Source organism: Roseibium sp. JB4-4 (assembly GCF_055693425.1).
The window spans coordinates 5229579-5283420 of the sequence record NZ_CM146333.1; the positions used below are offsets into that span (position 1 = coordinate 5229579).

62 protein-coding genes, 1 other RNA gene and 2 pseudogenes (2 of these 65 only partly in view) are annotated in these 53842 nt (G+C 54.8%); 32 read left to right on the forward strand and 33 right to left on the reverse strand.

Annotated features, from left to right (window positions below):
• Positions 1-755, forward strand: the 3' end of a protein-coding gene (locus tag ACZ1HV_RS24520) for an AsmA family protein (RefSeq protein ID WP_472716597.1). 3022 nt of this gene lie to the left of the window's left edge; 755 of the gene's 3777 nt are visible here — the last part of the coding sequence; the start codon falls outside the window, past its left edge; its stop codon occupies positions 753-755.
• Between the two features lie 7 nt (positions 756-762).
• Here ACZ1HV_RS24520 and ACZ1HV_RS24525 read toward each other — a convergent pair whose 3' ends face one another.
• The 4 genes from ACZ1HV_RS24525 to ssrA form a co-directional block, all read right to left on the reverse strand.
• Positions 763-981: a ribbon-helix-helix domain-containing protein gene (locus tag ACZ1HV_RS24525; protein ID WP_472716598.1), complete on the reverse strand. Its 219-nt coding sequence runs from the start codon at positions 979-981 to the stop codon at positions 763-765.
• 5 nt (positions 982-986) lie between these two features.
• A complete protein-coding gene (locus ACZ1HV_RS24530; protein ID WP_298822185.1) occupies positions 987-1196 on the reverse strand; it encodes a DUF4169 family protein in 210 nt (69 codons plus the stop codon).
• 17 nt (positions 1197-1213) lie between these two features.
• The gene (locus tag ACZ1HV_RS24535) at positions 1214-1783 is read right to left on the reverse strand and encodes an SspB family protein (protein WP_298822186.1); all 570 of its coding nucleotides are present in this window, start codon (positions 1781-1783) and stop codon (positions 1214-1216) included.
• A 175-nt stretch (positions 1784-1958) separates the two neighbouring features.
• Positions 1959-2331, reverse strand: a transfer-messenger RNA (tmRNA) gene (ssrA, locus tag ACZ1HV_RS24540).
• A 147-nt stretch (positions 2332-2478) separates the two neighbouring features.
• Between ssrA and ACZ1HV_RS24545 the strand changes: the two genes are divergently transcribed.
• A complete protein-coding gene (locus ACZ1HV_RS24545) occupies positions 2479-3273 on the forward strand; it encodes a thymidylate synthase (RefSeq protein WP_472716599.1) in 795 nt (264 codons plus the stop codon).
• A 12-nt stretch (positions 3274-3285) separates the two neighbouring features.
• On the opposite strand, the gene ACZ1HV_RS24550 is transcribed toward ACZ1HV_RS24545, so the two are convergent.
• On the reverse strand, positions 3286-4671 hold the full coding sequence (locus ACZ1HV_RS24550; protein WP_472716600.1) for a multicopper oxidase family protein: 1386 nt from the start codon (positions 4669-4671) through the stop codon (positions 3286-3288).
• 171 nt (positions 4672-4842) lie between these two features.
• Here ACZ1HV_RS24550 and ACZ1HV_RS24555 point away from each other — a divergent pair, with 171 nt between their 5' ends.
• Positions 4843-5916, forward strand: coding sequence for a serine hydrolase domain-containing protein (locus ACZ1HV_RS24555; RefSeq protein ID WP_298822189.1), 1074 nt, complete (start codon positions 4843-4845; stop codon positions 5914-5916).
• 2 nt (positions 5917-5918) lie between these two features.
• Here ACZ1HV_RS24555 and ACZ1HV_RS24560 read toward each other — a convergent pair whose 3' ends face one another.
• Genes ACZ1HV_RS24560 through ACZ1HV_RS24570 form a run of 3 tightly spaced genes read right to left on the reverse strand, consistent with a single transcriptional unit; the run spans position 5919 to position 8390 of the window.
• Positions 5919-7280 carry a GH1 family beta-glucosidase gene (locus tag ACZ1HV_RS24560; RefSeq protein ID WP_472716601.1) on the reverse strand — a complete coding sequence of 454 codons (1362 nt, stop codon included), beginning with the start codon at positions 7278-7280 and terminating at the stop codon, positions 5919-5921.
• Between the two features lie 58 nt (positions 7281-7338).
• Positions 7339-8019 carry a DUF2461 domain-containing protein gene (locus ACZ1HV_RS24565; RefSeq protein WP_472716602.1) on the reverse strand — a complete coding sequence of 227 codons (681 nt, stop codon included), beginning with the start codon at positions 8017-8019 and terminating at the stop codon, positions 7339-7341.
• Entirely contained in the window at positions 8019-8390 is a 372-nt protein-coding gene (locus ACZ1HV_RS24570) for a TfoX/Sxy family protein (RefSeq protein ID WP_472716603.1), read from the reverse strand. Before ACZ1HV_RS24570 ends, ACZ1HV_RS24565 begins: the two co-directional genes overlap by 1 nt.
• Before the next feature lie 163 nt (positions 8391-8553).
• On the opposite strand from ACZ1HV_RS24570, the gene ACZ1HV_RS24575 reads away from it, so the two are divergent.
• The 6 genes from ACZ1HV_RS24575 (at position 8554) to ACZ1HV_RS24600 (ending at position 13768) form a co-directional block, all read left to right on the forward strand.
• The gene (locus ACZ1HV_RS24575; protein ID WP_472716604.1) at positions 8554-9072 is read left to right on the forward strand and encodes a dihydrofolate reductase; all 519 of its coding nucleotides are present in this window, start codon (positions 8554-8556) and stop codon (positions 9070-9072) included.
• 18 nt (positions 9073-9090) lie between these two features.
• On the forward strand, positions 9091-9555 hold the full coding sequence (locus tag ACZ1HV_RS24580; RefSeq protein ID WP_472716605.1) for a GNAT family N-acetyltransferase: 465 nt from the start codon (positions 9091-9093) through the stop codon (positions 9553-9555).
• A gap of 256 nt (positions 9556-9811) precedes the next feature.
• Positions 9812-11011 carry an FtsH protease activity modulator HflK gene (gene hflK / locus ACZ1HV_RS24585; protein WP_298963874.1) on the forward strand — a complete coding sequence of 400 codons (1200 nt, stop codon included), beginning with the start codon at positions 9812-9814 and terminating at the stop codon, positions 11009-11011.
• A gap of 2 nt (positions 11012-11013) precedes the next feature.
• Positions 11014-11949, forward strand: coding sequence for a protease modulator HflC (hflC, locus tag ACZ1HV_RS24590; protein ID WP_298822197.1), 936 nt, complete (start codon positions 11014-11016; stop codon positions 11947-11949).
• Between the two features lie 8 nt (positions 11950-11957).
• Positions 11958-12131 carry a DUF2065 domain-containing protein gene (locus tag ACZ1HV_RS24595; RefSeq protein ID WP_366142371.1) on the forward strand — a complete coding sequence of 58 codons (174 nt, stop codon included), beginning with the start codon at positions 11958-11960 and terminating at the stop codon, positions 12129-12131.
• 149 nt (positions 12132-12280) lie between these two features.
• Entirely contained in the window at positions 12281-13768 is a 1488-nt protein-coding gene (locus ACZ1HV_RS24600; RefSeq protein ID WP_298986357.1) for a Do family serine endopeptidase, read from the forward strand.
• Positions 13769-13839: 71 nt separating this feature from the next.
• Here ACZ1HV_RS24600 and serB read toward each other — a convergent pair whose 3' ends face one another.
• A complete protein-coding gene (serB, locus tag ACZ1HV_RS24605) occupies positions 13840-14730 on the reverse strand; it encodes a phosphoserine phosphatase SerB (RefSeq protein WP_298822200.1) in 891 nt (296 codons plus the stop codon).
• Between serB and miaA the strand changes: the two genes are divergently transcribed.
• From miaA to ACZ1HV_RS24620, 3 genes are all read left to right on the forward strand, one after another.
• Entirely contained in the window at positions 14729-15685 is a 957-nt protein-coding gene (miaA, locus tag ACZ1HV_RS24610) for a tRNA (adenosine(37)-N6)-dimethylallyltransferase MiaA (protein ID WP_472716606.1), read from the forward strand. The two genes, serB and miaA, sit on opposite strands and share 2 nt — an antisense overlap.
• Before the next feature lie 204 nt (positions 15686-15889).
• Complete coding sequence (locus tag ACZ1HV_RS24615; protein ID WP_298963878.1) at positions 15890-16429, forward strand: GNAT family N-acetyltransferase; 540 nt, start codon at positions 15890-15892, stop codon at positions 16427-16429.
• Between the two features lie 72 nt (positions 16430-16501).
• Positions 16502-17059 carry a GNAT family N-acetyltransferase gene (locus ACZ1HV_RS24620; RefSeq protein ID WP_472716607.1) on the forward strand — a complete coding sequence of 186 codons (558 nt, stop codon included), beginning with the start codon at positions 16502-16504 and terminating at the stop codon, positions 17057-17059.
• Here ACZ1HV_RS24620 and ACZ1HV_RS24625 read toward each other — a convergent pair.
• Positions 17052-17642, reverse strand: coding sequence for a TetR/AcrR family transcriptional regulator (locus ACZ1HV_RS24625; protein ID WP_298822204.1), 591 nt, complete (start codon positions 17640-17642; stop codon positions 17052-17054). The genes ACZ1HV_RS24620 and ACZ1HV_RS24625 overlap by 8 nt on opposite strands.
• Before the next feature lie 125 nt (positions 17643-17767).
• Here ACZ1HV_RS24625 and ACZ1HV_RS24630 point away from each other — a divergent pair, with 125 nt between their 5' ends.
• On the forward strand, positions 17768-18184 hold the full coding sequence (locus tag ACZ1HV_RS24630) for a 4-oxalocrotonate tautomerase (RefSeq protein WP_298822205.1): 417 nt from the start codon (positions 17768-17770) through the stop codon (positions 18182-18184).
• A gap of 309 nt (positions 18185-18493) precedes the next feature.
• Here the strand turns inward: ACZ1HV_RS24630 and ACZ1HV_RS24635 are convergent.
• A pseudogene (locus ACZ1HV_RS24635) lies at positions 18494-19369 on the reverse strand (methyl-accepting chemotaxis protein); the annotation flags it as partial.
• 1379 nt (positions 19370-20748) lie between these two features.
• Positions 20749-22305 carry a 2-isopropylmalate synthase gene (locus ACZ1HV_RS24640; RefSeq protein WP_298984091.1) on the reverse strand — a complete coding sequence of 519 codons (1557 nt, stop codon included), beginning with the start codon at positions 22303-22305 and terminating at the stop codon, positions 20749-20751.
• Between ACZ1HV_RS24640 and ACZ1HV_RS24645 the strand changes: the two genes are divergently transcribed.
• Positions 22304-22456 carry a hypothetical protein gene (locus tag ACZ1HV_RS24645; RefSeq protein ID WP_298822209.1) on the forward strand — a complete coding sequence of 51 codons (153 nt, stop codon included), beginning with the start codon at positions 22304-22306 and terminating at the stop codon, positions 22454-22456. The two genes, ACZ1HV_RS24640 and ACZ1HV_RS24645, sit on opposite strands and share 2 nt — an antisense overlap.
• Before the next feature lie 258 nt (positions 22457-22714).
• On the opposite strand, the gene ACZ1HV_RS24650 is transcribed toward ACZ1HV_RS24645, so the two are convergent.
• The 6 genes from ACZ1HV_RS24650 to ACZ1HV_RS24675 form a co-directional block, all read right to left on the reverse strand.
• Positions 22715-22948, reverse strand: coding sequence for a hypothetical protein (locus ACZ1HV_RS24650; protein WP_298822210.1), 234 nt, complete (start codon positions 22946-22948; stop codon positions 22715-22717).
• Positions 22932-23759, reverse strand: a complete 828-nt coding sequence (locus ACZ1HV_RS24655; RefSeq protein ID WP_472716608.1) for an RNA polymerase sigma factor — start codon at positions 23757-23759, stop codon at positions 22932-22934. The genes ACZ1HV_RS24650 and ACZ1HV_RS24655 overlap by 17 nt, the downstream gene beginning before the upstream one ends.
• The gene (locus ACZ1HV_RS24660) at positions 23752-24177 is read right to left on the reverse strand and encodes a hypothetical protein (protein ID WP_472716609.1); all 426 of its coding nucleotides are present in this window, start codon (positions 24175-24177) and stop codon (positions 23752-23754) included. Before ACZ1HV_RS24660 ends, ACZ1HV_RS24655 begins: the two co-directional genes overlap by 8 nt.
• A gap of 105 nt (positions 24178-24282) precedes the next feature.
• Entirely contained in the window at positions 24283-24993 is a 711-nt protein-coding gene (locus ACZ1HV_RS24665; protein ID WP_298959524.1) for a DUF899 domain-containing protein, read from the reverse strand.
• Between the two features lie 2 nt (positions 24994-24995).
• Entirely contained in the window at positions 24996-25508 is a 513-nt protein-coding gene (locus ACZ1HV_RS24670) for an SRPBCC family protein (protein ID WP_472716610.1), read from the reverse strand.
• A gap of 5 nt (positions 25509-25513) precedes the next feature.
• Complete coding sequence (locus ACZ1HV_RS24675; protein ID WP_472718501.1) at positions 25514-25828, reverse strand: ArsR/SmtB family transcription factor; 315 nt, start codon at positions 25826-25828, stop codon at positions 25514-25516.
• Positions 25829-25982: 154 nt separating this feature from the next.
• On the opposite strand from ACZ1HV_RS24675, the gene ACZ1HV_RS24680 reads away from it, so the two are divergent.
• Both ACZ1HV_RS24680 and ACZ1HV_RS24685 read left to right on the forward strand, forming a co-directional pair.
• Positions 25983-26633 (forward strand): glutathione S-transferase family protein, encoded by a 651-nt coding sequence (locus ACZ1HV_RS24680; RefSeq protein ID WP_472716611.1) that lies wholly within the window; start codon positions 25983-25985, stop codon positions 26631-26633.
• Positions 26634-26691: 58 nt separating this feature from the next.
• Entirely contained in the window at positions 26692-27594 is a 903-nt protein-coding gene (locus ACZ1HV_RS24685) for a DMT family transporter (protein WP_472716612.1), read from the forward strand.
• A 71-nt stretch (positions 27595-27665) separates the two neighbouring features.
• Here the strand turns inward: ACZ1HV_RS24685 and ACZ1HV_RS24690 are convergent, their stop codons facing one another.
• Positions 27666-28430 carry an SDR family NAD(P)-dependent oxidoreductase gene (locus tag ACZ1HV_RS24690; RefSeq protein WP_472716613.1) on the reverse strand — a complete coding sequence of 255 codons (765 nt, stop codon included), beginning with the start codon at positions 28428-28430 and terminating at the stop codon, positions 27666-27668.
• A gap of 171 nt (positions 28431-28601) precedes the next feature.
• Here ACZ1HV_RS24690 and ACZ1HV_RS24695 point away from each other — a divergent pair, with 171 nt between their 5' ends.
• Positions 28602-29498: an AraC family transcriptional regulator gene (locus tag ACZ1HV_RS24695; RefSeq protein WP_472716614.1), complete on the forward strand. Its 897-nt coding sequence runs from the start codon at positions 28602-28604 to the stop codon at positions 29496-29498.
• Here ACZ1HV_RS24695 and ACZ1HV_RS24700 read toward each other — a convergent pair.
• The 3 genes and pseudogenes from ACZ1HV_RS24700 to ACZ1HV_RS24710 all read right to left on the reverse strand — a co-directional run bounded on the left by ACZ1HV_RS24700 (position 29495) and on the right by ACZ1HV_RS24710 (position 32672).
• Positions 29495-30406, reverse strand: a complete 912-nt coding sequence (locus ACZ1HV_RS24700) for a PhzF family phenazine biosynthesis protein (RefSeq protein ID WP_298822222.1) — start codon at positions 30404-30406, stop codon at positions 29495-29497. The two genes, ACZ1HV_RS24695 and ACZ1HV_RS24700, sit on opposite strands and share 4 nt — an antisense overlap.
• 139 nt (positions 30407-30545) lie before the next feature.
• Positions 30546-31700 carry a GNAT family N-acetyltransferase gene (locus tag ACZ1HV_RS24705; protein WP_472716615.1) on the reverse strand — a complete coding sequence of 385 codons (1155 nt, stop codon included), beginning with the start codon at positions 31698-31700 and terminating at the stop codon, positions 30546-30548.
• 70 nt (positions 31701-31770) lie between these two features.
• Positions 31771-32672 (reverse strand): annotated as a pseudogene (locus ACZ1HV_RS24710) (pirin family protein).
• Between the two features lie 423 nt (positions 32673-33095).
• Between ACZ1HV_RS24710 and ACZ1HV_RS24715 the strand changes: the two are divergent.
• The 8 genes from ACZ1HV_RS24715 to ACZ1HV_RS24750 all read left to right on the forward strand — a co-directional run bounded on the left by ACZ1HV_RS24715 (position 33096) and on the right by ACZ1HV_RS24750 (position 38950).
• Positions 33096-33746: a pyridoxamine 5'-phosphate oxidase family protein gene (locus ACZ1HV_RS24715; RefSeq protein ID WP_472716616.1), complete on the forward strand. Its 651-nt coding sequence runs from the start codon at positions 33096-33098 to the stop codon at positions 33744-33746.
• Positions 33747-33975: 229 nt separating this feature from the next.
• Positions 33976-34911 carry an ABC transporter ATP-binding protein gene (locus tag ACZ1HV_RS24720; protein WP_472716617.1) on the forward strand — a complete coding sequence of 312 codons (936 nt, stop codon included), beginning with the start codon at positions 33976-33978 and terminating at the stop codon, positions 34909-34911.
• Entirely contained in the window at positions 34908-35399 is a 492-nt protein-coding gene (locus ACZ1HV_RS24725; RefSeq protein WP_472716618.1) for a GNAT family N-acetyltransferase, read from the forward strand. The genes ACZ1HV_RS24720 and ACZ1HV_RS24725 overlap by 4 nt, the downstream gene beginning before the upstream one ends.
• Positions 35396-36157 (forward strand): ABC transporter permease, encoded by a 762-nt coding sequence (locus tag ACZ1HV_RS24730; protein ID WP_298822228.1) that lies wholly within the window; start codon positions 35396-35398, stop codon positions 36155-36157. Before ACZ1HV_RS24725 ends, ACZ1HV_RS24730 begins: the two co-directional genes overlap by 4 nt.
• A gap of 33 nt (positions 36158-36190) precedes the next feature.
• Positions 36191-37087, forward strand: a complete 897-nt coding sequence (locus ACZ1HV_RS24735; protein ID WP_472716619.1) for a D-alanyl-D-alanine carboxypeptidase family protein — start codon at positions 36191-36193, stop codon at positions 37085-37087.
• Positions 37088-37198: 111 nt separating this feature from the next.
• Entirely contained in the window at positions 37199-37843 is a 645-nt protein-coding gene (locus tag ACZ1HV_RS24740; protein WP_472716620.1) for a class I SAM-dependent methyltransferase, read from the forward strand.
• Positions 37844-37845: 2 nt separating this feature from the next.
• The gene (locus ACZ1HV_RS24745) at positions 37846-38142 is read left to right on the forward strand and encodes a putative quinol monooxygenase (protein ID WP_472716621.1); all 297 of its coding nucleotides are present in this window, start codon (positions 37846-37848) and stop codon (positions 38140-38142) included.
• Between the two features lie 46 nt (positions 38143-38188).
• Positions 38189-38950 (forward strand): helix-turn-helix domain-containing protein, encoded by a 762-nt coding sequence (locus ACZ1HV_RS24750; RefSeq protein WP_472716622.1) that lies wholly within the window; start codon positions 38189-38191, stop codon positions 38948-38950.
• Between the two features lie 64 nt (positions 38951-39014).
• Here the strand turns inward: ACZ1HV_RS24750 and ilvC are convergent, their stop codons facing one another.
• The 3 genes from ilvC to ACZ1HV_RS24765 all read right to left on the reverse strand — a co-directional run bounded on the left by ilvC (position 39015) and on the right by ACZ1HV_RS24765 (position 41936).
• Entirely contained in the window at positions 39015-40034 is a 1020-nt protein-coding gene (gene ilvC / locus ACZ1HV_RS24755) for a ketol-acid reductoisomerase (RefSeq protein WP_152500827.1), read from the reverse strand.
• 103 nt (positions 40035-40137) lie between these two features.
• Positions 40138-40788, reverse strand: a complete 651-nt coding sequence (locus tag ACZ1HV_RS24760) for a TetR/AcrR family transcriptional regulator (RefSeq protein WP_298822234.1) — start codon at positions 40786-40788, stop codon at positions 40138-40140.
• Positions 40789-41042: 254 nt separating this feature from the next.
• Positions 41043-41936, reverse strand: coding sequence for a LysR substrate-binding domain-containing protein (locus ACZ1HV_RS24765; RefSeq protein ID WP_472716623.1), 894 nt, complete (start codon positions 41934-41936; stop codon positions 41043-41045).
• 168 nt (positions 41937-42104) lie between these two features.
• Between ACZ1HV_RS24765 and ACZ1HV_RS24770 the strand changes: the two genes are divergently transcribed.
• The 4 genes from ACZ1HV_RS24770 to ACZ1HV_RS24785 all read left to right on the forward strand — a co-directional run bounded on the left by ACZ1HV_RS24770 (position 42105) and on the right by ACZ1HV_RS24785 (position 45274).
• Positions 42105-43238 (forward strand): TauD/TfdA family dioxygenase, encoded by a 1134-nt coding sequence (locus tag ACZ1HV_RS24770; protein WP_472716624.1) that lies wholly within the window; start codon positions 42105-42107, stop codon positions 43236-43238.
• Positions 43235-44002, forward strand: a complete 768-nt coding sequence (locus ACZ1HV_RS24775) for a class II aldolase/adducin family protein (RefSeq protein WP_472716625.1) — start codon at positions 43235-43237, stop codon at positions 44000-44002. The genes ACZ1HV_RS24770 and ACZ1HV_RS24775 overlap by 4 nt, the downstream gene beginning before the upstream one ends.
• Before the next feature lie 153 nt (positions 44003-44155).
• Entirely contained in the window at positions 44156-44749 is a 594-nt protein-coding gene (locus ACZ1HV_RS24780) for a DJ-1/PfpI family protein (RefSeq protein WP_298959572.1), read from the forward strand.
• A gap of 174 nt (positions 44750-44923) precedes the next feature.
• Positions 44924-45274, forward strand: coding sequence for a ribbon-helix-helix domain-containing protein (locus ACZ1HV_RS24785; RefSeq protein ID WP_298822241.1), 351 nt, complete (start codon positions 44924-44926; stop codon positions 45272-45274).
• Positions 45275-45277: 3 nt separating this feature from the next.
• Here ACZ1HV_RS24785 and ACZ1HV_RS24790 read toward each other — a convergent pair whose 3' ends face one another.
• From ACZ1HV_RS24790 to gatC, 4 genes are all read right to left on the reverse strand, one after another.
• Positions 45278-46378 (reverse strand): NAD(P)/FAD-dependent oxidoreductase, encoded by a 1101-nt coding sequence (locus ACZ1HV_RS24790; RefSeq protein ID WP_472716626.1) that lies wholly within the window; start codon positions 46376-46378, stop codon positions 45278-45280.
• Between the two features lie 179 nt (positions 46379-46557).
• A complete protein-coding gene (gene gatA, locus ACZ1HV_RS24795) occupies positions 46558-48042 on the reverse strand; it encodes an Asp-tRNA(Asn)/Glu-tRNA(Gln) amidotransferase subunit GatA (RefSeq protein ID WP_298959579.1) in 1485 nt (494 codons plus the stop codon).
• 3 nt (positions 48043-48045) lie between these two features.
• Positions 48046-48531: a GNAT family N-acetyltransferase gene (locus ACZ1HV_RS24800; RefSeq protein WP_472716627.1), complete on the reverse strand. Its 486-nt coding sequence runs from the start codon at positions 48529-48531 to the stop codon at positions 48046-48048.
• A gap of 17 nt (positions 48532-48548) precedes the next feature.
• Positions 48549-48836 carry an Asp-tRNA(Asn)/Glu-tRNA(Gln) amidotransferase subunit GatC gene (gatC, locus tag ACZ1HV_RS24805; protein ID WP_472716628.1) on the reverse strand — a complete coding sequence of 96 codons (288 nt, stop codon included), beginning with the start codon at positions 48834-48836 and terminating at the stop codon, positions 48549-48551.
• Positions 48837-49010: 174 nt separating this feature from the next.
• Here gatC and ACZ1HV_RS24810 point away from each other — a divergent pair, with 174 nt between their 5' ends.
• The 3 genes from ACZ1HV_RS24810 to ACZ1HV_RS24820 all read left to right on the forward strand — a co-directional run bounded on the left by ACZ1HV_RS24810 (position 49011) and on the right by ACZ1HV_RS24820 (position 51211).
• Entirely contained in the window at positions 49011-49616 is a 606-nt protein-coding gene (locus tag ACZ1HV_RS24810; protein ID WP_472716629.1) for a TetR/AcrR family transcriptional regulator, read from the forward strand.
• 62 nt (positions 49617-49678) lie between these two features.
• Positions 49679-50251 (forward strand): YHS domain-containing (seleno)protein, encoded by a 573-nt coding sequence (locus ACZ1HV_RS24815; RefSeq protein ID WP_298822247.1) that lies wholly within the window; start codon positions 49679-49681, stop codon positions 50249-50251.
• A 162-nt stretch (positions 50252-50413) separates the two neighbouring features.
• Positions 50414-51211, forward strand: coding sequence for a siderophore-interacting protein (locus ACZ1HV_RS24820; RefSeq protein ID WP_298822248.1), 798 nt, complete (start codon positions 50414-50416; stop codon positions 51209-51211).
• 28 nt (positions 51212-51239) lie between these two features.
• On the opposite strand, the gene ACZ1HV_RS24825 is transcribed toward ACZ1HV_RS24820, so the two are convergent.
• From ACZ1HV_RS24825 to ACZ1HV_RS24840, 4 genes are all read right to left on the reverse strand, one after another.
• Positions 51240-51863, reverse strand: coding sequence for a LysE family translocator (locus ACZ1HV_RS24825; protein WP_472716630.1), 624 nt, complete (start codon positions 51861-51863; stop codon positions 51240-51242).
• Between the two features lie 54 nt (positions 51864-51917).
• Positions 51918-52502, reverse strand: a complete 585-nt coding sequence (locus ACZ1HV_RS24830) for an HD domain-containing protein (RefSeq protein ID WP_472716631.1) — start codon at positions 52500-52502, stop codon at positions 51918-51920.
• Entirely contained in the window at positions 52503-53252 is a 750-nt protein-coding gene (locus tag ACZ1HV_RS24835) for a pyridoxine 5'-phosphate synthase (protein ID WP_472716632.1), read from the reverse strand.
• Positions 53253-53488: 236 nt separating this feature from the next.
• Positions 53489-53842, reverse strand: partial view of a hypothetical protein gene (locus ACZ1HV_RS24840; RefSeq protein WP_472716633.1) — the 3' portion only. Its footprint extends 24 nt past the window's final position; the window shows 354 of its 378 coding nt (coding positions 25-378); its start codon lies beyond the right edge, outside the window; the stop codon is at positions 53489-53491.

A 53842-nucleotide genomic window follows, 5' to 3' on the forward strand; every position in this document is an offset into this window, starting at 1 on the left:
GCCATATGTCCGCCGGAAACCTTCCATTCGAACGCGTCGATGGCACATTGACGCTTGTCGGCGGCAGACTGAGTGCACGAAATGTAGTTGTGGATTCGCAGCGCGCAGAAATATTCGGATCTGCGGAAGTTGATCTTGGAACGAACGAACTGGACGCGGACTTTTCAGTGAAGGTCGACCCGGGTGAGAATGCAGTGACAGGAGCTGAGCCACAGGTTGGTCTGTTGTTTGAGGGAGCGCTGGATGCGCCGTCCCGGCGTGTCGATATTGCACCTTTTACCGCCTATCTGACTTTGAGAGCGTTTGAGCAGGAAGTTGAGAGGGTCGAAAAGCTCCAGGCGGAAATCATGGAGCGTGACCGGCTTGTTCGAGAGTTGAAGCAGCAAAGAGAAGCGCAAGCGAGACGCGAAAGACTGGCGGCTGAAGCGGCTGCTCTTGCAGCCGAAGAAGAAAGATTGCGCCTCGAAGGGGAACAATCCGGTGGTGCGGGTCAGGACAACTCAGCAGCTCCGCAGGAAGCTGCCCCTGTGCCCAGCAGACAAAGCAATGCAGCTCCGCCGACGGAGGCCCAAGAGCCGTTCGCCGAGCGCATCCGGGCCGTGTTGGGCTCCGATGCTTTGGCACCGTCACCGCCGGCTTCAGCGCCCGCTGCCAAGCCGACAAACACTCTGCCGCCGCTCGATCCTCCGGTTTCCATTGAGGATCTGATAACACGTGATGTCGGTGCGCCACTTGTTCTTCCCGGCGCACGCTAACGCGGTTCTAATCCGCTCCTGATCGGATCTGTTTCAGCACCCAGACCCTGACTGCTGAGGACAGTGGGTCATCGGGATCACGATTGTCGTCTATTTCAGCAATAAGTCCCGCAAGCGAACGTTTTTCGGAATGTGTCCGCTCGTCCACCACTTCCCAGAACTCGGGCTCCAGCGCCAGACTGGTGCGGTGTCCATGCAGGGTGAGGGAGCGTTTGAGCAATGCCATGCTGGTCAGACGTCAAGGTCCTCGTCAGGAGGCTTCGCACCTTCCAAACGATGGCCTTCTAACTTTGTCTCGAGATCTTCTCGGCGCTGCCGGGCAGCGTCTCGCTCTGCCTTGGATCGGCCGAACTTGCGCCGATTGTCTTCGGCTGCTTTGTCTTTGTCCTGCCGACTTTTCTGTTTGCGCGCCATACGCAGATTGATGATCTCTGCGCTCATAAGTCCGGCTCCGAAAATCAGGTCTTCTTACGGAAAGCATCCAGCGAAACGACTTCCCCACCACCATCGCCAGACGGGATGGCAACCGGTTTGTCATCGCTGACGCCGTCCTGCGTGGCAGCTTCAATCGAACTTGGATCAGGCTTTTCTTGGCTGTCTTCGTGCTCCTGTTCAACCTTGGCCAGTTCCTCGACCGCTTCCAGCAATTCTTCAGGAAGCTCTTCTGCTGTCTTACCAGGATCGAATTCAAGCGCGAATTGAACGGATGGGTCGAAAAAGCCCTTGATGGCCGAAAACGGCACCAGGAGTTTTTCTGCGACACCGCCAAAGGAGAGGCCGACTTCGAACGCATGTTCGCCAATTGCCAGATCCCAGAACTGGTGTTGAAGCACAATCGTCATTTCCTGCGGATAGCGTTCTTTGAGCCGTTGGGAAATTCGAACGCCTGGCGCGTTGGTGTCGAAGGCGATGTAAAAATGATGTTCCCCGGGCAGGCCGGTGCGTCCGACTTCAGCCAGTATCTTTTTGACAGCGCTGCGGAGCGCGTCCTGGATCAAAATGTCGTATCGCAGTAGGTCTTCAGACATCAGTTTTCGTCGAATCTCGCTGGAAATATCATCTATCAGCAGCACTTTGACGGTCCGAGATCAAAAAGAAAAGGCTCTTTTCAAAGTGAACCCAGATTAATCCGCCATTCCCGATAATGTTATAAGGCTTCGCCATCGAAGGCAGTTCAATCAATCAACAAAGTTGGAAAAATCAAGTGGAGGCTTCTGTTGCCAGGTGCCTCCGAACCCCGCCTACCGGTGCTAATCCAGCAGGGCTTTAAAGGACTACTGGAACTGCATTACGCAGCGACAGCGTTGTCCATAGCATAGTTGTCGTTTGCAACTATTAAGACAGCCCGATAACGGTGGTACAATGCCGAGCAAAAGCACAGTCTTTACGCCCTCGTCGATCCTATTTCGCCCCCGCCGAAACCCATGAGATTTCAGAGTTTTAAGCCTCATGAGCTTGGGTGGAGGCGCCGGGTACCGCCCCCGGGTCCGATAGGTTTATTGCACTGACAGTTTATTGCCGTAGCTGGCGAACCAGCACTCCTGATATAAGGGCTCCGGTCCTGAAATGAAAGGGTTTTCGCCGGTTTGAAACCGCTTTGCCGGGAAAGCTCATCCACAGATTGACCGGGAATTGGGGAAAGTCGGACCCAAGGGGTGCGATTTCCTGAGAATCTGCCAAGTTAGCGCTGACCAGCTGAATTTTGGATATCGAGGGCCGGGCTTTGCAGGAATATCACGATCTCTTGGCGAAAATCCTGGAAGAAGGTGCTGACCGTGGTGATCGAACCGGAACCGGCACGCGTTCGATTTTCGGATATCAAATGCGCTTCGATCTTTCGCGGGGCTTTCCGCTGATTACCACCAAGAAGCTGCATTTGAGATCGATTATTCACGAGCTGCTCTGGTTTCTGGCAGGCGATACAAACATACGTTATCTGAAAGAAAACGGCGTAAAGATCTGGGATGACTGGGCGGACGAAAACGGTGAGCTCGGTCCGGTTTATGGCTATCAGTGGCGTTCCTGGCCAGCCCCTGACGGACGTTCAATCGACCAGATTGCCAATCTGCTGACCATGATCCGCACCAGTCCGGAGAGCCGCCGCCTGATCGTGTCGGCCTGGAACCCGGCACTCGTCGATGAAATGGCGTTGCCACCGTGTCACTCGCTGTTTCAGTTCTATGTGGCGGATGGCAAACTGTCCTGCCAGCTCTACCAGCGTTCTGCCGATGTTTTCCTCGGCGTTCCCTTCAACATCGCATCTTATGCGTTGCTCACCATGATGGTGGCGCAGGTCACCGGACTGAAGCCGGGCGATTTCGTGCATACATTCGGTGACGCGCATCTTTACTCAAATCATTTTGATCAGGCGCGCGAGCAGTTGACGCGGTCACCGCGGGCGTTGCCGGACATGAAGATCAATCCAGACGTTACAGATCTTTTTGCATTCAAGTTCGACGATTTCGAACTTACAGGCTATGATCCGCATCCGCATATTGCGGCGCCGATCGCGGTTTAGTCCTGGGCAAGCTCAGGTCACTTCAAACCAGGTCATCATGCCAGAGGCCGCATGGCCGAGCATGTGGCAGTGGATCAGCCATTTACCCGGATTGTCGGCAACGAATGCGATCTTCACCCGTTCCTGTGGATCGCTTGTAAACGTGTCCCGCCAGTCCTGATGTTCCAGTTGTTTGCCGCTGCGCTCAAGCACCCGGAAGTGGTGCCCGTGAATATGCATGGCATGGGGAAAGCCGGTTTCATTCAAGCTGTCCAACACGACCGTCTCACCGCGTTTGGCGGTGAACATTGGCCGCTCCGGCATGCCCGCCGTGTCGTTGAGTGTCCAGAAAAGTCCTTTGGACATCATTTGCCGAAGATCGTCTTCGGAGCGCGTGCGCATCAGAGCCCGCATGCCGCCCATCGCGCCGCCTGCCATATCAAGCGGCAACTGTAGTGCGTTTTCCATATCAGGTTCAGGCAAGGCGTTCTTGGGTGGCAGTTTGAGATCTGCCGAACTTGGATTGGCGTCTTCAACGATGAAATTTGCGAAAGTGAAAGCTTGTCCCGTCATCATTTCGAATGGAATTGTGCCGCTCGCCTCAGGCTTCATGACCAGATCCATTCGCTGTGCGGGAGACAATTGCACAAGGTCGTCAATACTTCTCTGGGCATCGAATAACTGCCCATCGAGCCCAATCAATCGGGCGCCGAACCGGGCAGGGACGAGGTCCAGGATACGGGATGCGGAGCTGTTGATCAGCCTTAACCGGTGCCAATGTCCCTTCTTCAATCGGATGTCGGGAAGCGAGTTCCCGTTAACGGTCAACCAATTGCCGAGCCGCCCTGCATGAGAAAAATCGTGTCGAGCTCCAAAACTGTTGGTGTCGAGGCGGCCCTCTTCATCCAGCCGCCAGTCGCTCAGCATCATCGTGATGTCACAGTCGGGATAAAAGGCGGGAGTGTCGTCTTCGACAATAAGCGGTCCGGCAAGACCGCGCGGTACCTGGTTCCAGCTCATGTTGTGGGCGTGATACCAGTAGGTACCTGTATCCGGAACCACGAAGTCGTAGTCGAAGCTATCGCCCGGGGCGACGGCGGCTTGCGTCAAACCCGCGACGCCATCCATGGCGTTGTCGATACGGATGCCGTGCCAGTGAACCGAAGTTGGCGTATCCAATTTGTTGATGAAACGCACTTTCACACGTTCGCCGCGCTTGACCCGTATTTCGGGACCGGGAAGACGGCCGTTGTAGAGCCAAAGTTCGGAAAGTTCGCCGTCTTCGCCAAAAAGGCGCTGGCTGCCCTTTGCTGCTGTCAGCTCGAAATACTCTCCCTGCGGTGCGGCAAGCGCAAAACGTGGCAATAGTGCCGCCGTGGCTCCGGCAAGTGAGGCATTTAGGAAAGTTCTGCGATCCACTTTTCTTGTTCTCCGAATGGACTGGTTCCGCCAGCTACTTGAAACAATGGTGGCTCCAGCGAGTGGAAGGTCAAGATGAAGTTCCATGCGCTGTTGCAGGTGTCACAGAATGCTCGCTTTTCGGACCGAAACTCCTCGTTCCCAAATAGTTTTTTCCAAGGAATTTTAAAAATGGATTTTAAGAACGGTCTTTCTTTGTCGCCCCACGCGCTGATTGCAGAAGAGCGCGGCCTTGACCCGATGATCGGACGAAAACTGCAGGCCGGCGAAGAGGCAGGTTTGTTGCCATTCTTGCATTGTGTGCTTGCAGAAAGGGGCGGTCAGACAATCCTGGAAAGCTACGGCAGGGGTTTGGACGAAAACTGGGGCCGGCCTCTCGGCGAGGTCGCATTCGACGCCGGTACGCTTCACGATCTGAGATCCGTCTCGAAAAGCGTCGTCAGCCTGCTTTACGGCGTCGCCCTGGAAAGAGGGGACGTGCCGCGGTTGGATACGCCGATACTGGACTTGTTCCCAGACTATCAAGACCTTGCACAGGACCCTGAGCGAAAGCTGCGCACCATCGAACATGCTTTCACCATGACGCTTGGAATGGAGTGGGACGAAACACGTCCCTATACAGACCCGGAGAACAGCGAGATTGCTATGGAAATGGCGCCGGACCGGTTTCGTTATGTTCTCGAGCGGCCGCTCGTGGAGGAGCCGGGAAGGCACTGGGTCTATAGTGGCGGCGCAACCGCATTGATTGGTGAAATTCTGAAGCGGGGAACAGGCAAGACTTTGCCTGAATTTGCCAATGAAACTCTGTTCAGGCCACTCGGCATCAACCGGTTCGAATGGAATGCGGGCAAGGACGGCACGCATTCTCCTGCCTCCGGACTGCGGCTCACGGCGCCCGATCTCCTGAAAATCGGACGGACGGTGCTCAATAACGGTGTTTACGAGGGCCATCGTGTCATCCCGGAAGCCTGGCTGAGTGCTTCACTGCGTCCGGTCGTGGCGACGGGCGAAGGGCTGGATTATGGGTACTTCTGGTTCTGCGGGCAGGCGCCGGTCACGGCACTAGGTGGTCCGACGCCTTGGTTTGCCGGTTTCGGCAATGGCGGTCAGCGCTTGTTCCTCTGCCCGAAAGCAGACATTGCTGCGGTCGTCTTTTCAGGAAACTACAACAACTGGATGGCATGGATTCCGCCCACGCGTGTGTGGAGCGAGATCATACTCGCCAACTTCCGGAACGCTTCGTGAAATCACCGGGTGCTGACATGCTCTGATATGAGGCCGCGGTACCAAAGAGCGCTGTCCTTGAGCGTGCGGGCCTGCGTGTCATAGTCGACATGCACAATGCCGAAGCGCATCTTGTAGCCTTCTGCCCATTCGTAGTTGTCCATCAGGCTCCAGAGAAAATACCCTTTGACCGGCACACCCGCATCCCTGGCCTCGGCAACGGCGCTAAAGTGCTTTTCCAGATAATCAATCCGGCGTTGGTCTCTGACAACACCATCCACCAGTTCATCGTTGTAGCAAGCGCCGTTTTCGGTGATGAACATCGGAGGTAGGTTGTAACGTTCGTATAGGCCGGTCATCAGGTCGGACAGGCCAGTCTCGTAGATCTCCCAGCCGATGTCTGTCAGTTCCGGACCGGGCTTGGGCGGAACGACTTCAGCCTGCGGATAAAGGGCGCTGTCAGTACCATCGTTTTTGACTCGCAGCGGCGTATAGTAATTGAGGCCCCACCAATCGAGAGGCTGATTGATGGTTTTCAAATCGCCTTCTTCGATCGGCATCATCTCGCCATATGCTTCGACCACTTCAGCGGGATACGACCCTTCGAAGAGCGGCGAAAAGAAAAGACCGTTGTGGAATTCATAGGCACGTTCTGCGGCCCGTTGATCGTCTGCCGATCCGCTTGCTGCATAGACGGAATGAGCATTGATAACGATGCCCATCGGCAGGTCCGGACGAACTGACCTTGCAGCCTCCACACCAAGTCCATGCGCAAGGTTCAATGTGTGAACAGCAGCAGCAAATGCTTCCGGGCTTTTTTCACCAGGTGCGTGGATGCCGTAAAGGTGGCTCAAGTGACAGATACACCAGGGCTCGTTGATTGTTGCAAGAGCGTCCATGCGGTCGCCAAGCCGTTTGACAACGATTTCGGCATATTCGGCAAATGCTTCTGCCGTGTTGCGAGCAGTCCAGCCCCCGTAACCGGCCAGCGTCAGTGGCAGGTCCCAGTGGTAAAGCGTTGGATAAACCTTTAGTCCACGCTCAACCATCCCATCGATAAGACGATCATAAAAATCGAGACCCTTTTCATTCACCTGGCCACGTCCATCAGGCAGAATACGAGGCCAGGCGATCGAAAACCGGTAGGCGTCGACGCCCAGAGATTGGATCAGGTCGAGGTCGCTTTCCCATCGATGATAATGGTCGCAAGCCACATCCCCCGAATGCCCCTTGTAGACCCGTCCCGGCATCTTTGAAAACGCATCCCAAATGCTTGGCTTGCGCCCATCTTCATTGGCAGCTCCCTCGATCTGATAGGCGGCGGTTGCCACGCCGAACAGGAAGTCACTGGAAAAGCGCGCTGCCGAGTTTTTGGATATTGCCATCGAATTTCGTCTCTAAGGGTGGGAGTGTCGATGGTCTTAGTTTCCAAAGCGCTTTGGATCAAGTTTTTTCCTGTAGGTCAGCAAAATATTGCCAGAAGGGTAACGTAGGCTTCCATGCATTGGTGAGCGCTGTCACAGCGCTGCCGCCCTCCAAACTGCTCGTATCCGGAAGGTGTTTCCAGACCGCCAGTCCCTTGTGCCGCGCAAGGTCGGCATAGGCGCGGTCCTTTGGAAATCCGCGTGGTGGATTGGCCAGATCCGGTTCGGAGACATCGAAACCACCGGACCGCATGCGGGCGAGCAGTTCTGAAATGTTATTACCTTCACCTTTTTCCAGCAATGTCAGATAAGCGCCCAAAACGGGTTTGGAAAATGCCATGCACCCTGTGCCGAAGCGAATGGTATCCGCCTCGATCGACAGGAAAAAGCTCGGAGGCTGCGCGTCTCTTCCTTGAAAAGAAGCGCCAACCGGCCAGAAGGCCATCCGGATGTGGGTGTTGTAGGGGGTCTTGTCCTTTGAAAAGCGCAGGTCCCGGTTGATACGGAACTGCTTGGACGTCATCTCATGACCTGTCAGCGTTTGCAGCGCATTGTTCATGGCCGGGCGAAAAACATCGGCCGGCTTTTTGACATGGCGTTGATAGTCCGACTTGTTTGCGTCGAACCAATCCTTGGAATTATTGGCCCCAAGGGCCTTCAAAAACGCGAAAGTTTCCTTCTGAAATCCGGGCTCGGTCATCAATGTGTCCTCCCTGACTTGCGTTTGTTAGGTTTTGCCGCCTTCGGTGGCAAAGCACAGACATATGCGCGTGCCATCTCGATCCAGTCTCTCAAATCGCTGTCGCTATCAATGCCGTCAGGTTCGATGCGAATGAAGCCGGGCATGGGACGGCCGGCCGGCCTACAGGGCGAAGCATGAGGTCTGGCAAGTGCAATCGCTTCCTGTTCCTTGCCGACACGGGCCATCAAGCCACGTTTTGAGGCGCAGACCAGCATGTTGCCGTTGACCATGAAACAGGTGCCGCCAAACATGCGTTTTTGCTCAACGGCCTTGTCAGGAATAAAGGTGCGGATGCGCTCAAGAAGCACAGTTTCCATGAGGTCGGACATCTTTAAAAAGCTCCCTTGTGAAACATTTCCGGTCAAGAACGTTTGCCAAGAGACAGATCCGACAGTCTTTTGACACAAAGACTGTCAACTGAAGATTTTTCCCGGTGCGGCAATCCATGCTAGGACGCGGCCAACTATTTGAAAACCGGATTCGGAGTAGGTCTTGCCTGAACTCGTTCTTGTCGCAGCCGTTGCCAGAAACGGAATTATCGGTTCGGAAGGCGACATGCCCTGGAAAGTGTCGAGTGATCTGAAACGCTTCAAACAAATGACGATCGGAAAGCCTGTAATTCTCGGCCGCAAGACGTTCTTGTCTTTCGGAGGGCGGCCATTGCCCGGTCGCCCCCATGTCGTGATTTCGCGCGATCCGGACTATTCACCCTCAGGAGCCGAAGCTGCTACGTCGCTCCAGGAAGCCCTGCAGCGGGCTGAAGAGCTTGCGAGCGAACTTCAGGCTGAGGAAATCATGTGCATAGGCGGGGGGCAGATCTATGATCAGGCCATGCCCCATGCAGACAGACTTGAGATAACTGAAATCCAGTCGGATCCTGAGGGAGATACATGCTTTCCGGAAATCGACCCGTCCATCTGGGAAATGACGCACCGCGAGCCAGGACAGAAAGGCGAAAAAGACAGCGCCGATTTCGTTTATGTGACGTACCGCCGCAAAGCGGCGACCTGAAGTCACGGTGGAATTTTCATGACACTTGCTGAAAACTTCGATGCACGCTGGGTCACTTTTGACGAAATGGACAAGCGCGACGTCTATGAACTCTTACGGTTGCGCCAGAATATTTTCATTCTGGAGCAGGCGTCGTTTTATGCCGACATTGACGGCAAAGATCCCGAGTTGCTGCATTATCTGGTGAAAGACCGCGATACCGGTGCTTTGGTAGGCGCAATACGGCTTTCCTCAGACGTTGAACTTGTTGAAGCTCGGATCGGACGGGTCGTTGTTGCTTCAGAGGGCCGTGGTGCAGGCCTTGGGAGAAAGATGATGCAGGCAGGCGTCACGAAGGCCCGTGTACTGGTTCCGGCATGCAAGATCCATGTCTCTGCACAAGCGCATCTGGAAGCCTTTTACCAGTCCCTGGGATTTCAGACCGTGTCGGATGAGTATGATGAAGACGGCATTGCGCATGTCGATATGGTCCACCTTCCTTAAAGGTTTCACACAGGGCCGGTGGAACTCGCGTTGTTTGGCCTTGACAGAACCGCCGAGATACCCCACCTGCGGCGAGGGAAAGTGCGCCGACAAAATGGTTTGGTTCTGTTTACGAACTTTGGGAAATAGCGCCGGGCTTTACGTTGAAAGCCACGGGCAATCTCCCTATAACCAACGGTGAGTCAAAAGCGGCTCAGGTCCACGGGTCCTGGGCCCAAATCCGGCAGGCTGCCGGATGTCACAGAAGGAAGTTTTGATGCCTTGGAGCAATCAATCAGGTGGCGGTGGCCCCTGGAAAGGCGGCGGCAACAACGGCGGCCCTTGGGGCAGCGGTGGCGGCGGCGGCGGCGGTAACAACAATGGTCCGTGGGGCGGTGGCCCGAACCGGGGTGGAGGCGGCAATCCGCCAGACCTGGAAGAGCTTTTGAAACGCACGCAGGACCGTATGAAAACCGTACTGCCGGGTGGCGGCGGCGGAAGCCTCGGCTTTCTTGGCGTGTTGATTGTTGCAGGCATTGTTGCCATCGTCTGGCTCGCAACAGGTTTCTACGTGGTTGACGAAGGCGAGGTCGGCGTTGAGCTTGTGCTCGGTGAAGTTGCCGATCAGACGCCTCCGGGCCTGAATTACAATTGGCCTTATCCGATTGGTGAAGTTTATACACCAAAGGTTGAGCTGCAGCGTGAAACCACAGTCGGAACCGAGGAAAGCGTTACCAGTTCCGGTGTTGTGCGCGCACGCGACGTTCAGGAAGAAAGCCTGATGCTGACCGGCGACGAAAACATTGTCGACGTCGGCTTCAAAGTGCTGTGGCGTATCGAAAACACGCGTCAAGGGATCACGGACTTCCTGTTTAACGTCCAGGAACCGGCCGGAACCGTCAAGGCGGTTGCAGAGAGCGCCATGCGCGAAGTCGTCGGCGCTTCCAATATTGACTCGATCCTGACTGAAAACCGCGTATCCATTCAGAACGACGTTGCAACTTTGATGCAATCGACGCTGGACAGCTACAACGCTGGTGTCGAGATTGCAGAAGTGCAGATGCAGCGTGTGGATCCGCCTGCACAGGTTATCGAATCCTTCCGTGACGTTCAGGCGGCCCGCGCCGATCAGGAACGTATCAGTAACGAGGCCGAAGCCTATGCGAACCGGATCGTTCCGGAAGCGCGCGGTGAAGCAGCCCGCGTACTGGAAGGCGCCAACGGTTACAGGGATCAGACGATCGCAGAAGCGACCGGTCAGTCCCAGCGTTTCACCAAAATCTACGAGCAATACATTAAGGCTCCGGATGTAACACGTGAACGTCTCTATCTTGAAACCCTGGAAAAGGTCCTGGGAGCCAACAACAAGATCATCATCGATAACGAAACGTCCGGTTCCGGCGTGCTGCCGTTCCTGCCGCTCAATGACCTGAACGGCCGCGGCAATGCGCCGACCGCTCGGACAGGAGGGAACTGATCATGCGTAGTGGATTGCTCGCCCTCTTTCTGGTTGTAGTCGCCATTGGTGCCTACATGTCAGTCTTCATTGTCAATCCGACCCAGCAGGCACTGGTCCTGCAGTTCGGTAAGATTGTCGACGAACCGAGAACCGAACCGGGGTTCTATTTCAAGATCCCGTTCGTTCAGAACGTCGTTTACCTGGACAAGCGTGTGCTGAACCTCAACATGCCGCCTCTGGAGCCGATCTCCTCGGACAAGAAGCGTCTCGTTGTGGATGCCTTCGCACGCTACAAGATTTCCAATCCAGTACTGTTCTACCAGCGCGTTCAAACTGTACTGACTGCCAATCGCCGTCTTTCGACACTGCTGCAATCGTCTCTTCGGTCACAGTTGGGCCGCACAAGTTTCGTGGCTCTGGTGCGCGACGACCGTTCTGGCACAATGGAAGCCATTCGCCGTGATGTGAGCGCCAACGCCGAAGAACTCGGCATTGAAGTAATCGACGTCAAGATCCGCCGTGCCGACCTTCCTGATGCGAACTCTCAGGCGATTTATGCGCGGATGCAGACAGAACGTCAGCGGGAAGCCACCGAGCTTCGCGCGCAGGGTGAGGAAGCCGCACGGCGGATCCGCTCACGTGCGGATCGTGATGCGACGGTTCTTGTGGCTGAAGCCAACAGGGATTCTGAGATCATCCGAGGTGATGGTGATGCGGAGCGGAACAGGATCTTTGCTGAAGCGTTCGGCGCCGATCCCGAATTCTTCGCTTTCTATCGGTCCATGCAGGCTTATGAAGCCGGTCTGCGATCCGGAGACACCAGCCTGGTCTTGTCGCCGGATTCCAGTTTCTTCCGCTTCTTCAAGGATCCAACTGGCGTCAATGCACCGAAGTCGGACAATGACAACGGCGGGTCGGGCATCTCTACCGGTGCACCGTCACTCGCCGCGCAATGAATGACCTTGTGACGGCGCTAGGTTTGGTGCTGGTTCTGGAAGGTGTGCTCTATGCTCTGGTGCCCGGTGGCATGAAGAGCATCATGCGGAGTGCGCTTGAAACGTCAGACCGAACTTTGCGCACCACAGGCCTGATCGTCGCCGTGATTGGACTATTTCTTGTGTGGATCATACGCGGATAACGAAAAGTTTTCGGGCGGGAGGGGCAAAATCCTCCCGCTCGTTCTATATTCTGGTTTGGACAACAGGCCTGATTGAAACCCATCGGCTGTCAGTTTCGGCTTTTTCTGTCGGACCGCAGTCCAATCGGCTCGGATGAGGAGAAAGCCCTATGGCTCCAAATTTTGTTCGCCGTCGAATGTCCCGGATCGCCTTTGCAGCGGCGGGCATCGTTCTCGGCGGAATGATCGCGTTTCAACCCGTTCAGACCGCAAAGGCCCAAGGCCCGGTTTCCGTCGCCGACCTTGCGGAGAACCTGGCTGATGCCGTGGTGAACATTTCCACCGCGCAAACTGTGCAGGGCAGGCGCAGCGTGCCGATGCCCCAGGTGCCGGACGGGTCTCCTTTCCAGGAGTTCTTTGAGGAATTCTTCAACCGACAGAACCGGGATAATGACCAGCCGCGACGCGTTCAGTCGCTTGGGTCGGGTTTCGTGATCGATGGCGAAGAAGGCATTATCATCACGAACAATCACGTGATCGAAGGCGCTGACGAGGTTACGGCGAACTTCAACGACGGTACCAAGCTCAAGGCGGAAATTCTCGGAACGGATGAAAAGACCGATCTGGCTGTCTTGAAGGTGGTACCCGAAACGCCGTTGAAAGCCGTCAGCCTGGGTGATTCAGACGCCATACGTGTTGGCGACTGGGTGATGGCAATCGGCAACCCGTTCGGCCTTGGGGGAACGGTCACCGTCGGTATTGTGTCCGCACGGAACCGAGACATCAATTCCGGCCCTTACGACAACTTCATCCAGACGGATGCATCGATCAACCGGGGCAACTCCGGTGGTCCGTTGTTCGACATGCAGGGCAATGTTGTTGGCATCAACACAGCAATCATTTCACCGTCCGGCGGGTCGATCGGTATCGGCTTTGCCATTCCCGCAAAGACGGCCACACGCGTGATTGATCAACTCAGGGAGTTCGGTGAAACGCGGCGCGGCTGGCTGGGTGTGCGCATTCAGGAAGTCACCGACGAGATCGCTGAGAGCCTTGGTATGGACGAGGCAATGGGCGCGTTGGTAGCCGGCGTGACTGAAGATGGTCCGGCGTCAAAAGCCGAAATCGAGCCGGGTGACGTCATCATCAAATTCGACGGCAATGAAGTTGAAGCAATGCGTGAACTTCCGCGCATGGTTGCCGAGACGGCAATCGGCAAAGACGTGGAGGTTATCGTTCTTCGCAAAGGTGAAGAAGTGACCATCAGCGTCACTCTTGAGCGTCTGGAAGAAAACGACGTCACCGAAGCCAGTGCGACAACTGAAGAAGAGCCGGAAGAAAAGCCGGTCGAGAAAAGCGAAGTTCTCGGAATGACGCTCTCTGAACTCGATGATGAGCTTCGCGAGCAGTTCTCCATCGAAGCTGATGTCACTGGCGTTGTGGTAACTGAAGTCGAGGCTGGGTCTTCCGCAGAAGAAAAGCGTGTCCAGGCGGGCGACGTGATCAAGGAAGTCGCTCAGGAACCGGTGGAAACACCTGCAGATGTCGAAGCTGAGATTGAGAAGCTCAAGGAGGGCGGACGCCGGTCTGCCTTGTTGTTGCTGGCCAACCCCTCAGGCGATGTTCGCTTCGTTCCAGTGCGAATTGAGGACGAATAGTCCGAAAAGGACCGTTCAGAACAAGAAAAAGGCGCCGGTGACGGCGCCTTTTTTGATCTTAGTGGTGACCTCTAGCTCAGCACAAAGTCCTTTTCGGCGTATCCTTGAAGATAGAGAAGGGCTGTTAAGTCACCGTAGTCGATGCGGAAATCAGCGGCTGCAGCAACGGCCGGTTTGGCTCTATAAGCAACTCCTGATCCAGCGCGCTCGATCATGGCAAGATCGTTTGCTCCGTCACCAACTGCCAGCGTGTCTTCAAAGTCCAGACCGTTCTCGGCCACCAGATATTCAAGGCGCGCGCGTTTGGCGTCCCGGCCGAGGATCGGCTCACCGACCTTGCCACTCAATTTGCCGTTCTCTTCGAGCAATGTGTTGGCCTGGTTTTCGTCAAAGCCGATCATTGCGGCAATGGCTTTTGTGAAATGTGTGAAACCACCCGACACAAGCGCGCAATAGGCACCGTCCGACTTCATGGTCTGTACAACTGTCCGCCCACCGGGCATCAATTGGATGCGGTTGCTCAGAACCGTGTCGATCGCGGAGACTGGTAAACCTTCAAGAAGGCCAACCCGTTCCCGTAATGCGGGCTCAAATTCTATCTCGCCGCGCATTGCGCGCTCGGTGATTTCCGAGATCCTGCCTTTCAGGTCAAGTTCGGCCGCCAATTCATCGATGCATTCCTGCCGGATCATGGTGGAGTCCATGTCAGCGATCAGCAGTTTCTTACGGCGTTTGTCGGGGGCCTGGATAAAAACGTCAACCGGTGCACGCCCGATCACATCGCGAAGCAGCGTATCAGCGGCACTTGCATTCGGACCTTCAAAACGGATATCGGCTGCAACACCTGGATTGAGCACAGTCGCGGAACCGGTTACTCCAAGAGCAGCCTCCGCTTTGCCGATGAGATCAGCGCTCACCGCAGGAGCCGTTGGAGTAGAAACCAGGGTGGCGACAAGAGACATGGATGAAGCCTTGGAAGACAAGAGGAAGAAAACAATCGGGTGGCGCGCCATTTTGATAGCCGGACCCACGGCGAGCGGCAAGTCCGCTTTGGCCCTGGATCTTGCCAAAAGACTGGATGGAGTGATCATTAATGCCGACTCCATGCAGCTTTACGAAGACTTGCGTCTGGTTAGTGCAAGACCATCCTCGAGCGAAGAGCGTGAGGTAGAACATCGTCTTTATGGTGTCTTGCCGGCATCACAGGCCTTTTCCACCGGTGCCTGGTTGCGATTGGCAAGCGCAGAAATGGAGGCCGTTTGGTCCCAAGGACGAGTGCCGATCATGGTTGGCGGTACGGGTCTTTATTTCAAGGCTTTGACGCAGGGTCTTGCAGAGCTGCCGGAAATACCGGAGGACATTCGCGAAAGGGCTCGCGATCTGGCGGATAGAGAAGGGGTCGAAGGGCTCAGAAAAGCACTTGTCGATGCCGGGGACGTAACTGCTGCCAGTGAACTTGCCGACCCGCAACGGCTTGCGCGTGCTCTGGAAGTCATTCTTGCAACCGGGCAACCGCTCAACGTCTTGCAAAAAGCTCAGCATGCAGCTCCTTTTCTGTCTCCCGAACACTCTTTGCGCCTGGTACTGGCCCCGCCCAGAGCCTGGCTCCATGAACGTATCGCGAGGCGCGCTGAACTGATTGTCAGCGAGGAAGGCATTGCTGAAGTCAGGGCATTGCTGGACAAGGGGCTTTCGCCAAAACTGCCCGGTATGCGCGCAATTGGAATCGCCGAAATCCGGAGCTTGCTGTCGCAGGAAGTCAGTCTTGAAGAAACTATCAACAGGCTCACTGTTGCAACGCGGCAATATGCAAAACGACAGGAAACCTGGTTCCGTAATCAGATGGCCGATTGGCAAAGGATTGATCCTTCAGTTGGAATCGATTTGGAAGAGTTGCCGGGCCTCGCCGGAAATTGATCCGTCAACCTGTGGGGTGTGCGCTGCAACGCGTACTATTTCGCTAACCTGTTGGTAATGCGAATATATTTTTGCCATTATTGACATTATACTTTTGTCTGCCTTCGGGAAGGCACAATCTAAAGTTACATGGCAATACCTTGCAGACGGCATGTTGTCAGATGTTTTTCGGTCTCGGGATATCGCCATTAAAGGGAGGACACGGTGCAGACGATTTTTCTCGAATGCGGTTCAGTGCGGCTTGTTCCATTGTCTCCTGCAGATATTAATCTCGTCAAAGACCTTCATTCCGACCCTTATGGCAACCTTTGCAATGATACTTCTACAAATTGCGTCGTGGTCGATGCTGCGGAACTGGTCCGCACTGCATTGCAGAACCAGACGGATCATGGCTTTGCCAAGTGGAAGGCTGTAGCGGAGGACGGCAAGTTTATCGGTTGGGCAGGGTTTACCCCACTCGCTGAGACCTCTGAGATCAGCTTGAACTATTGCCTTTATACCGACGTGCTTGAGCAGGATGAGAACCTTGCCAAGCGCCTCTGCAAAGGCCTTTCCGACTGGTTCTTCAAAAACACCTACTTTTCACATCTTGTCGCGGTTGTTCGCACCGATAATCGTGACATGCGCGAAGCGATTCAGGATGCCGGGTTCTATCATCGCGAAAGCAAGGCGATTGACGGAATGCAGGCGGATCTGTTTCAGATGCTCAGTCCCTCCATGCAGTCATATTTGATGAGTGCCTGACGAGCCGAAGCTTCTTAAAGCCTGACTGACTTGAAGAGGACCGGGCCTTTCTTTTGATGGGAGAACGCCTCCTTGTCCGATCTGATACTGGTGACACGGCGTCTCAAGCTAACGCCGTTTCTGGAGACGGATTATGAATTGCTGAATGACCTGCACTCAGATCCTGAGGTGAACCGTTACCATTCGCCCGGCCTTGCACCGATGGCGGATGCGGAAGTTCGCCGGCGATTGAAATCCTATGTGGAAGATCATCAGCGCACAGGCATCAGCAAATGGAAGCTTGAAACGATTGATGGCGATTTTATCGGACGGGCAGGGTTCTCCTGGCCGGACAAACCGGACGGATATGAACTGGGATATAGTTTGAAACGAGCGTATTGGGGACAAGGATACGCAAGCGAAATTGCAAGGGCGCTGGTAGATTGGTTCTTCTCGCACAGAACTGAAGATCAGATGTTCGCCTATGCCGCGTCGGAGCACGAAAAATCCTTCGCCGTTATGGAAAAGGCAGGGCTTAGACCGTGGATGGATATGATCAAACATGGTGTTTCATGCCGCTTCTATCGGATCACACGTCAGGACCATGAAAATGGCCGTGGCCTGACCGAACCAACGAGCGGTTCTAATTGATTTCATGCCCGGAGGCTGCCCTAAGGGCGACCGGCAGTGTCGCCTCGGCCACTTCTTCAGCCAGGCTCTCATCAGCTATTGCACGTGATGTGGTGAGCGCGCCTATGAGGATGCTCAGGAATGCCCAGGCAGATTTTCGTCTGTCTTCAGTGTTTTCACCTGGCAATCCCCGAGCAATCAGATCTGCAATGCGATCCATCTTAAGGTCATAGAGCGCTCTGGTGTCCGCATCTGCCCGTGCGACATCGGGTGACATTGCTGTCATGGCGCAACCGCAAGCCCGATCCTGGCGATGTGCGGCACTCAGGTAGTACCGCGCAAATGCGTCTACCCAGCCATTGCCATATTGTTTTTGATAGTCTGGAATTGTCTCAATAACCTCGTCCAGCCCCGCTTCAAGTGCGATACGGAATGCATCGTTTTTGGATTTCAGATGCGCATAGAATGCTCCCGAGGTTGCTCCGGCAGCCTTCGCGATGCCGTCAACGCCGATACCGTCAAATCCTTCGTTCTTGAACATCCGACTGGAGGCTTCCAGAAGGGCCTTCCGCGTTTCCGCCTTCCGCATATTCTGTTTTGTCATCTTCGTCCGGCCTCAATTTATATAACGATCGCAATATTTTTCTTGAAGATATAACGATCGTTACATATATGGGGTTTGTCAGAAAATATAACGAACGTTATATTTAAATATGGAGACAGGTTCTAATGCCTTTGACTTTTACGTACACAGAGGGCGTCCTTGACGCCGATGCAGCTGCCGCGGCAGGCCGCAAGATTACCCAGGCATTCCTGAGATGGCATGGATTGGCCGGAAACAAGGTCATGACGCCGAATGTTACAATGCAAATTCAGACGCTTCAAAAGCGCGATGCTCTTTCAGGGGGCGAGCCCGTGTCTGCTGCCTGGCTTGAGTGCAAAACGCCGTCCTTCGCGCTAGCGGACCGGGACATCCAAGTCGGCTTCTTCAAGGAAGCGACAGACATCATTGAGGGTGCCGCAAGTGGCACACTTCCGCGGGACCGGATCTTTACGAACCTGGTTCACACGGTTGACGGTTCCTGGAACCTTGACGGCCGCGCCATGACCAACAGTGAGTTGGGGGAACGCATAGCGCAAGGCTGAGCCGACAGGAAAATGCGAACTTCAAGTGTCCGGCAAAAGAGGGGAGGCCGTTCGAAAGAGTATTGGGGCTAAACGAAGTGAAGGCCTGGCATAGAGCCAGGCCTTCACGGGTTTTCTCGATGATCGCAATGAGGCGCTATGCTGCGGCAACATTCTCCAAAAACGATCCACTGTGAGTTTCAAGGATGCCGAGTTTTCGGTGCTGGCGGTCGAGGCGGACCGCATCTGCTCGATCGACCGACGCGTGTCGACGACTGCCGAATTCACCTGGGTTACGTTTTCGGAGACCTCGGACGTTCCGGCGGCAGCCAACTGTGCGTTGCGGCTGATTTCTTTCGCTGCCGCATCTTGCTCTTCGACAGCAGATGCAATGTTCGTGGTGAAGCTGTTCACCTCTTCCATTGTCGTTGCGATCTCGTCAATGGCCGTTGCAGCTTCATTTGTTGATGTTTGAATGCCGGAGATTTGCAAACTGATTTCCTCGGTCGCCTTTGCAGTCTGTTCGGCCAGCTGTTTGACTTCAGAAGCAACAACAGCGAAGCCCCGACCAGCTTCACCAGCTCTTGCAGCCTCAATGGTGGCATTGAGCGCGAGCAGGTTTGTTTGGCCTGCAATGTCGGAAATCAAGTTGACGACGTCTCCGATTTTCTGTGCGGCCTCTGCCAGTCCGGATACCTGATGGTTTGTTGACTGAGCCGAACTTGTTGCCTTGTCGACAATTTCCATCGTGCGATTGACCTGCTGGGCAATCTCTTGAATGGACGCGCCGAGCTCTTCTGCTGCGGATGCAACCGACTGAACATTTTCTGATGCATTCCCGGAGGAAGTTGCTGCACCATTTGCCTGTCCTGAGGTGAGTTCGGCAATATCTGCCAGGTCACTGGCCGTGTTGTTCAGTTGATCCATGTTGTCTGCTACTGAATCGAGCAACCCTCCGGATTCGTCCCTGAACGAGTTGATCAAACGGTCGATCTTGCGCTGCCGTTCAACCCGCTTCGCAGTCTCTTCGGCAGATTCCCCTTCCAGCCTCTGGCGTTCAACGGCATTGTCCTTGAAGATCTGAACAGCCTTAGCCATTTCACCAATTTCGTCTTTGAAACCGGTCGCCGGGACCTCGGTATCGATACTGCCATCGGCCAGCTGCTGCATTGCAGCAGTCATGGAGTGGACTGGTTTGACAATGGATTTCGCAATCACAGTCGCAGCAAAAACCGCGATCAACAGGCTCGCCACACCGATCGCAAGTTCCATCCGTTCTGTGGCCTGTATACTCGCAACGGCTTCCGGCCCAAGCTGATCCTGATCGGCTTTCACGCTGAGTTTTACGTCTTCTACCGTTTTGGCAATCTGCGGTCCGATCTTGTCCAGCGTTCCTTGGATGATTTCGTTTCTCGCCGTGATGTGCTCGACGACCAGTCCAAACGCTGAGCGGTACTCTTCAAGGCCAGACTGTGCGGCTTTTGCTGCGGCAACCCGATTGGGGTTCTGTAGCTCTCCAAGCAGTGTGGCGAGCTCCTCAGCCGTTTTCTCAAACTCTTTTTGAGTGCGCTCTGCCGATTCAGCATCATTGACGATCAGAAACTTCTGGGCATAGAGCCTTCCAAGCAGAAAGCTCTCCTGAACACGCCCGGCCCAATAAGTTGCCGTCGCATCACCATCTTCAAAAGCGCTCACCGCAACTTTGGTGATTTCCTTGCGAATTGCAGGACCTTTGTCGTTCAGGATTGCCACATCTTCGTTGCGCTTGGCTTGCAGGGCGATTACTTTTTCGAAACCGACGCCGTACTCACCCAATGCGCCGCCGATCGAGAGAATCCCCTTGGCACGCTCTGGATCCTGTATTTCGACTTCAGCTTCCTTGTGGAAAGACTGCGCCTTGGCGAGGCGCTCTTTGACGAGGTTAATCGCTGCCTCATCGCTTTTGATGACAAAGTCTTTCACGCCAAGCCGCGTCATCAACACGTTTGCCTGCAGGCGTCCTACCAGGTTGGTATCGCGCGCCAGGCCCCGATATTCCGAAAATGTCGTTTCTGAATTCGATAGACCGAAGTAACCCGTTCCCGCCAGCAGAGCCAGCAGAAGGATTATGACGCCAAACCCAGCATAAATTCTCGGTCCAATCCTGACCGTACTCAAAAGTCGTTCCATGCCCCACACCTCTTAGCATCACGAACTGCAAATAAAATCTTGAGGTGATTAAGAGTTTCTGGGCTTAACAAACTGATAAATTTGATGTTTTTGGCTACAGATGCAACCCAGACGTTATCTGGGCGTACGATTTCTCAAAAATCAAATATCAGAGGATGTAACTGGTTACGTTGAATTGCCTAAGTATTAGCACTTAGGCAAAATCGGTTTTGGAAACCCCCGACCGCCAATCTGGCAAAACCATCGATTTGACCGGCTCATTTTGCGCGAAATCGAATCAATCGGATTGATTGTTTTGAAGGAAATGGCCTGGATCGAGCAGGCAGGCTTTTGTGCTGGTTCGAGCTCAAGAGGCTCAAACAACAAACAAAAAGGGCCGCGATCCGTGGCCCTTTCCGTTCTATTTGTTTTACTGGCTAAACAGCAGCAAGAGCGCCGGGGTTGCCGGTCTGTTGGCGCAGAGCCAGTTTGTTGACGGCCGAAACGTAGGCACGGGCGGATGCTACCAAGGTGTCTGTGTCCGCTCCCTTGCCGGTCGCAATGCGACCGTCGGCTTCCAGTCGGACCGAAACTTCCGCCTGCGCGTCTGTTCCTTCAGTCACGGCATGCACCTGGTAGAGCGACAATGTCGCCTCATGCGGCACGATCGCCTTGATCGCGTTGAAGGTCGCATCGACAGGCCCGTCACCGGTCGCTTCCTTGGTGATGTGTTGACCGTTGACATCCATCGTCAGGATTGCCTTTTGCGGCCCGCCTGTTCCGGCGATGACCGTCAGGGCAATCACTTTCGTGCTTTCGCCCAGGATGTTGATTTCATCCTCGACCAGTGCCTCGATGTCCTCGTCATAAACATGCTTCTTGCGGTCGGCCAGGTCCTTGAAGCGGCGGAAAGCGTCCTGCAGCGCATTGTCGCCCAGCTCGAAGCCCAATTCGCGCAGCTTGTCGCGGAAGGCGTGACGGCCCGAATGTTTGCCCATGACCAGGGACGTTGCTTTCACCCCGACATCTTCAGGGCGCATGATTTCGTAAGTTTCGGCATTCTTCAGCATGCCGTCCTGGTGAATGCCGCTCTCATGCGCAAAGGCGTTCTTCCCAACAATCGCCTTGTTGTATTGCACGGCAAAACCGGATGCTCCGGCGACCATCTTGGAGGCTCGAACCAGGAATTTCGGATCAATCTGCGTCGTATAGGGCAGGATGTCACCGCGGGTCCGAACGGCCATCACGATTTCTTCCAGTGAGGCATTTCCTGCCCGTTCTCCGAGGCCATTGATCGTGCACTCGATCTGGCGAGCACCGCCAGCGACACCGGCCAGCGAGTTGGCGACTGCCAGCCCCAGGTCGTCATGACAATGGACGGAGAAAATCGCCTTGTCGCTGTTGGGAACACGTTCACGGATCTGCTCGAACATGGCCTTGTATTCCTCCGGGGTAGCATAGCCAACCGTGTCGGGCAGATTGATCGTGGTAGCGCCGCATTTGATCGCGGCTTCAACGCACCTGCACAAATAGTCGATCGGGGTGCGGGTCGCGTCCATGGCGGACCATTCCACATCTTCGATCAGGTTGCGGGAGCGGGTCACCGTGTCGGTGATGATCTCCATCACCTCGTCTTCCGTCTTGTTCATCTGGAACTTCAGATGAATAGGCGATGTGGAGACAAAGGTATGGATTCGGCCTTTTTCAGCATGTTTGACCGCTTCCCCACAGCGGTCGATATCGGCATGGACCGCTCTGGCGAGACCTGCAATGACGGAGTTCTTGGAGCGCTTTGCGATCTCGCTGACGGCTTCAAAGTCACCATTTGAGGCAATCGGGAAGCCCGCTTCAATGATGTCGACGCCCATGTCGTCGAGGATTTCAGCGATCTGCAGCTTCTCTTCCAGTGTCATCGACGCGCCGGGCGACTGTTCTCCATCGCGCAAGGTGGTGTCGAAGATGCGGATTTGATCCTTCTCAGGAGTGGCAGTCATGTCGTTTCGTCCCAGTCTTGGATCGGGCCGTTCTGCAATTGATGGAACCTGGGCGCGCGATCCGGATTTCGTGATGCGTTTTCAAAGTGTCTCCCCTAAGTGCCCGTTCCGCTATTTACCTGCGGAGCAGCCGACGCTCAGGGGCATCTAAGAAGGAGGAGATCGCCAAGTAGAAGGAGGCCGCGCGCGGTCCGCGCGTTAACAGAAGAGCCGGAAATGTCGCTTGCCGCGATCATGGATCTGTCTTTGGCCTTTGATCATCTTCAAATTACGTCTATCGAGGTTCGCTTAAAAGCGTGACCTGACAGTTAACGAAATTCGTTCTTAAGGCAGGTTTTCATCCGATGCAACAGAGTTTTGCCAGGCGGGAAACTGGAAGCTTTCCTCCGTCCGGCAATTGGACACGCCGTCACCTGCCATTTCCGCCCTTGGGTTGTCCGTATTCATCGGCAAAGTCGTGCATGACTTTTTGGAATTTTGCACCATCGACGACTTCATCGAAGTTTTCCAAAATTATGCTCAGCAAATAGTTGTTGCCGTAGTGCCACTCATCATTCAGTGCGCGCAGGCGGCGATAGGCCTCCGCCGTCAGGGCCGCATTGAAGCGATTTGGCAATGGGAGGCGCTTAGGCTTTGCTGGCATCTTCATTTTCTCCACATCCTGAAAGGGGTTCCACTGAGCCTTCTCCAGCATCCTCAATTTGCTTGGTCCGACGCCAAAAGATGTCATGGAGGCTCGACATTGTTCCCGGTTCTGCAGCGCGCACAACAGCCATTCGATCTGCAAAGTCGTCAATTTCAGGAAAGAGTGTCTTTGCTCCCGTTGCGCCTGCCGCCATTTTAAGTCCCGCGCACTGGTGGCAGATGCCTTTTTTGTTGACGAGGGCGCAGAGCCCTTCGAACTTGTCCTGCATGGCCGTTCGAGCCGCGGACAGGCGATGACGCAATACACTGTCGGACACTCCAAGCACTGTCGATGCTTCGCGAGAAGACAGATCAAGAACGTCTCGCAAGACAAGCGCGGCCTGTTCATCTGCAGGCAAGGACCTGCCGACGCAGGTAAAGCAATAGGCAACATGCTGCTGAACGTCGTAGGAAAATTCCGGATCGGACATTGCTGTCATCACTTCACCTGACAGATCCTGCGAACTGGCACAAAGGTTCGCATAGGCAACCTGCGCTTCGGTTCGCCAACGTTTTTGAGTGCGTAAATGGTCAACGGCTGCGCGGGTGGCGATGGATGTCACCCAGGTTGAAAACAGCGATTTTTCTTCAAAGGTCGTGATGCGTGTCCAGGCCTTCGTTACGGTTTCCTGGAGAATGTCCTCACTGTCTTCCGGATGCCCTATCAGCCGCCGAACAATCCTGCGCAACTTGGGAAGTTCGGCGCTCAGTAGTTCCGTGAAAGCTTGCCTGTCACCTTTTTTTGCCTTTTTGATCAAGCTGTCACACATGACTCGGATCTCTTCTACAGGCGACGCCGCCGAATATTGCAGCAAACCCGAACAGTCCCAAGCCAGGCAATGCGTCGGTAATGGAAAGATAGCCCGGTAAGATGAGAAACAAAACGAGCCCCAGTTCAACCGCCGCAACCAGTATTGTGTTCAGCGTCAGCCCGACTTGGGAGTTTGACCAGTTGAATTTCAGCGCGACAAAAATGGATGTCAGCCCGCTGATTGCCAAAAGATAGGCGAAATAGGAAAGGATGCCGCCAGCAGCGGCAGGTAGAGCGGCACCGTCATGACCGTAGATCATGTAACCGGCTCCAGGTCCTGATGTGTGGGTGGTGATCAGAATGTAGGCTGCCCCGACAACATGAAGCAGTCCCCAAAGACAAAAGCCGATCGCACCAAATCTTGCGTATGACATCATGAAATCTCCAATTGGTTTCATGATGTTTGACGTTGGCAGCTTGAAACTCCGCCAACGCATTGATTTCATTTAATCCCCTGAAGAGGGTGGCTGGCGGAACTGGTGTTAATCCCCTGTTCCATAGGTATCGCGCCGTTTCACCCAGGCCTGCGCGTAAGGCAGGTCGTCTTCATGCCGGCCCAGATGGGTCAGATCCAGCAGATTGTAGGCCATGTTCAAGATGTCGAGGCCCCGCCCATAAGTGGAGTAGCTATGGGCGACACGACCATCTTCGAGCTTGATAAAGGAACTCACACCCGGCAACTCCTCGGTGCCCACGGGTTGGCCGGAATAGTTGTAGCCGCGTCCTGCCGGATCTTCTTTGCCGGGGAACGTCACTCCGAAATCGTTGTTGAAGCTGCTCCCCTGGGAAGAGACCCAGTCGAACGTCCAGCCCATACGTGTTCGGTAAGCTTCGAGTTTTTCCAAAGGTGCACTGGAGATTGAAATCAGTGCCGTGTCCCGGGCTGCCAAATGGACATCGAGCCGCTCGTAATTGTCCGCCCAGAAGGAGCAGCTCGGGCAGCCTTCCTCCCAATTCTCGCCGAACATGAAGTGATAGACAACGAGCTGTTTTTGCGATCCGAACAGGTCTGACAGGCTTTTTTGACCATCCCTTGTGTCAAAAACGTAGTCTTCATTCACGAGTACAAGCGGTAAGTCGCGGCGCGCAGCTGAAAGCCGGTCGCGCTCCCTGGTGAAAGCCTTTTCCTTTGCCAGTAGCGCCTTGCGTGCTTCAAGCCATTGGTCTCGATTGACGATCTGTGGTGATGACATTTTCATTCTCCCGGTATGTGTTCCATTTCCTTGACGAAATCAGAGAGGCGCTCGAAACATCCGTTCCAGCCGCCACCAACGCCGTGACGTGCGTCTTCGGTCTTGATGGCTTCATGAGAAAGCCTGACCTCAGTAGCCTTGCCTGCAGCCGTGAAAGTTACGGCAACCTTTGATGTGTCGGTCGTTTCGCGCGTGCCGTTGGCAAATTCCTTCACGTGACGCCAGCTGAATTCGAGCCGGTTGGGAGGGTCGATGACAAGATATTCACCCTCGAAGTGAATCTGCTTTTCGTCGGTTTTATCAATCACAAAGCACCATTTGCCGCCGATCTTCAGATCGATCTCGACCTGCTCAAGCGCGCCGGCTTTCGGAATGAACCAGCAGCTGACATCATTCGGATCGGTAAAGGCTCGAAAAACCCGCTCAGGAGCCGCCCTGAACAAACCCTCCACGATGATCGGATCCCGCCCCGGTTCCGACTTCAGAAACTCCTTGGCAGTCTGTTGGACAGTCATCTTTTTCAATCCTCTTTGGCAAGATGGCGGGCAAGGGCATCGAAGCGGTCAATCCAGAAGGCTTCATACTTCTGAAGCCAGTCTACGGCTTCCTTGATCGGGGCTCCTCGGAGCCGGCAATGCCTGGTTCGTCCGCGCTTTTCGACTTCGACCAGCCCGGCATCGGACAGGACCCGCAAGTGTTTGGAAACCGCCGTCAGCGACATGTCGAACGGCTCGGCAAGGTCGGAAAGTGTTGTTTCACCAGTTGCCAATCGCGAGACAATGGCACGCCGTGTGCCATCGCTAAGTGCAGAGAAGGTAGCGTCTAATTCGGGCATCTGAAGCGCAGTCATAAAGTGAACCTTTTGGTTGACTATCATCTAATTTCATTATAGTCAACTGATTGGTTGAGTAAAGGCGCGCTGAATGCCGAATGCTCAACAGGGTCAGCCCGGAGTATGTTGAGAGCGACCCGACAAAGGAGTGGATGAGATGAAGCTTTATGTAACCGACCTGTCTCCCAACAGCAGGCGCGTGATCGCTGCTGTCGGTCATCTTGGTTTCGATGGAGAGACCGAGATCCAGAAATACGACCTGATAAAAGGGGAGCACCGCTCAGATGAACTCAAGGCGGTCAATCCCAATCAAAAAGTGCCTGTTCTGGTCGATGGCGATTTCAGTCTCTGGGAAGCCAACCCGATCATGATCTACCTTGGCGAACGTGCGGGTGACGAGGCGTTTTGTCCGACAGACAGGCGTGGCCGCATTGAGGTGCTGCGCTGGATGTCCTGGGAAGTTCAACACTTCAATCGTGCTCTCGGAGACATTGTCTGGGAGACGGTCGCCAAGCAAGTGTTCGGCTTTGGTGCGCCCGACACTGCCAAGATTGAGGCCGGTCAGGAGAATTTCCGCAGGTTTGCTGAGGTCTTGGAAAACCACCTGGCGGATCGAAATTTCGTCCTTGGTGATGATTTGACGATCGCCGACTTTGCCGTGGGTAGCCATTCCGCCTTGGCAATGCATCCTCAATCCCAGGTGCCTCTAGAGGAATTTACGAGGGTCAACGCTTATCTTGAACGCCTCGAGGCCGTTCCGGCATGGGCTGCAACCGCTCCCAAGCCCCGCGCGGAAGCGGCGGAATAGCTCGCTTAAACGAACAGCCATTGCTGCAGTCAAGGCCAGCCTCTAGGCTGGCTTTGTCATGAGCCGTTCCTACCTGATCGCACTCTTTCTGGGCGTCGTCGCAGCATTTCTCCTCGGAATGAATTCCGTGTCCGTGCGCTTTTTGACTTCGGACATGCACGGGTTGCAGATTGCCGTCTTCCGACTTTGGATCGGATGTACAACGATCTTCGCTCTGCTAATGCTGTCAGGGTACAGGTTCAGGCTGTTTCCCTATGATCGGTATGAATGCCTGGCGATCGCCGGGTTTACGCTGAATTACATCACGTTTCACATTGGCCTTGAAAAGACCAGCGCAACCAACGCAATGGTGCTTGAAAACACAGCGCCGTTCTTTGTGCTTCTAATTCTTGTCGCGACGAAGGTTGAGCGTGTCAGATGGTCTGACGGCGTTGCCACCATGATGGCCCTGGCTGGCGTTTATCTGACAGTCCGGCAGGATCTGGAAGTCGGTGCCAACGGTCTTGAAGGTGATATCTGGGAGATAGGTGCGGGTATCAGCTGGGCAATGTTTATTGTCGGGAGCGCGGCATCCGTCAAAAAGACCCGGTCCAGCATGGATCGCATGGCGGTTTTGCTGAAAATCTTGCTGCCTTGCGGTCTGGTTCTGACGCCCTCGCTGTTCCTTTTTCCGCTCCAGGTGACAACAGTAGACATTTCCGTTCTCTTGGCACTCGGTGTCTTCTCGACAGCTCTTTGCTATTACCTTTGGTACGAGGCCATGTCCGAAGTTTCCACCGTCACGGCATCATTGTTGATCGCCTTATCCGTTGTGTTTGCATTCGTTGCTGCTTTCTTCCTATTGGGTGAGACCATTACGCTGGACATGTTGATTGGGGCCACCCTGATTGTCGTTGCCGTCGTTCTTCCGGGACTTGTTGATACAATTACGACCAATGCGAAAGCTGAGACACCTGATTAAAGGTTTGTGTTACCGGCCAGAGTTGCTGCGGCGGAGAAAAACCGCCGCAACGGCCTGGCGCTTTGGCCCCTTTACAGGCTCTGACCGCCGGAGACTTCGATACGCTGTCCGGTCATCCATGCCGTATCACCTGTAAGGATCGCAGCGACAGCGCCTCCGATGTCATCTGGCATTCCTGCTCGGCCCATGGCCGTCATGCCTGCGATCATATTGTTGAGCTCCGGAACATCCCTTACCGCGCCGCCGCCAAAGTCCGTTTCAATCGCACCTGGAGCGAGCGTGTTGACGGCAATGCTTCGCGGGCCGAGTTCCTTTGCGAGATATCGCGTCAGTGTTTCGACTGCGCCCTTCATTGTCGCGTAGGCCGCATATCCGGGCATTGTAAAGCGTGCAAGACCGGTGGAAATATTGAGGATCCTGCCACCGTCCGGCAGCATTGGCAGAAGCTCTTGGGTCAGAAAGAAGACGCCTTTGACGTGGACGTTCATGAGGTGGTCAAATTCATCCTCGGTGGTGTCCGCAAAGGATTTGTGGACACCAGTTCCTGCATTGTTGATCAGAATGTCAAACCCGTCACGCCGCCAGGTTTCCTTCAATGCGGCTCTCAGGTCCGAATGGAAATCCGCGAACGTCGATATGTCGCCTGTGTCCAGTTTAATTGCGACTGCGCGCTGACCGAGCGTTTCGATCTCTGCAACGGTTTCTTCCGCCGACACCTTGTTGGAATGGTAGGTCAGGACGCTGTCGATGCCATGCCGCGCCAGGTGCAAGGCCATGTTCCGGCCAAGGCCGCGGCTACCGCCGGTTATGAGGGCTATTTTCTTGCCATTGGTCATTTTTTGTCTCCAAACTGAGTTCACGGGACTTGATGACCCTGAGATAGCTTCTCATCGGTTGACGCACCTGCCGGTTTCTCCACAATACTTGCCTAATTCTCCTGAAGGCTATGGTAGCGTGATTGCCAGTTCGAAGTTTTGCGTTTATCCGCAATGAACCAGGAGAGTTTGATGCAGACAGACCAATTGACGCAAAATCTGGTTGATTTCGCTGATGAACGCAGGGCTGACGGCGAGCCATTCGACATCGGTATTCCCGGTGTTACTTTGGTGCGCCAACGGCATAAGACGCATGTTTATCCCGTCGTCTTCCACCCGATTTTCTGCCTGGTTCTCCAAGGCGCGAAACAAACATATGTCGGCGGCCGCACCGTCAGCTTTGCCAGTGGTCAATCGTTGATCGTCGGTTTGGATCTGCCGGCCGAATCCAGAGTGATCGAGGCAAGCTCCCAAAAGCCATATGTTGCATTGGCACTCGATCTGGACATGGTGTTGCTGCGAGAATTGTCCGGCGAAATAAACCTTCTGGAACAGGGAAACGAGAAAACTGTGGCGGTGACGAGTGGCAAGGCCGATGGTGCCATTGTCGATGCCATGAGGCGGCTGTTCGAACTGACGGAAATGCCGGAGGCAACAGCGGTGTTGGAACCCTTGATCAAAAGAGAAGTGCACTTTTGGCTGTTGAAGGCTGCGCATGGTGCGATCTTGAGGCAATTGGTCAGACGAGACAGTCGCGCTGCGCGCATTTCGACGGCTATTGCCAGGATCAAAAGGGAGTTCGCGACGGCCCTTCGAGTCGAGGATCTTGCACAGGATGCGGCCATGAGCGTTTCGGCATTTCACGCCGCGTTCAAGGATATCACCGGTACAACACCGCTGCAGTTCCAAAAGATGCTACGCCTCATGGAGGCAAGGCGTTTGCTGCAAAATGAAAAGCTGCCCGTCTCCAACACCGCGTTTCAGGTCGGGTATGAGAGCCCGACCCAGTTCAGCCGAGAGTATTCCCGGCAATTCGGGCAGACGCCCCGCGCTGACAAAGTCGGTTCTTCTGGAGTGTCAGTCCGTTAAAGGAACAACTCGCCGCGGGCGACGAGCGTAGCCTGGCCGCCAATTCGAACTGCGTGCATGTTGCCGCCATCAATATCGATTTCCAGATCGATCAAGGACGGGCGCCCCATTATGAACCCCTGTTCGATCCGGATATGGTGAGTGCCGCTTGGAAGGTCGTCGTAATAATCGACGACGCCGGCAAACGCAGCAGCAGCAGATCCGGTGGCAGGATCTTCCGGGATGCCCATGTCAGGTGCAAACAGGCGGGCCTGGAAGGCGCTGTCATGGGACCGGGTTTCGCGGCAATAAACATAGGCATCATTGTGCCCGTCCTTGCCGAAGCCTGCTTTCCACATGGATTGAACAGGTTTGGCACGCGCCAGCGCGTCAAGGTCCCGCACCGGTACGAAAGTGAAGGGCGGGCCTACGCGGAAACGGGAAGGGGAATGATTTTCGAAGCCGATATCCGTTGGCTCCAGGTTGAGCGCGGCGGCGATCAATTCCACATTGTGGGTGGGGCCAGCCGGTTCCGGCAGGCTTGGAACGTCAAATTCCGCGAAAGCTGCCGCATTTTCACGCAGGATCACCGCACAACGAACCGTGCCGATATTCTGTTTCAGAACGACAACCGCGTCCTGTTCGTTGGTTACCTCGCCAAATCGTTCCTTCGCCATCAAAATGGCGGTTCCGACGGTTGGGTGGCCAGCAAAGGGCAGTTCAAGCTTGGGCGTAAATATCCGCATGTTGGCGGAGTGTCCGGGATTTTCCGGTGGAAAGACGAATACTGTCTCCGACAGATTGAATTCGACTGCAATTTTTTGCATCTGCTCGTCACTGAGACCTTCGGAGTCCAGAACAACTGCCAGAGGATTGCCGGCAAGGCTTGTGTTGGTGAAGACATCCAAGATCGCGTAGCGACGGCTCATATTGTATTTCTCCCTAGAGACTCACCAGTCATCTGTTCCTGAGGTGAGCGGACTTTTGCATGTCTCAGCAAGTGCTGCCAGTGATTAGTGCTCATTCTTGGTGAACAAAGGGTTGCCTGGATCAGGCCGAATAAGGGGTTCATTCAGGCAGCAGGTGCTCTGCAAATGCACGTGCATAGGACACGACCGCAGGATCGTTCAAATCCGCTCGCTCGCGAATGATCCTGATATCTGCAAGTTCACGTTCTTCGGTGCTGTCCGAAAAGCGCATGATCGAATGACGCAGTTCTTCCGCAGACTGATCTAGATCGAAGACCCGTGCGATGGAAATGCGCGGTCCATCAAAGGCGATCAGAACCTCTCCAGCTGCGACGTCCTTTCCATTCAGGCCGGTTTCTTCTTCCAGTTCCCGATAAATTGCCCCCACGACATCCACCTTGCCTTCTGCTGAAAGGTCGGTCGGGTCGAGATTGCCGCCAGGTGGATAGATTGCACCTGCCGTCGCCGTGTGAGCAGCCATCACGCCAAACAGAAGAGCGCCGTCAGCCGATCTCAGGATGGCTGAGCCAAAGACGTTGTATGCAGAAGGGTCGGGTGCGCCCCAATCGCGCCAGGCAAGAAAGGCAGCATATGAACACTCTGTGCAGCTACCCTTGAATACGCCACCTTCAAAGGAATAATCGGTCAGTTTCAATGTGCGGCCGTTCCAAAGCAGGCCAATTCGCTTCTTTGCCTCTTCAAAGTGCTCGAAGATAGCGGTTTCATTTGCTTGTTCGAAGGCCCAATGATCAGGGGACAGACTTAGATCAACCCCTTGGACGGTATGCACCGGAGACTGCAGACACTTTTCCATCATAGGCACAGTGCGGCCAGGCGACATTTCACTTGGCCGTTTTGCGATGGTCGCAAAGCCTTGCCGCGCATAGAAAGCTTCGGAATGGGTGTCTGCTTCCAGGTAAAGTCTGGATAACCCGAGTGTGCGGGCACGGTCGTGTGCCCTGGTCAGCAATAAATCTCCAATTCCCTGGCGCTGGGCTTGCGGGGCAACAAAGAGATAGTCGATCAACAACGTGTCTTTGCCGTCCGCTGCGAGACCCGAAAAAGCAACCGCTCTGCCATCCCTTTCGGCGACAGTGACAAACTGACTGCTGATAGTCTCTTCGGTGATGAGCCAGTGTTTCCTGAACTCAGCCATTTTGTCATCCGGGTATCCCCAGGACGCTTTAGCGCTGTGCAAAATGTCGGTAAGTACCGAGGCATCGGCTCCGGTTGCGGGTCTGAGTTTTAAGGGCATGGCTGTCCGGTTGGTTGTCTACCCGACAGCCCTAGCCAGATATTGTGAACGTTACAAGGCAGCCGGATCCTTATCGGATAAACGTGCCGTTCTGAAGTTCGGCGACCGCCTGAACCAATTCGTCGCGTGTGTTCATCACAATCGGTCCGTGCCAAGCAACCGGCTCCTTGATTGGAGCGCCGGAGACCAGAAGGAAACGGATGCCTTCATCGCCTGCTTCAACGCAGATCTCATCGCCGCTGCCGAAAACAACCAACGACCGATTGCCGGTCTGATCCCGGATCTTGAGTTCTTCGCCTCCAAATTCCTTCTCAGTCAAAATTCCAAAGGGTTCCGACGCACCGTCAAAGGTTCCAGATCCTTCAAAGACATAGGCAAAGGTCTGTTTGTAAGTGTCTACCTTGAAACGTTTTTTTGTCCTGCAGGCACATGAATGTCGAGGTATTGCGGTTCTGCGGCGATGCCGTCAACCGGGCCGCGTTTGCCCCAGAACTCGCCGCAGATGATCCGCGCGGATGTGCCGTCGTCGTCAATGACAACCGGTATCTCCTTTGCCGCGACATCCTGATAGCGAGGTTCGGTCATTTTCAAAGACGAAGGCAAGTTGGCCCAGAGCTGAAAGCCGTGCATGCGGCCTTTGTCGTCGCCCTTGGGCATCTCCTGATGCATGATACCCCTGCCGGCAGTCATCCATTGGACGTCACCCGCACCGAGGTCACCGGTGTTGCCGAGACTGTCACCATGTTCGACAGTTCCGGCAAGAACATAGGTGATGGTCTCAATGCCTCTGTGCGGATGCCAGGGAAACCCTGCCAGATAGTCCTCAGGCCTTTCATTGCGGAAATCGTCCAGCAAAAGAAAAGGATCCAGCATTTCCGGATCCTGAAATCCGAAAACCCGCTCAAGCTTGACACCTGCGCCTTCCAGCGTCGACTGCGTTGCACCAATATGCGTGACTGGACGGACTGACATGACCAAACTTCCCGAATTGATTTTGTTCAGACCGAAAATAGAGACAATCGACCGAATTCCCATAGCCTGGCAACGAACGCAGTGTTCAAGTCTAGGAAACAGTACACTTGCCGGCTGAAGGAACTGCTGGGTATTTCGGGCAAGGGTGTGTCTATCGGACCGCCGGAATCAGATTTCGCGTCAGGGTTTTGATCTTTGATCCTTCTTTCCATTCGAGATTAAAGCATTTGTTCCAGCCGAAGGGATTGACAATGATTGCAGAAATGATGAGCGTACCTCAGAATTGGAGCAGAAGTTTCGGTGAGTGCACCGCTATAGCCTGTAGCGAATTTCAATCCGGCTGCTCGTTCAGCAAAGGGTGATTGAAAAACCATCGATTCAATCGCTCGCGCTCGGGCGCTTAGGCCAAATAGTGGAGGGATAATGCAGAAGTTCTCGCTCAATCCGGACTTTGTCCTGCAGGACGAAACATCTCTGCGTGAGCTGTTTCCCGCCACACACGATCTTGCCGTCCAAAAGTGCCAATCGACGCTCGACAAACATGCGCGAGACTTTATAGGCCGCTCGCCCTTCCTTTGTTTGGGAACGCAGGGACTGGACGGCAAAGCCGATGTCAGCCCTCGAGGTGACCCGGCTGGATTTGTGAAGATCCTGGATCAGGAAACACTGGCAATCCCCGATCGGCCAGGAAACAATCGCCTCGACAGTTTGAGCAATATTCTGGCAAACCCGAGTGTCGGTTTGCTGTTCATGATACCGGGTTTCGATGACACTTTGCGCGTCAATGGCACAGCCGATCTTGTTGTCGATCCCGAACTGCTCAAGGCCATGAGCATCAACGACCGCGCGCCTAAAGTTGCGATCGTGGTCAAGGTGACATCGGTCTTCATGCATTGTGCCAAGGCGTTCCGCAGATCGCATTTATGGGATCCGTCCAGGTTTCAGGACAGAGGCGAAATGCCGTCGCTGATCAACATCATAATGGACCAGACAACCGGAGCACCGGACGATGCTACGGATATGAAGGCCTTGGACGACAAATTGGAAGAAGACTACAAAAGGACGCTCTACTAACACCGGAATTGCAATTCAGTGCGGAGCTTCAAAGCCGTGTGAAACTCGGGTTGCACGCAATGAACACAACCAGTCAACGACAGTATTGAACGTCATGCGTGGATCGTCCGCAGAGGTCGATCATGGAACTAGATACCTTGCATCTTGCGGAGGCTCTGCCCACATGCGAGGGTGCTTCGTCTTTGGCCATCCGGTCAAAACTGAACTGTTCGATCCGGTTTAGGTCTTCATGTCACCAATACTCTCCGTCCGAGACCTGGAAAAAACCTATGAGGGTGGTTTCCAGGCACTTAAGTCCGTTTCGCTTGATATCAGCCAGGGCGAGGTCTTTGCATTGCTCGGGCCCAATGGTGCCGGAAAAACCACGTTGATCAGCACGATTTGCGGTCTCGTTCAGCCAACCGGAGGCAGTATCCATGTAGGCGGGCACGATGCGATCAAGGAGTACCGGGCTGCCCGACAATTGATCGGTCTGGTTCCACAGGAAATGCCGACCGCGCCATTCGAAATAGTTGGTGACACTGTTGCAATGAGTCGTGGTCTTTTTGGCCTGAAAAGAGACCCGGCGCTGATCGAGCGTATTTTGAAAGATCTGACGCTTTGGGACAAAAAAGACAATCCGATCATGGCGCTCTCCGGCGGCATGAAGCGACGGCTGCTCGTTGCCAAGGCCCTTGCGCATGAGCCCAAGATCCTTTTTCTCGACGAACCAACTGCGGGTGTCGATGTGGAGTTACGTCACGACATGTGGCGGATTGTCGGCGAGCTCAAGGAAAAGGGTGTCACGATTATCCTGACCACGCACTACATCGAAGAGGCTGAACAGATGGCCGAGCGGGTAGGGGTGATCAACAAGGGAGAAATCATCCTGGTCGAGGAAAAAGAGGAGTTGATGCGCAAGCTTGGTCGCAAACTGCTGAAACTCAGTCTTTCCGAACCCCTTGACGCAATACCTGAAGAACTCAAAGACTACGAACTCATTCTCGAAGATGACGGGACCAGTCTGACCTACACTTATGACACACACGCAGAACGCACGGGGATCACGTCGTTGTTGACGGATCTGGCGAGCGCCGGCGTAAGGTTTCAAGACTTGCAGACAGACCAGTCGTCACTGGAAGACATATTTGTCGGTCTGGTTAGAGAAAATCGGAACCAAGCATGATGACGGACTATTCTATCCGACGCGCGAAAGCTGAAGACCGGAACGCCCTGACAGATCTTTGCCTGCGCTCCAAGCAATCCAACGGTTATGACGATGATTTCATGGCGCAGTGTACCGAAGAACTGACGGTCCGGGACAGCTGGATAACCGGCACAGAGTTCTGGTTGGCCGAAGACATCACCGGAAAGCTTGCCGGCTGTATTCGTCTGTCTGTTGAAGAAGATGGGGCAAGCGGTGAACTTGAAACGTGTTTCATCGACCCGAGCTGGCAGGGAAAAGGTGTCGGGCGAGCGCTTTTTGATAAACTATATGCTCAGGCAAATTCGCTGAAGCTGGAACGCATTGGTCTGGATGCGGACCCCTTTGCGGAACCATTTTATGCGCGCATGGGCTTTAGAACCGTCGGGCGGACGCCGTCCGGGTCCATTCCCGGACGAACTTTGCCCAGGATGGAACTGGAGCTGCAGACAAGGCGGATCAGCGCATGAATTTTGAAGCCGTCAAGTCTATCTATTTTGCGGAAATGGCGCGGACCAAACGGACGGTCTTTCAAAGCGTCATCTCGCCAGTGATCTCTACGGTACTTTATTTCGTGGTCTTCGGAGCTGCTATCGGCTCTCGCATCACGGAGGTTGATGGTGTCAGCTACGGTGCCTTTATCGTGCCAGGCCTGATCATGTTGTCGCTCATGACGCAGAGCCTTTCAAACGCTTCCTTTGGCATCTATTTCCCGCGCTTTACCGGAACGATTTTTGAAGTGCTGTCAGCGCCTGTCTCTTTTCTGGAAATTACCGTCGCCTATGTTGGCGCCGCGGCAACCAAGTCAGTCATTGTCGGGTTGATCATTTTGATCACCGCCAACTTCTTTGTGGATCTTCAGATCCAGCACCCGATCTGGATGGTTGCCTTCTTCATTCTGACAGCGGTTACGTTCGCACTTCTCGGTTTCATAATCGGCATCTGGGCGGACAATTTCGAGAAGCTGCAGTTCGTACCACTGCTGATCGTGACGCCACTGGCTTTTCTTGGCGGAAGCTTTTATTCCATCAATATGCTGCCGGAGTTCTGGCAGAAAGTGACACTCATCAATCCGGTGGTCTATCTGATCTCCGGGTTCCGTTGGAGCTTTTACGGGCAGGCGGATGTCAGCCTTTGGCTGTCTTTGCTGGCAACCATGATTTTTCTAGGCGGCTCATTGGCCGTTGTACATTGGATATTCAAGACCGGTTACCGCCTGAAAGCCTAGGCAAAAGTGCGCCGGTCATGCGTGAGACAAACAATGCTCTGGTCTTCTTTCGTTAAAAAGACGTCCGTGGTCCTGCTGGCCGGCCTGCTCGCCGGCTGTCAAACCGCTCAAGGGCCGTCATCGCCGTCACCTGCAGCGAGCAATGCAGCATCGGCTTCTGTCCAGAGCGTCTCCTTACCCGTCGTCAGTTATGCACCGGCCACAGCCGTTGAACGTGGTTTTTCTGCGCTGGTGCTGAATGCGGCAACGGGTGAACAGCTTTATGATGTCGACGCCGATGCGCCGCGTTATCCCGCTTCGCTGACCAAGATGATGACGCTGTATCTGCTGTTCGAAGCAGTCTCCGACGGTCGTTACTCCCTGTCATCTCCGCTTGAAGTTTCGGCAAATGCCGCAGCGCAACCTCCCGCAAAGATCGGGCTGAAGGCGGGGTCAACGATAACCGTTCAACAGGCTGCCCGTGCGCTTGCCGTGAAGTCTGCCAATGATGTTGCCGTTGCTGTTGCAGAGAATATTGCAGGTAGTGAAGCGGCCTTCGCGCGGCAAATGACCCAGCAGGCACGTGCGCTTGGAATGGGAAAGACGCGTTTCGTCAATGCAACCGGGCTTCCGGATCCGGCACAGGTGACGAGCGCCCGCGACATGGCAAAACTCGGGCTCGCTCTCAAGCGACGGTTTCCGCAGTATTCCAGCTATTATCGCCAGAAATCCTTCACCTATAACGGCCGGTCGTTCAGAGCGACCAATAATCTGATTGGCAAGGTTCCAGGCGTCGACGGGTTGAAGACCGGATATATCCGAATGTCCGGCTACAACCTTGTCGCCACGGCAAGGAGAGCTGGAAAGCAATTGATCGTCGTGGTGATCGGCGGAAAAAGCGAAACAGCACGCGACCAGGAAGTGACCCGGCTGATCGAAGCCAATTTCTGACGTATCGGCGTCGAAAAATTTGGCAGGTCACAGCGTAAACTTGTCCTTTCGCAGGAGGTGAACTTCCTCTCGTCATTGCAAGATCCCTCCGTTTTCAAGAGGGACATGCACATGACTTTGGCTGAGCGATACGAGAAGGGTGCGGACCGGTGGGCTCCGACCCTTGAACGTCTGGGTTTCCCCGCTGCCTATCGTTTCCTGTTTTCCAGGCTTGGCCTGACATTGCACGACAAGGACGTTTGTGACGTCGGCACGGGCTGTGGGGATTTTGCGGCCGCCTTGTTCGAAGTATCCGGTCAGGCGAAGTCGCTGACATTGGTCGATCCCTCATTGACCATGTTGCAAAAGGCGCGCAAACGACTGAAATTTGCCGGACGTCAGGTGCAATCAATGCCGGTTCGGCTGGATGAACTCACCTTGCAGAAGACCCATGACCTGGTCCTCGGTGCCCACGTGCTGGAGCACCTTGATGATCCCGAACATGGGCTCAGACACTTCTACGATCTGCTGAAACCCGGTGGTCGTCTGGTCCTTTCGGTAAGCAAGCCACACCTTTGTCAATGGTTTATCTGGTTGCGGTGGCGACATCGCTGGTACCACGAAGATGACGTTTTTGATCTGCTCCAGCGCGCGGGTTTTCAATCCATCGAAGTGCATCGTTTTCCCAATGGTGTGCCGGCGCGCTGCAGTCATGCCTACTCGGCCTTTCGGGGTGTCAATCAGGACCTGTTTTCGAACCAAGCTTTGGAGAGTTGATCATGCTGGTAGCACTTGTCGATTTCACAGTGGATCCCTCGCAGCGGCAGGAGGCGCTGCATGTGTTGTTGAGTGAAGTTGCCACGGTAACCGCGATGCCGCAGTGTCGGACATTTAGACCCTATTGCGACCCGGCCAGCGAAAGTCATGTCGGCATCGTGCATGAATGGCAGGACGAGGCCGGATTTGAAGCATATCTCAAGTCCGAGGACTTTGCGAAAATCGGTGAAGTGCTCCGCCCGTTGATGACCTCGGCTCCGTCCAGCCGCCGCTATAGGGCAACGCCACTGGAAACGTGACATCTCCAGGCTTTCGCGCGCGCGACTTCGCGATAAGGTGGTTTGCATGACAGAGCTTCCAGCCTATTCCGTTGCACAGTGTTTTGGCCCGGCGCCGAAACAGCAATTCAAGTTTGACCGGCATTATCTGCTCTATTCCGTGAGCGGAGGACTGAGACTGGAAGCAGAAGGAACCATATGGTCTCAGCCCCCAGCAAGGGCGGCTCTCATCAGGGCAGACAAGCCGATCGAGATTTCCTTGCCCGTGAAGATTGAGTGCCGGTCGGTGCTCTTTGCAAAGGCGTTTGTTCCTGCGCCTCCAAATGTTCTGAGCGTGTTTGAAATGACACCGCTGGCGCGGGAACTGGTTTTGGAATGCGCGCAATGGGGCGAAACGGAAAGTAGTCTTTCGAGCTATGCGCAGGGGCTCTTTGGCACCCTTGCATCAGTCATATGGAAGCTTTCCGAAACACCGAGCCGCCTTTCCATGCCGGCACCAACGTCGGTAGCGGTCAGGCGTGTTCTGGATCGCACAGAGCAGTCTCTCGCAAACCCGCCGACTTTCGAGGAGCTGGCTGCTCTTGTCGCGATGAGCCCACGTACATTGGCCAGAAAACTGTCTGATGAACTTGGCATGACCTGGCGCCAGTGCCTCCAGAAACTGAGGATTATCGGCGCGGTGGAAGCCTTGTCGCAGACAGACCTGCCTGTGACGGAAATCGCTTTTGCCCAAGGCTACCAAAGTCTGTCGGCCTTCAACTCCGCCTTTCGGGAGCTGACCGGCAAGACGCCATCAGCATATCGTGCCAGTTTCAACGCGAGCCCATAGGGGCTCGAAAAAAGCCCCGCTGATATCAACGGGGCTTTCTCTTTGGCTGTCGATGGGGACTTGATTAGTTCTTGGTTTTGTCGACGAGCGCGTTGGACTTGATCCACGGCATCATGCCGCGCAGCTTTTCGCCAACTTCCTCGATCTGGTGCGCGTCGTTCAGACGACGTGTCGCCTTGAACTTGGCAGCGCCCGCACGGTATTCCTGCATCCACTCTGAAGTGAACTTGCCGTTCTGGATGTCTTCCAGAACACGCTTCATTTCCGCCTTGGTTTCAGCAGTCACGATGCGCGGTCCGGTGACATATTCACCCCATTCCGCCGTGTTGGAGATGGAGTAGTTCATGTTGGCGATACCGCCTTCGTAGATCAGGTCCACAATCAGTTTCACTTCATGCAGGCACTCGAAATAAGCCATTTCAGGTGCATAGCCTGCTTCGACCAGGGTTTCGAAACCGGCACGAATAAGTTCTACGAGACCACCGCACAAAACGGCCTGTTCGCCGAAGAGGTCAGTTTCGCACTCTTCCTTGAAGGTCGTCTCGATGATGCCGGAGCGGCCGCCGCCAACGCCACAGGCATAGGACAGACCAAGGTCTTGCGCATTGCCGGAAGCGTCCTGGTGGACTGCGATCAGGCACGGAACACCGCCGCCTTTTTCATATTCGCCGCGCACGGTGTGGCCAGGGCCCTTGGGAGCAACCATCAGGACGTCAACGGTGGATTTCGGCTCAATCAGGCCGAAGTGGACGTTGAGACCATGCGCAAACGCAATCGCGGCACCGTCGCGGATGTTGTCTGCAATGTGGTCGCGATAGATGTCTGCCTGGAGCTCATCCGGCGTTGCCATCATCATCAGGTCGGCCCAGGCAGCAGCTTCTGCCACTGTCATGACCTTGAAACCATCGGCTTCCGCTTTCAAAGCGGTTGTCGACCCGGCGCGCAATGCGACTGCAATCTCTTTTGCACCGCTGTCCTTGAGGTTCATCGCATGGGCACGGCCTTGTGAGCCGTAGCCGATGATGGCGACTTTTTTGGTTTTGATCAGATTGATATCTGCATCACGATCGTAATAAACGCGCATGGGTTCCTTTCTCCCGTTTGCATTCCGTTTGCTTGTTAAAGCCGGATTTTGATCCGGTCTTTGTCTTTTGAACGTGTTCTGACCGAGGTCGGAAGGCCGCTGTTTACGCTCCGAACAAACGATAAAAGCGGTCGACTGCCGTTTCGGCCTGAGTCCTGAGATCCTGCTCGTCGGGGCTTGCGGTCTCGCCGAGCAAAAGACGGATGTGAACATCGCGGATCGCCAGGCCATAAAGCACCTGGTATGCATCTTCCGCGCTGTCGAATTTTAGCAATCCGTGGCGCCTGCCGCTTTCCAGCATGGTGCGTGCACGCGATGAAATCATGTGTTTGCCGCGCACCAGCAGCAAATGGCCAAGTCGGTTTGAGTTGGTGTTGCTTTGGCCGATCGAAAGCCGGTTGAGCGCAAGCGATGTTTCGGAAAAGAGAACGCCGAGCAGTGCCTCGACGAAGGCGGATACGTGGGCGCGAAAGGTTTCCGCGTCAGCGGTTGCTCCTGCCTCTGAAGGGAATTGCACCTGGCTGGCCTGGAACGCGACAACAGCTGCCAGCAGGCCGTCTCTGTCACCGAACCACTTGTAAAGACTTTCCTTGGAGCAGCTTGCCGTCCGTGCCAACCCGGCGGTTGTCAGAGCCTTTTCGCCTCCGTCCACCAGCAGCGTCAGCGCGTGTTGCAACACGACCTGCTGGCGCGGCGAAAATTCTGGCGCGGCGTCCGGGCGGGATGTGGCAATGTCGTAGGCGGCTGCTGGCATGGGACTGAACGTGGCCTTCAGAGGCTCTTCCTGATAGAACTTGAATGAGAACCGTACGGTACGGTTCGGGTGAGGTTATGGCAAAGCCGACTTAATTGGTCAAGAGGGATTTTTGCCCACGGGATATTCAAGTTGGGTGGGAACCAGGCGGAGCGCCGTGTCGGGCGACCCAGAGGCCGGGAGTTGATCGCCGGCAGGTTCTCAAATCTCAAAGACGATGCTTTCGGCTTGTTCAGACGGCCCGTGTCTGAGGACTATTCACTTGCCACCTGTTTGAGCCAGGATACGACGAGCTCGGCTGTCGCCTTGTTTCGGCTCCTGTGCGACAGAACCGCGTGATAGGCATCTTTCGGGGTGAGCGGCGGTAATCCAGCCGGTGCCAGCAGCCCTTTTTCAGAATAGTCCCCTGTAATTGATCGCCAGCCCAGCATGATACCGTGCCCTGAAAGCGCGGCCTGTGCCGCCTGCACATAATTTGAAAATCGGAGACCCTTGGCCGAACCAGCAGCCTTTAGGCCGGTTCTGTTCAGGTAGTCTGGCCAGGAGACCCATCGCCGGTCGTCAGTCTCCACATGGATCAGGAAGGAAGAGGCGAGGCTGCCATCATCGGCTTTGATCCGTTCAAGGTATTCGGGCGCGCAAACTGGTTCGATTCGCTCTTCAAAAAGCAATTCCACTGCGCCATCACTCCAGGCACCGTCGCCGTAGCGCATGGCAATATCGACCCCCGGGCCGAGACGCGGCACTTCTTGCGAAGTTGATTGAACATTCACGGCAAGGTCGGGGTGGTCGAGGTAAAAGGCCTCCAATCGTGGCATCAGCCAATAGGTGGCAAAACCGATCGTGCAGGCGAGCGTGACCGCAGCGCTGGACGGGTCCGACAGTGCGCGTATGTCCTCAAGAGCGTCATTCAGTCTCTCTCTGTTTTCAACAACGGCATTCAAGAGGATTTCACCAGCTTCGGTAAATCCGGCCGGTCTTGTGCTTCGATCGAGCAATGATGTGCCGATATGATCTTCCAGTTGCTTCAACGACTGACTGACTGCAGACAGGGATACATTGAGCTCTCTTGCAGCCCGGCTGGGGCTGCCGGTTCGGTGAACTGTTTCGAAAACGTGCAACAGTCTGAGTGGTGGAAGTCGATCCATGTGCGTTTTATCTTAAGTTTCTGCTTAAATTAACTTGCGTTTTTATCACCTTTTCAAATCAATTCCTCAAGTGCATCTTTCCCAAAGCTCCGGGAGTTTCTGAGATTTTCAGCTACTCCCGTGGCCTGCACGATATGACAAGAATGATTAAGTTAAGGAGCTGTTGGGATGCTCGGGACCGGCGAAACCGGCGTGGTGCTGAAAGAGCGGGGCATGGATGTGCCGCTTGAAACCGGCGAGACCGCCTACTTCAATTATTTCTGGCTGCGAGACAATTGCCCCAGTTCCTTCGATCAAGAAACCCGGGAGCGGGCCTTTGATATTTTTGCTGAATCTGAAGCGCCATGCGCGTCTTCCGCAGCAATATCAGGGGGCGTTCTGGAAATTACCTGGGCTGGAGCAGGTCACGTCACACGGATGCCGCTGTCCTTGCTGGCAAGCTACGCCAAGGGTGAAAAGCGGGCAGATGTGGCAAAAGTGAGCCGAACCCCCTGGTTCGCTGATCACTATGACCATATGGCCCGCTTCTCCTACAGCCAGCTGACGGAAAGTGATACCGAGATCCGCTGTTGGGCAAAAGCCATGCTCACCGATGGCATCGCGCTTTTGACCGGTTTGCCTGATACGGATGCGGCTCTTCTCGACACAGCCAGCCTGATCGGTCATGTCCGGCCAAGTTATTTCGGTCAGGTTTTTGAGGTCAAAACCCATATCAAACCCACCAACCTTGCTTTCACCTCAAAAGCCTTGCCCTTGCACACGGACCTGCCGGACGAAGATTTAGCGCCAGGGATCCAGTTTCTTCACTGCCGTGCCAATACCGTTGAGGGCGGCAACAGTCTCTTTGTTGATGGGCTGGCGGTAGCGGAAGACTTTCGTCTTGCCCATCCAGAAGACTTTGAGTTGCTGGTTGCGACTGACGTGCCCTATTTCTGTGAGCACGAACGGTTCGACATGCGCTCCCGTCAGCATGTGATCGAACTCGATGAATATGGAAATGTTTCCGGCGTTACCATCAGCCAGCATCACGCCGACATGTTTGATCTGCCGCAGGAGGAACTTGACCGGTTTTACCCGGCTTTCTGCCGTTTCGGGCAGATGATGCGCCGTGAAAAATACCTCATGCAGTTCCGGTTGAATGCAGGCGAGTGTATCGTTTTCGACAATCACCGGATTGTACACGGCCGGGCGGCCTATTCAGCCAGCAGTGGGGACCGGCATTTGCGTGGGTGTTATACTGATCGCGGCGAATTGCGGTCTACCTTTCGGGTGCTTGAAGGTAAGAAGGAACGAACGGAATGAACGTTGTCACAGATGTCGATTTCGGCTGCGAGGCGCGCCAAAGCGAATTGGAACTGCGCGAAGACCTCGCGGCGGCTTTCCGCATGGCGGTCAGGTTCGGCTGGCACGAATCTGTTGGCAATCACTTCAGCGCCGCGGTGTCAGAGGACGGTTCAAAGTTTTTGATGAACCCGAAATGGCGGCATTTTTCCGAGGTGAAGGCAAGCGATCTTCTCCTTCTCGGTGCCAATGATGACACTGTCATGGAAGGACCCTATGCGCCGGATCCATCTGCCTGGTGCATTCACGGAACCGTTCACCGGATGAACCCGAAAGCCCGGGTGCTGTTTCACTGTCATCCGCCGAATGCGACGGCCCTTGCAACGCTTCAGGACCCGGGCATGAAGCCGATCGATCTCAACACCGCTCGATTTTTCGGCAAAGTGGCCATCGATCTGGGCTTTGGCGGTATGGCGGATGAGGCGGAAGAAGGACGCCGGATCGCACAAACACTTTCAGACAAACCTGTACTGATCATGGGAAACCACGGCATTTCCATTTCCGCAACGACCGTTCCAGAAGCGTTTGAGAGCCTCTATTTTTTCGAACGCGCTGCCGAGACTCTGTTGAAGGCATATGCAACAGGTCAGCCACTAGCTGTCATGTCAGACAATCTGGCAGCCAAGACTGCTGCTGAATGGGAGCCATATGTTGGAATGGGCTACGCTCATTTCGACTACTGGAAACGAGAATTGGATCGAACAGAACCTGACTACCGCGACTGATTTCCAAATATTTTCAATCTCTTGGCGTCGAAAGTATTGCCGCATCTCGGTACGGGATATCAAAAAAACACCGTGTAGTAGTCCCGTAATACCCACGCAAATCCTTTGCCTGTTAGCCTTTCCCCATCGTCATTTGCTGATGGAGGATGAAGCATGAGCGCGAAGAAGATCCTTATGATCACCGGAGATTTTACGGAAGACTATGAAACGATGGTGCCGTTTCAGACGCTGCTCGCAATGGGTTATACCGTTGACGCCGTTTGTCCCGGAAAGAAAGCCGGAGAAACGGTGGCCACGTGTATACATGATTTCGAAGGCGATCAGACCTACACGGAAAAACGGGGTCACAATTTCACCTTGAACGCAACCTTTGCGGACGTGGATGTTGCCGACTATGACGCGCTTTTGATACCGGGTGGCAGAGCTCCGGAGTATCTTCGCCTCGAGGCTGAGGTCATCGACGCCGTGAAGCATTTCATGGACGCGGCAAAACCGGTTGCTGCCATTTGTCATGGGGCACAGATCCTGACAGCTGCCAAAGTTGTTGAAGGCCGCACGGTATCGGCATACCCCGCATGCCGTCCGGAGGTGGAGCTTGCCGGAGCAATCTATGCCGATATTGCCATTGATGCCGCTGTGACGGATGGCAATCTGATCACGGCACCGGCCTGGCCGGCCCATCCTGCCTGGATGGCCCAGTTCCACGCGGTGCTAAGCGGTTCTTCGATTGGAACATTGGCTGCCTGATATCGACACAAGCAGACGTCCCGGACACGTCGACGTGAGACGTGTTTGGGATTTTGCATGCCAGGAAGTACTCTTGCCTGAAGCTCCCAAGAGGACTTGATTTGGAGTTTGCAAGGAGGCGTGCGCGTGGTGTCGGCCTTGAAAGCGTGCTTGCAAACCGAGCTGGAGGAAAACATGTGCAAACTCTTTATTGAAGCAGACCCGGCGCTTTGGGAAAGCAGCACCAAGTCCCTGCGCATTGACGGCATGGTGACATCAGTTCGCCTTGAAGCTTTCTTCTGGAGCGTTTTGGAGGAAATTGCTGCCAGGGATGACATGAATGTGGTTCAGCTCATCACCAAGCTGCATCACGAAAGCATTGATGCCGGTCATGACCTCGGCAACTTCACGAGTTTTCTGCGTGTCTGCTGTGGCCGCTATCTTGCCTTGCAGCTGTCCGGAGATGTTCCGACTGACAAACGTCTTCCGATCGCTGCACTGGATGCCGATGGCATTCTGGAAGCGGAAAGCGAAAGAGTTCACTGAAGTTCAGCCAAGACGGGCTTTTACTTCTTCTGCAATTGCCAGCGCGGCTGTCAGGCCGGGTGATTCAACACCGTAGAGCGCAACCAATCCATGAAGGCCATGCGTGTGTGATCCCTCTATTCTGAAATCTGCAGCCGGTTCCCCAGGACCGGCGATTTTCGGCCTTATGCCGGAATAATCTGACACCAGCGATCCGTCCGGAAGGTCAGGCCAATAGGAGCGGATGGCACTATAAAAACGGATGCCGCGTGCAGGGTCGACAACGTAGTCAAACTCTTCAACCCATTCCACATCAGGGCCGAAACGCGCTTGATGCTGCAAATCCAGCGTCAGATGAACCCCGAGCCCACCAGGCTCCGGAACCGGGTAAATCAACGTTGAAAATGGCGCTTTGCCCTGGAGTTTGAAGTAGTTGCCCTTGGCCAGATAAGCCTTGGGCGGCGTGGCCCCGGGAAACGCTTGCATCAGACCTGGTGCGCCATGCCCGGCGGAAACGATCAGCTCCCTGCAGGTGAGTGCATAGGTTGCCTTGTCGCCTGTTTCGATGTGAACGTGGTAGCCGCCAGCGAGCTGGGCCTCGATGCCGGTGACATTGGTGTTCAGGACCACCTGACCGCCATTTGCCTCCAGACCACCCTGCAGCGCCAACATGAAGGCATGGCTGTCTATGATGCCGGTGGATGGTGACCAGAGCGCCCCGGAGCAGTCGAGCGCCGGTTCCCGTTCATGCAATTCGTCGCGGTCGACAAAAACAAGATCGGATACACCGTTCTCCGCTGCCTTTTGTTTGATTTTCAGAAGCTCGTCGAGCTGTGCATCATGCGCGGCGACGATCAATTTGCCGATACGTTCGTGACCAACACCATTTTCCGCGCAGAACTCATAAAGCTGATGTTTTCCGTCGACACAAAGGCGCGCTTTCAGACTGCCGGCCGGGTAATAGATCCCCGCGTGAATGACTTCGGAATTTCGGGCACTGGTTTCAGATCCGATCAGGCCATGTCTTTCCAGCACCATGACTTCGCGGCCGGAAAGTGCCAGCGCGCGCGCTGAAGCAAGACCGACCGCGCCTGCGCCGATGATCAGAGTTTCAATATCTGTCATGACCGGTCCTGTTTTCCAAGGGGTACCCCGACGAACTGGCGGTTTTCAGTTGCTGATCGACCACTCCGGAAGGGCCTCCCGGCATGCAAGAAAGAAGCACCGCCGGGAGTAACGTCGATTCAGGAATGCTCCCGTTTATGTGCATTCCAGAGAGCAAAGAGCAGGGGTGTTGCAGGCGGCTAGCCCCACCATTTCTGCGGTTCGAATGAACCGGCAGCGTCTTCGATGACCTGGCCAACCTGGAACAGCGTGCTTTCGTCAAACGGCTTGCCGATCAATTGCAGACCGAGGGGCAGTCCGTCCTTGTCGACGCCGGCGGGAACGGAAATGCCCGGCAGCCCGGCCATGTTCACCGTCACCGTGAAAATGTCGTTCAGGTACATTTTCACCGGATCTGAGTGCAGGTCCTGATCCGCAACGCCGAATGCAGCAGACGGAGTGGCTGGTGTCAGAATCGCGTCGACACCGTTTGCCCAGGCAAGATCGAAATCGCGCTTGATCAGGGTGCGGACTTTTTGAGCCTTCAGATAATAGGCATCATAATAACCGGCAGACAGCACATAGGTGCCGATCAGCACGCGACGTTTCACTTCTTCGCCGAAACCCTCTGCGCGCGTATTTTCGTACATCTCGACAATATCGTTGCCGGGAACCCGCAGCCCGTAGCGGACACCGTCATAGCGGGCAAGGTTCGAAGAGGCTTCCGCTGGCGCGACGATGTAATAGGCCGGCAAGGCATATTTGGTGTGTGGCATGGTGATGTCGACGATCTCAGCACCGGCATCTTTCAACCAAGCGATGCCTTTCTGCCAAAGCTCTTCGATTTCATTCGGCATGCCGTCCATGCGGTACTCAGCAGGGATTCCGATCTTGAGACCTTTTACGGATTTGCCGATGGCGGCTTCATAGTCCGGCACTTCGACGTCGACCGAGGTGGTGTCCTTCGGGTCGACCGATGCCATGGTTTTCAAAAGAATTGCACTGTCACGCACCGTGTGTGCAATCGGACCGGCCTGATCGAGCGATGAGGCAAAGGCGACAACGCCCCAACGCGAGCAGCGGCCGTAGGTTGGTTTTATGCCGACCGTTCCGGTAAAGGCAGCAGGCTGACGGATGGAGCCGCCGGTGTCCGTGGCAGTCGCCCCCATGCAAAGACGTGCTGCGACAGCCGAAGCTGAACCACCCGAGGAGCCTCCCGGTACAAGATCCTGGTTGGATCCGTTTTTCCGCCACGGGTTGATCACGGGGCCGTAATAGGAGGTTTCGTTGGACGACCCCATGGCAAACTCATCCATATTGAGCTTGCCAAGCATGACCGCCCCGTCTGCCCAAAGGTTTGACGTGACCGTGGATTCGTAGGCAGGTTTGAAGCTGTCGAGGATATGGCTGCAGGCCTGAGTGTGGACACCTTCGGTCGCGAACAAGTCCTTGATGCCAAGCGGGATGCCTTCCAGAGCACCGCCTTCGCCTTTGCTGAGTTTCTCATCGGACGCCTTGGCCATATCTCGGGCTTTGTCTGCAGTAACGGCAACATATGCGTTGAGCTGGGCGTTGGCTGCCTCGATGTTGTTCAGGAATGCTTCGGTCAGTTCCTGCGAGGTATAGTCCTTGTTCTTCAGGCCCTCGCGGGCATCGGCAATCGTGAGTTTGGTCAGATCGGTCATGGATCAGGTCTCTTGGTGGGCCTTTGTCGGCCGGGAATAGAAAACGGAATAGGGACTTTCGGGATAGTCGAGCACGGGTCCGCATTCGACAAAACCGGCATTTTCGTAAAGCTGCCGGGCAGCATCGTAGTTGTGTCCAGTCTCAAGAACGAGTTCGGCAAAGCCTTCGTCGACAGCTCGTGCCATGACATGATGAAGGATCAGCCTGGCAAGCCCGAGCCTCCGGTAGCCGGGGCGGACATAGAAACGCTTAAGTTCACCGATGCCACCTGGATGGCGATGAAGCGCGCCGCAAGCTGCCGCCTTTTCGTCGACGCGAGCCACAAAGACGGTCGTTTCAGGACCAGCCATCTCATCAGCGGTCATGCTGTAGTTGGCTTCTTCCGGCGTCAACGATCCCAGCACGGCATTCAATTCGGTGATCATGTCCCTCATGTCAGATGACAAAGGGCTTTCCACCTCAATTTTGATGGCGTCAGGCGAGCTCATTCCGAATTTGGAGCCTCTTATTCGACGACTTTGGGAACCATGAAGAAATTGTCTTCAGAGGCCGGGGCGTTTAGCGTGATGTCTTTGGCCTTGTTGCCGTCGGTAATGCCATCGACACGCTTCTTCATGGTCTGCTCGACCACGGAAGTCAGCGGCTCGACACCGTCGATATTGACTTCGTCAAGCTGCTCGACAAAACCCAGAATGGCGTTCAGTTCGCCGGTCATTCTGGTCGCCTCATCTTCGCTCACCTTGATCCTTGCCAGGCGGGCAACTCTTTTTACCGTATCGGTATCAACTGACATGTTTTCCTCATCGGCTGTCGCCACAAAGTTCCAGTGTGCTCCTGCACATGAACGTGGCATTCCGGTCCTGTTTGCCGTCCTTCTGCCCTGAAAATCAAGCAGTCATGCTTGTTTCACGAAGACAATCTCACTATTACGGTTCCATTTGGTACCGTTTTGTTGAGTGAGGATCTTATGCAGGCAGATGTAGGTTCGCCAGCCGGTCGGCCACTCGACAGCAGGGTTTCGTCTGCATTGCTCGACGCGGCTCTTCGCGAGATTTCTGAACACGGCCTTGAAAAAACGACGATCGCCGAAATCGCAGCGCGTGCCCACACCAGTAAGCAAGCCATTTATCGAAGGTTTCGCGACAAGACGGACCTCGTCACAGCTGCGCTTCTGGAGGCTTTGCGCAAGTCGGTACCGCCTCCACCTCAACGTGTCAGCGTTGCGCAGGATCTTCAACAATGTCTTCAGCACACTGCCGCAGTGCTAACTCAAACGCCGCTTGGTTCCGCGCTTAGAGCGCTGGTTCCCTGTCACCGGGAGCCACGGCTTGCGGCCGTACTGGATGAAGCCGAGGCATCGCAAAGACTTGTACTGCGGCAAGTGTTGATTGCAACGCCTTTTGAAGCTGACATGGAGACCAGGATCGATCTGTTATTGGGCCTCATCTATTTTCGCCTCTTTTTGCGCGGCACTGACATTCATGATGACGACATTGAACGGGCGATCTATCTTGTACTCGGATTGATTGCGCCAAGAGAACCGATGCCACCTGGGAGATTGCCGGGACTTTGAGTTTGTCTACTCACATTTTGCTGTCATCTGGCTGGCAGTTCTGTGATCAAGGGTGATTGGCAATGAGCAGCGTCAAGGGGCATTTTCCGACCAGTGCGGTGCAGGAATGCGCCGCCCTCCCAATCGCCAAGGAGACGTCAATGCCGCTTTACACCTCCAAATCCGTTCTTCTGGGTCTGACGGCCCTGTTTTCAGCAGTGTCCTTCACAGCTTCTGCTGACGAGATCACCACGTTCACCAAAGGTGGTGCAGCCATCGGCGGTACCGATCCGGTTGCCTATTTCACCGAAGGCAAGCCGGTTGCAGGTTCTGACGAACATACGTTCACCTATGATGACGTGACCTGGAAATTCTCTTCTGCAGAAAACCGCGACAAGTTCGCTGCGGAACCGGCAAAATATGCACCGCAATATGGTGGGTTCTGTGCATTTGGTGCAGCCATGGGCTTCAAGGTGCCGGTCGTGCCGGAAGCCTGGTCGATCGTCGACGGCAAGCTCTACCTGAACAACTCCCTGAAAGTTCAGGAGCGTTTCGAACAGGATGTGCCCGGTCATATCAACAATGCGACCTTGAACTGGGAAATCATCAAGGAGAAAAAGCCGGAAGAGCTGAAGGAGCCGATCATCCGCAATTGATCGTGTTTCGTCCCGCAACAAGAAAGCCCGCCAGCCGGCGGGCTTTTTTATTGTTTCCAATTGCCAGACGGTGTGTTGAAGAAACTGCGATAGAAGCATCTTTAATTGGAAGTGGTTCAGTGCTATTTCTTGAGTATGAAACTCAACTTAAAAAGAGCAGTCATGGCACTTCGACCAAAACGCCGTCCAAGGTTTCTGACGGTCAAATCCGCATACTATCTGAGCCCCAACCTTATCAGGGTAACCTTTCAGGGACCCGAGCTGTCCGATTTTCCGACAGGGCACGAAGGGGCAAACTGCAAACTGGTCCTGCCGCGTGAAAATGAAAGCCGCGCGTCATTCGAGAAACACATTGGGGCTGAAAAAGCGGGCAAGAAGCTTCATCCGGTGCGGACTTATACCGTGCGCGCCTTCCGCGGTGACGAGCAGGAGTTGGACATCGACTTCGTTGCCCATGGCGACGAGGGACCTGCAACCAAATGGGCGCAGCAAGCCAGGGAGGGTTCCTTCCTGGGTTTCTTTGGACCAAGCCAGCCCAAGATCACATCGTTTTATGCAGACTGGTATCTTATTGCGGCAGACCTTTCGGCAATGCCTGTCGCAGAGGCAACGCTGGAAATGCTTCCCGCTGATGCCAGGGGTGTCGCACTTTTTGAAGTTCCCTCAAAAGACGACATCCGGGACGTGAGACTTCCTGCGGGAATTGAAGTTCACTGGCTGATTCAGGATGACGTTCACAGGCCCTCGACCGCGCAGATTGATTTTGTCAGGACGATGCACTGGCCTGAAGGAACTGTTCAAACTTGCATTGCGGGGGAAAGCTCTGTCATTCGGACCTTGAGAGATCACCTTCACAATGAACGCGGGCTGCCAAAGTCTGACACCTATATATCCGGCTACTGGAAGATCGGCCTGATTGAAGAGGAGCATCAGAAAATGAAAAGGGTGGAAGCAGCCTAACGCATCTACCTGCTGCCTGATATCGGTATCAGCGGCTTGCTGAAGCCAGTGCCGCACCGAAACCGACAAACAGGCCGCCGGTCACTCTGCGCACCCAACGAATGCGATTGGCCGAGGTCAGAAAGCGTCTCATGTGATTGCCGGCAAAGGCAATGACCGCGTGGTTGGCGAAGCACAGCAAGGCATATGTAAAGGACAGGATTGTTGTCTCCAACAGACTGAAGCCTTCTGCTTGCATAAATTGCGGAAACAGCGCGGTGATGACGAGGATGGCCTTCGGATTGGTCACAGACACCAGCAATGCTTCAAGGAAGAGTTTTAACGGCTTCTTGCGTTTGGCCGGCACAGTGTCGTGTATCTGGAAACTTGATTTGTCCCACAAGATCTTCAGGCCGAGATAGATCAGGTAAGCAGCGCCAACGAATTTCAAAACCGTGAAGGCGAGGGCCGACGTGGCCATCAGAGCGCCGAACCCCAAGGCAACCGCATAGCCGATGACAACCAGGCCGACGGCGTTTCCCGCTGCGGACGCGAGAGTGGCGTTGCGGCCAAAGCGCAGCGTGTTGGAAATTGCCAGCATGACACCTGGGCCGGGACTTATGGCAGGTAAGAGAGAAACGGCAACAAACACGAGCCATAAATCAATTGTCATCAGTCAATTTCCTCGAAAGGGCAGGACCGCTATCTGCGGCGGGTGAGGAGAAAATCAGGGTAGGAGGCGGCCGGTCTGAACCGCATCGGCCAGTAGGCTTTGGGCATATTCCCAAAGTCCGGGGAAAGGGGCAAGCCGGGGCTCTTTGGTTTTTCGCAAGACAGCAGCAGAAATGGGTTCGTGGGTGGGGTCATCAAGACCGGACGCAAACACAAGAACCATTGGATGAAGTGCATCCATGGCATTGGCGAATTTCGCTTCCCGCGTCTCGTTGGCTTCGAATTCGAGCCAAAGATTTCTGAACTCTTCGGCTTGACTATCAGGCAGCAGGGCAAACAACCTTTCGGACGCGCTCTGCTCCCAGATCTTGACCGCATCCACATTGTCTTCCGTGACCCAATGATCTCCGGCGTCGATCTCAACGATGTCATGCACCGTCAGCAGTTTGACAACATGGTCCAGGTTCGTGCCTTCGCTGGCGTGCTCCGTAAACGTCAGTGTCTGAAGTATGACGTGCCAGCAGTGCTCTGCCGTCGTTTCCCGCCGGCTTCCGGAGGAGAGCTGATTTAGACGTACAATTTCCTTGAGTTTGTCTGCCTCCAACAGGAACGCGACCTGTCGCGCCAGCGTATCGGGCATTCAAAGTTCTCCCATCGATTTGCGGAACCGGCGAACGCTTTCTGCAAAACCAAAAATGAGGGCATCAGCCGTGAAGCCATGGCCGATCGACATTTCGCGAATGAAGGGGGTGCGATCGATCAAAGCCGGGATATTTTCAACGGTCAGATCGTGTCCCGCGTTCACACCAAGCCCGCAGCCTTGTGCTGCCTCCGCCGTGGCTGCAATCTTTTCAAGCTCCTTGAGCGCGCGCACGGGGTCGTCATAGCAAGCGCCATAAGGACCCGTATAGATTTCAATCCGCTCTGCACCAAGGCGTGCGGCCTGTTCAGGAGCAGCTGGATCAGGATCGCAGAAGAGTGAAACGGTGACCGCCCATTCTCGTGCGGCAGCTATTGCTGTCTTGAGAGCTCTGGTGTCGTTTGTAAAATCCCAGCCGTGATCGGAAGTCGATTGGTTCGGATCGTCAGGAACGAACAACACCTGTTCAGGCCGGGCTTCTTCTACCAGCTGCATGAAATCCGCAGAAGGATATCCTTCCAGGCAAAGCTCCTTGTTCGGGAAACGGTCTTCGATCAGTTCCGCCAGATCGAAGACATCTGTTTTCCGGATATGCCGTTCATCCGGCCGGGGATGAACCGTTACGCCTTTTGCCCCGGCTTCCATGGCAATCGCGGCAAGTTCAGTAACGCTGGGCCATGGCAGATCCCTGCGATTGCGCAACATTGCGACGGCATTGACGTTGACTGAGAGGCGCGACACTGAAGACATGGTTCGTATTCCGGATAACGCGGCTGCGATCTTACTTGAAGAGATTGGGTTATCATCGCAACATTGTTTCAAAAGCTATTGATGTCAAACAGGAAATTGTCTCTAAGGACAATGTTTCAAGACGCTTCAAACAACTGATTATTTAATAAATACAGACCTCGTGACCGGATCATTCGACCGCAATTTCCGCAGATGCAGGTGGATGGCGAAAAGACACAGCGCCCAGACCGAAAAGGTCAACGGAAAGCGGAAAGTCCAGAGCGGCATATAGGCACCGATAAGCGTACCAGGCCCGGGAAAGAGGCACGTACCTGCAAGGCCTCCTGCCAGAGAGGGGAGAGCACGGCGGCAAGAACAGACAAGTACCATCCGTTTCGCCCCGGCCGCCCATACCAGCCGGAAAACACGAATCCGGCCCCCAATCCGCCGATGCCACCCAAAACTGCAGCCAGAAACGGGTCGATAAGCATCGTTCCCTGAGGTTCTTCCTGTTTGAGCATCCAGGCAACGCAATAGGCAACAATGAGGCCGGCGATTGCACACTCTAAAGTGCCTATCCAGCGCCGATTGTCGTTGCGGAACCAGAGCCA

Excerpts from the sequence above, each read along its gene's own strand:
- ACZ1HV_RS24525 (WP_472716598.1), bottom strand. The coding sequence starts at position 981 with ATGGCATTGCTCAAACGCTCCCTCACCCTGCATGGACACCGCACCAGT.
- ACZ1HV_RS24530 (WP_298822185.1), bottom strand. The coding sequence starts at position 1,196 with ATGAGCGCAGAGATCATCAATCTGCGTATGGCGCGCAAACAGAAAAGT.
- ACZ1HV_RS24535 (WP_298822186.1), bottom strand. The coding sequence starts at position 1,783 with ATGTCTGAAGACCTACTGCGATACGACATTTTGATCCAGGACGCGCTC.
- ACZ1HV_RS24555 (WP_298822189.1), top strand. The coding sequence starts at position 4,843 with ATGGATTTTAAGAACGGTCTTTCTTTGTCGCCCCACGCGCTGATTGCA.
- ACZ1HV_RS24560 (WP_472716601.1), bottom strand. The coding sequence starts at position 7,280 with ATGGCAATATCCAAAAACTCGGCAGCGCGCTTTTCCAGTGACTTCCTG.
- ACZ1HV_RS24565 (WP_472716602.1), bottom strand. The coding sequence starts at position 8,019 with ATGACCGAGCCCGGATTTCAGAAGGAAACTTTCGCGTTTTTGAAGGCC.
- ACZ1HV_RS24570 (WP_472716603.1), bottom strand. The coding sequence starts at position 8,390 with ATGTCCGACCTCATGGAAACTGTGCTTCTTGAGCGCATCCGCACCTTT.
- ACZ1HV_RS24580 (WP_472716605.1), top strand. The coding sequence starts at position 9,091 with ATGACACTTGCTGAAAACTTCGATGCACGCTGGGTCACTTTTGACGAA.
- hflK (WP_298963874.1), top strand. The coding sequence starts at position 9,812 with ATGCCTTGGAGCAATCAATCAGGTGGCGGTGGCCCCTGGAAAGGCGGC.
- hflC (WP_298822197.1), top strand. The coding sequence starts at position 11,014 with ATGCGTAGTGGATTGCTCGCCCTCTTTCTGGTTGTAGTCGCCATTGGT.
- ACZ1HV_RS24600 (WP_298986357.1), top strand. The coding sequence starts at position 12,281 with ATGGCTCCAAATTTTGTTCGCCGTCGAATGTCCCGGATCGCCTTTGCA.
- miaA (WP_472716606.1), top strand. The coding sequence starts at position 14,729 with ATGGATGAAGCCTTGGAAGACAAGAGGAAGAAAACAATCGGGTGGCGC.
- serB (WP_298822200.1), bottom strand. The coding sequence starts at position 14,730 with ATGTCTCTTGTCGCCACCCTGGTTTCTACTCCAACGGCTCCTGCGGTG.
- ACZ1HV_RS24625 (WP_298822204.1), bottom strand. The coding sequence starts at position 17,642 with ATGACAAAACAGAATATGCGGAAGGCGGAAACGCGGAAGGCCCTTCTG.
- ACZ1HV_RS24630 (WP_298822205.1), top strand. The coding sequence starts at position 17,768 with ATGCCTTTGACTTTTACGTACACAGAGGGCGTCCTTGACGCCGATGCA.
- ACZ1HV_RS24645 (WP_298822209.1), top strand. The coding sequence starts at position 22,304 with ATGTCGTTTCGTCCCAGTCTTGGATCGGGCCGTTCTGCAATTGATGGA.
- ACZ1HV_RS24640 (WP_298984091.1), bottom strand. The coding sequence starts at position 22,305 with ATGACTGCCACTCCTGAGAAGGATCAAATCCGCATCTTCGACACCACC.
- ACZ1HV_RS24650 (WP_298822210.1), bottom strand. The coding sequence starts at position 22,948 with ATGCCAGCAAAGCCTAAGCGCCTCCCATTGCCAAATCGCTTCAATGCG.
- ACZ1HV_RS24655 (WP_472716608.1), bottom strand. The coding sequence starts at position 23,759 with ATGTGTGACAGCTTGATCAAAAAGGCAAAAAAAGGTGACAGGCAAGCT.
- ACZ1HV_RS24660 (WP_472716609.1), bottom strand. The coding sequence starts at position 24,177 with ATGATGTCATACGCAAGATTTGGTGCGATCGGCTTTTGTCTTTGGGGA.
- ACZ1HV_RS24665 (WP_298959524.1), bottom strand. The coding sequence starts at position 24,993 with ATGTCATCACCACAGATCGTCAATCGAGACCAATGGCTTGAAGCACGC.
- ACZ1HV_RS24670 (WP_472716610.1), bottom strand. The coding sequence starts at position 25,508 with ATGACTGTCCAACAGACTGCCAAGGAGTTTCTGAAGTCGGAACCGGGG.
- ACZ1HV_RS24675 (WP_472718501.1), bottom strand. The coding sequence starts at position 25,828 with ATGCCCGAATTAGACGCTACCTTCTCTGCACTTAGCGATGGCACACGG.
- ACZ1HV_RS24680 (WP_472716611.1), top strand. The coding sequence starts at position 25,983 with ATGAAGCTTTATGTAACCGACCTGTCTCCCAACAGCAGGCGCGTGATC.
- ACZ1HV_RS24685 (WP_472716612.1), top strand. The coding sequence starts at position 26,692 with ATGAGCCGTTCCTACCTGATCGCACTCTTTCTGGGCGTCGTCGCAGCA.
- ACZ1HV_RS24690 (WP_472716613.1), bottom strand. The coding sequence starts at position 28,430 with ATGACCAATGGCAAGAAAATAGCCCTCATAACCGGCGGTAGCCGCGGC.
- ACZ1HV_RS24695 (WP_472716614.1), top strand. The coding sequence starts at position 28,602 with ATGCAGACAGACCAATTGACGCAAAATCTGGTTGATTTCGCTGATGAA.
- ACZ1HV_RS24700 (WP_298822222.1), bottom strand. The coding sequence starts at position 30,406 with ATGAGCCGTCGCTACGCGATCTTGGATGTCTTCACCAACACAAGCCTT.
- ACZ1HV_RS24705 (WP_472716615.1), bottom strand. The coding sequence starts at position 31,700 with ATGCCCTTAAAACTCAGACCCGCAACCGGAGCCGATGCCTCGGTACTT.
- ACZ1HV_RS24715 (WP_472716616.1), top strand. The coding sequence starts at position 33,096 with ATGCAGAAGTTCTCGCTCAATCCGGACTTTGTCCTGCAGGACGAAACA.
- ACZ1HV_RS24720 (WP_472716617.1), top strand. The coding sequence starts at position 33,976 with ATGTCACCAATACTCTCCGTCCGAGACCTGGAAAAAACCTATGAGGGT.
- ACZ1HV_RS24725 (WP_472716618.1), top strand. The coding sequence starts at position 34,908 with ATGATGACGGACTATTCTATCCGACGCGCGAAAGCTGAAGACCGGAAC.
- ACZ1HV_RS24730 (WP_298822228.1), top strand. The coding sequence starts at position 35,396 with ATGAATTTTGAAGCCGTCAAGTCTATCTATTTTGCGGAAATGGCGCGG.
- ACZ1HV_RS24735 (WP_472716619.1), top strand. The coding sequence starts at position 36,191 with ATGCTCTGGTCTTCTTTCGTTAAAAAGACGTCCGTGGTCCTGCTGGCC.
- ACZ1HV_RS24740 (WP_472716620.1), top strand. The coding sequence starts at position 37,199 with ATGACTTTGGCTGAGCGATACGAGAAGGGTGCGGACCGGTGGGCTCCG.
- ACZ1HV_RS24745 (WP_472716621.1), top strand. The coding sequence starts at position 37,846 with ATGCTGGTAGCACTTGTCGATTTCACAGTGGATCCCTCGCAGCGGCAG.
- ACZ1HV_RS24750 (WP_472716622.1), top strand. The coding sequence starts at position 38,189 with ATGACAGAGCTTCCAGCCTATTCCGTTGCACAGTGTTTTGGCCCGGCG.
- ilvC (WP_152500827.1), bottom strand. The coding sequence starts at position 40,034 with ATGCGCGTTTATTACGATCGTGATGCAGATATCAATCTGATCAAAACC.
- ACZ1HV_RS24760 (WP_298822234.1), bottom strand. The coding sequence starts at position 40,788 with ATGCCAGCAGCCGCCTACGACATTGCCACATCCCGCCCGGACGCCGCG.
- ACZ1HV_RS24765 (WP_472716623.1), bottom strand. The coding sequence starts at position 41,936 with ATGGATCGACTTCCACCACTCAGACTGTTGCACGTTTTCGAAACAGTT.
- ACZ1HV_RS24770 (WP_472716624.1), top strand. The coding sequence starts at position 42,105 with ATGCTCGGGACCGGCGAAACCGGCGTGGTGCTGAAAGAGCGGGGCATG.
- ACZ1HV_RS24775 (WP_472716625.1), top strand. The coding sequence starts at position 43,235 with ATGAACGTTGTCACAGATGTCGATTTCGGCTGCGAGGCGCGCCAAAGC.
- ACZ1HV_RS24780 (WP_298959572.1), top strand. The coding sequence starts at position 44,156 with ATGAGCGCGAAGAAGATCCTTATGATCACCGGAGATTTTACGGAAGAC.
- ACZ1HV_RS24785 (WP_298822241.1), top strand. The coding sequence starts at position 44,924 with ATGTGCAAACTCTTTATTGAAGCAGACCCGGCGCTTTGGGAAAGCAGC.
- ACZ1HV_RS24790 (WP_472716626.1), bottom strand. The coding sequence starts at position 46,378 with ATGACAGATATTGAAACTCTGATCATCGGCGCAGGCGCGGTCGGTCTT.
- gatA (WP_298959579.1), bottom strand. The coding sequence starts at position 48,042 with ATGACCGATCTGACCAAACTCACGATTGCCGATGCCCGCGAGGGCCTG.
- ACZ1HV_RS24800 (WP_472716627.1), bottom strand. The coding sequence starts at position 48,531 with ATGAGCTCGCCTGACGCCATCAAAATTGAGGTGGAAAGCCCTTTGTCA.
- gatC (WP_472716628.1), bottom strand. The coding sequence starts at position 48,836 with ATGTCAGTTGATACCGATACGGTAAAAAGAGTTGCCCGCCTGGCAAGG.
- ACZ1HV_RS24810 (WP_472716629.1), top strand. The coding sequence starts at position 49,011 with ATGCAGGCAGATGTAGGTTCGCCAGCCGGTCGGCCACTCGACAGCAGG.
- ACZ1HV_RS24815 (WP_298822247.1), top strand. The coding sequence starts at position 49,679 with ATGAGCAGCGTCAAGGGGCATTTTCCGACCAGTGCGGTGCAGGAATGC.
- ACZ1HV_RS24820 (WP_298822248.1), top strand. The coding sequence starts at position 50,414 with ATGGCACTTCGACCAAAACGCCGTCCAAGGTTTCTGACGGTCAAATCC.
- ACZ1HV_RS24825 (WP_472716630.1), bottom strand. The coding sequence starts at position 51,863 with ATGACAATTGATTTATGGCTCGTGTTTGTTGCCGTTTCTCTCTTACCT.
- ACZ1HV_RS24830 (WP_472716631.1), bottom strand. The coding sequence starts at position 52,502 with ATGCCCGATACGCTGGCGCGACAGGTCGCGTTCCTGTTGGAGGCAGAC.
- ACZ1HV_RS24835 (WP_472716632.1), bottom strand. The coding sequence starts at position 53,252 with ATGTCTTCAGTGTCGCGCCTCTCAGTCAACGTCAATGCCGTCGCAATG.